We start from the raw sequence: 57,671 nt of genomic DNA, 5'->3' as shown, positions 1-57,671 counted from the left end.
ATACCCTTGAAGAACTGGAAGGCATGATGAACCCACAGCTGTTTTTTAAGGTGAACCGCCAGTTCATCATCAACCGTAAGGCTATGGACGGCGCCGAGCATTATTTTTCGCGCAGGCTGCTGGTACGTATGAATGTGCCCACCCCTTGCGATATTATAGTAAGCAAGGCACGTGTGCAGGCATTCCTGATGTGGATGGAAGCCTGAGGTTATCCATAGTAGCCTGTGTCCCGTTCATATCGGTAAATGTCCTACTGGTGTTGTTTTTGTTAAAATGGCGAGATATAGTTGGTACATTTGGGTATAACAATTAAAAAAAATAAACAATTATGATACAGTTAAAAGATTTTACGAAGAAAGCCCTGTTGCCTGTGGGCCTTATACTGGCGGCTACCATGGTATCGTGCAGCGACGATGAAAACAAAAGTACCGGCGTAACCCAGGCCGATGCTGCCGATGCTATTGAGGCATCTGTTTCGGCAAGCAGTAACGGTGTGGCGAAAATGGCTACCGAAGCCAGCACTGTTGCCGAAGACCAGGATGTGTATACCTATTCGCCACAGCTGGAATGCGGGCAGCAATATACTGTGTCTTATAACCCTACCTACACCGGGGCCAATTATACATATGACTACAGTGGTACACGCAATTACCTTATAAGCTGTACCGGTGCCGGTGTGCCTGAAACATTTGCCTACTCGGCTTCGCTTGAAGGTACTTACGAAACCCCGCGCATGCTGAGTGATGACAACTCCACTTCATCACTTACAGTAACCGGCCTGGCGCCTTCATCGGCTACAGCCACCATAAACGGTAACTACGTAAGGAACGGCTACCAGGAAAGCAAGGTGCGCCTTATGCGCCACTTTAACAGTGTAATTACCATCAACCTTAGTAACGTAACCCTTGATAAGGAAACCCAAACCATAAGCGGCGGTACGGCCAGCGTAACCATGACCGGTACCGGCAGCCTGGGCGGCACATTCAGCTATAACGGCAGTATTACTTTTAACGGTGGTGGCACAGCTACCCTTGTTATAAACGGCACCAGCTACTCTATAAACGTAAACTAACAATAACAACAATACACTATGAAACTATTTAAGACCATACAGCTGTTTGTAGCGGCTTTTTTGATCACAGCGTGTGCGGCTAATGCACAGGAAAAAACATCGGAAGGTGTACAGAAAATAACCGATATGATGAAGGAGCAGCTGAAGCTGAGCAACGACCAGTACGCGAAAGTATATGCCGTAAACGAAGACTTCCTTACGCAGGCTAAGGCTATGAAAGAGTCCGGCGCAGGCAGGAAAGAAAAAATGCAGCAGTTTAAAGACCTTGATGCCAAACGTGACGAAAAGCTGAAAGGTATACTGAGTAAAGATCAGTACGCTTCTTTTCTGGAACATAAAAAAGAAAACCGCCAGAAGCTGAAAGAATATTTTAAAGACCAGCGGGGGTAAGTATCTCGTGACAAAAACAAAGCGATATATAGTCGGGCTGAACCCAATTATATATCGCTTTGTTTTATTATAGAATTTTTCAGGTACCGTCACTGCGAGGCACGAAGCAGTCTCATTATTGATAATGGATTTGCCTTATGAGATGGCTTCGTGCGTCGCCATGACTGTATTCAAGGTTTTTTTATGCTTTAACAAAACCGCCTTAACTTTTTTTACGTATGTAGTTTCCTATAACTCAACCTTACTATGGACACTACAGATACCCCGTTACTTTTCAGTAACAGCTGTGGCAAACTGTTTACAGGCAGTGTAGTGTTTGCCACGGCTTTTAAAGAAACCGAAATCAGGCTTGCCGATATTAAAAAGGCACGCTTTTCATGGCATTTTTCACGTGCAGGGCTGGCATTTATGTTTTTGCCGCTGCCGTTATTCATTATACCATTCCACTTTCCAGAATCAGACAGGGGATTACAAATCCTCATCTGCCTGCTGGGTGCATTGTTTGTACTTTTCTCGGCATATAGCGTCAGGCGAAAATATCGGCTACGCATTGTGCTTAAAAGCGGGCGTACCCTGCAATGGAATGTGTGGCAGGGCAACCAGAAAGATACCCGCCAGTTCATTTCAAAGCTAAACAAACAGCTTACTACAGCTAATTAAAAACGTTCGGCCGATGCTTTTTTCCAGAAGTAAAACATATCGGTAGGTACACTGTGGCCTTCCAGCATGCAGCCTACAGCAGGTTCTGGGTAGGTTTGTGCATAGGTTTTTATGGTAGTACGGTCGGTACGCATACTCACCACATCACGCCCCACATCGTCGGGGTGTGCTATACCTGCCGAAGCCATAAGTTCCATGGCGGCCTTCACTGTTTCGTGCTGGAAACGTGCTACGCGTACGCTTTTTTCTTCAGGGACAAGGCCTTTTACCAGTTCAGGGTCCTGTGTTGCTACACCGGTAGGGCAGGTGTTCAGGTGGCATTCCAGCGCCTGTATGCAGCCCAGGGCAAACATCATCCCACGAGCCGAGTTACAAAGGTCGGCACCTATAGAAAGTGATTTTATAATATCAAAACCGGTAACAACCTTACCGCTGCAAATAATCTTGGTTTGCTCCTTCAGGTTAAAGCCCACAAGGCAGTCGTATACAAAGGCTACGGCATCGCGCAGCGGCATACCCACGTGGTCGCTGTATTCCTGAGGGGCAGCACCGGTACCGCCTTCACCACCGTCTACGGTAATAAAGTCGAGGTAGGTTTTGGTCTGCACCATGGCTTTGCAAATAGCAATAAATTCTGATTTGTTACCAATACATATTTTGATACCGATAGGCTTGCCACCCGATCCTTTGCGCAGCAGCTGTATAAAATCCATCAATTCCAGCGGGGTACTGAATGCCGAGTGGAATGGGGGAGATACAATATCCTTGCCTTTGCCCACGATACGTATAGCGGCAATTTCGTCGGTTACTTTTTCTTTTGGCAAAATACCACCGTGGCCCGGTTTGGCACCCTGGCTGAATTTTATCTCAATCATCTTCACCTTGTCCAGTACGGCACGTTTGGCATACTCATCATAACTGAAGTTGCCCTCACCATCGCGGCAGCTAAAGTAGCCGGTACCGATGTTCCATACCACATCGCCGCCCGGTTCCAGGTGGTAAGGCGATAGCCCGCCCTCACCGGTATTGTGGAAAAACTTGCCCATTTTAGCACCGGTATTTAGTGCTATAATAGCGTTTTTGCTTAGTGAGCCGTAGCTCATGGCACTTATGTTATACAGGCTGGCCTCATAAGGCTGGGTACACTGTGCCGAACCTATGCGCACGCGCGGGTTGTCGTTAACCTTACTGAAAGGCAGGGCGCGTATGCTGTGGTTTATCCATTCATAGCCCTCATTATACACATCGAGCTGGGTACCGAAGGGATTAGTGTCGGTTTCTTTTTTACTGCGCTGGTAAATAAGGCTGCGCTGCAGGCGGTTAAAGGGTTTGCCTTCCAGGTCAGTTTCTATAAAGTACTGGCGTATTTCGGGGCCAATAGATTCCAGTACGTAGCGCAGGCGCCCCAGTAGCGGAAAATTCCTTCTGATGGTTTTTTTGGATTGATACATGTCGTAAAAGCCCATAACGATAAGCGGCCCGAAAATCAGCAGCAGCAGTGCCGACTTACGGTCGATAAACGTTAATAAGGCAATTACCGAAAGGCTGGTTAGGGTAAATAGCAGGAAAATTTTTCTCATGTCGATTTGATTGCGTAGTCTTTGCTACAAAAATAGGGATTTATCCTTGTTGTTTTTTTAATGTTTGATTAAGTGTTACAGTGTTGAATTTCAGGAAAATAAATTTTTTTATGCAGAAAAAACGTTCAACAAAAGTTAATTGTTAACTAATTATTAAAAAAATTATTAAATTTGAGTCCCCAAAAAATAGAAAATGTATACTGACAACAAAGAGGTGTTTGCGAATACCTGCGGAAAAATCTTCCAAGACCGCATCATCCTTGCTACGCACAAGGAGACCATTATCCCTTTTAGAAGCATTAAGAGTATTTCTCTTAAAAAAGAATACGACAAGGCCGGGCTGTTGTTTACCTGCCTGCCTGCCACATTATTGGCACTCCCGTTTATTTTTACCAATGAAACCACTGCCATACGTGCTGGGTTTGCTGTGCTGGGTGCACTGGGTGTTACCATTTGCGCCATAAAAATCAGGCCTGCTTACAGCCTGTACCTGAAGACCAATAACGGACGTACGGTGAAGATAAAAGTATGGGAAGGTAATAAGAAAGAAGCCCAGAAGTTTATTGACAAGGCCACATCAATGATACGTAATGCCAAAACAAAACCTGAAAAGGAGTATGCCGGAAAACCGGTTATAGCCTAACGGGAAGCCTTGATTTTACTGCAATTAACTGATATTGGAATTTTTATATAAAATATAGTTTCCCTTCATTTGTGAAGGGGAACATTTGTTATTTTGTTGTTAAATGTTTCGTTTAAGGTGTAAGGACTTACTAATTTCGTCCTTACCAGAAAAATAAATTGCCATGAAATCAATCCTTAATCCACTGTTTGCCAATACGTGTGGGAAAATATTCCGCGACCGTATAGAGCTTGCCTCACACAGGGGCGACAGTGTACTGTACCGTAGTGAACTGGCCGGTGCAGAAGTAAAAAGCAGCCTTGTGCCAAAGGAAATCATACTATCCTGCCTGCCGCTTATATTCCCTGCACTGTCTTTCTTATTAAACCCCGAAGAAACAACACTTAGGTGGCTGTTTATTGTAGCGGGTGTAGCCACTACTGTACTGCTGTTGTTTAAGGCAAGGAGGAAGCATACGCTTATAATCCATCTTGCAAACGGAAAAACCCGCCGAAACCGCATACATGCCGGTAATATTATGGATGCCCGAAAGTTTGCCAAAGAGATAGAAAAAATGGTGCACTCTGATAAAACAAAAGGCCCCGAACAGCATGCTGCCGGAGCCGTAAACCATATTACCGCCGAAATTTAAAAGCTGTAGCCTATCCGCGCATGCAGGTCTAAGGCTACACCTTCTTTGTTTTCATAATACTTTTTATCATTGCCCAGTAAGGCATAATAGCCTATACCTATACCGGCCTCATAATTAAAATTACTTTTACCGATATTGCGCCTTATTCCCCATTTCGGGATAAGGAAAAAGTGTGTTGCCATTTTCATATCGTCGTTAGACGAAACCACCAAAACACCCGGATTGCACCGCACTGAAAGCGTAAGGAAATTTGCTGCGTTTTTTTCGGTATTCCTGCCTTTATTGGCACGTTTTGTTATGTTGTAGTAATACCTCGGCTCCAGGTTTATTACCGGCGCAAGCCCCCAGTCAGATTCGCTGCTGTTTACAGAAAACCCGGCATCAAGGCCTATCTCAGTGCGTAATGCCCAGCGTTGACTAAGGCCGTACTCGTTATTTACATAAGCGCCTAAAAAACCGGTTTGCACATTAAACATAGATTTTTCAACTGTGGCCTCCTGCGATTCCTGCGCGAAGGCATTGGCGGTTAACAGCATTGCCAGCGCACCGAATAAAAGTTTTTTCATTAATAATTGATATAAGGTTGTGTAAAAAATAAAATTCCCGCCCCGTAAAGGGCAGGAATGTATATAACAGCAATCGGCAAATTGTTATTGCTTAATGTTCAGTTTTTTAGCCAGGTCTTTAGGTATGCCGCCTTTGTGAAGCAGTATCGCCGTAGTTTTAAGCTTTACAAAGTTCTTGGTCATGTACAGGTAGCCTTTGTAGTCGTTGCTGGCACCCCAAGAGTTCTTTATAATGTAGTACTCTTTACCGTTCTGGTCTTTGCTAAGGCCTACAATGTGCATACCGTGGTCATCGGTAGTCTGGTAGTTGTCAAAAGCTTTCTGGCGCATTTCAGCAGTAATATCCAGCTCATCCTGAGGGCCTTTAAACATGCCGTCTTTTTCTTCAGGGGTCATGTCGTTAAAGTTTTTGCCGGGTACATATGCTACACCGTTTTTCCAGCTGAAGCCTTTATCAGTAATATCACCGGCCCAGCCTACAGTATAGCCTTTTGCAAGGGCGTTGTCTATAATGTCTGTGATTTCATTCATCTTCACGTTATAGATAAGATCCAGGCTCCAGTTGTCCGGTACCATAAGCACCATTTGCGTATAGTATGGGTGGTCTGTAAATGATGAAAGCTCTACATAATCATCGGCATTAAGGCCTACAACTTCTTTTGCAAAAGTTTGCGGGGTATATTTTTTGCCTTTGTATTCAAACGTTTCAGGCACTTTGCCCAGGTAGCTGTCTATAACGCCGGTATAGGCTTTTTGCCAGGCCGGTGTAAGTTCGCCATTAGGGTTTTTTACCACAGCGGCAAGCAGCGCCTCGTTTATGGCAGCCATTTCGCCGAAGTTGTTTTTTGTAGTGCCGTAGTTAAGGCCGGTATACGCCGTTTGCGGAAGCGCACCGTACTTACGGTACATGTTTATAACATCGTGCAGTGCACCACCATCGCCCAGGGTTATGGCACCGTGCATACGCACATAGTTAAGCCCTTTTTCTATATAAGCATTGCGTGCGGTATAAATTTGCGAAATTTCTACAGGCTCTTTGCCTGTACGTATCATTTCGCTTTCCAGGAACGAGTTTGCCGAATAGCTCCAGCAGGTACCGCTTGATCCCTGGTTTTTTACCGGGGTATTCTCTATGTTTATTACATCTTTAAAAACAAAAGAGTCTTTGCTGTTAGCGCTCTGGTTATTTTTAACCGAGTTTATAAGGTAGTCCTGCGCTACAGCAGTTTGCAATCCGCCTGCTACAATCAGTGCTGCTACAAGAGATTTGGTTATAACTTTTTTCATCGTTATTGTTAGGGTTATGTTATCGGACTGCTAAATTACAGTTTTTTTATAAAACGCCAATTTTTGTAATAAATTCTACAAGAGCAATTTGGTTTTACAGCGAATTTCATGGATTAACGCAAATAATAATCCGGTTTATCTATCCGAAAAATCTTATAATGTTTCCTTCAGCCATTTGAAGAACTCGCGCTGCCACGCAAGGCCGTTCTGCGGTTTCAGTACCCAGTGGTTTTCATCGGGGAAATACACAAACCTGCTCTTAATGCCGCGCAGCTGTGCCGCCTGGAACGCTTCCTGGCCCTGTCCTATAGGCACACGGTAATCTATACCGCCCTGGATGACAAGGATAGGGGTGTCCCATTTGTCTACATTATTAGCGGGGTTAAACTGGGTGTAGGTTTTTTGCGCTGCTGCGTTGTTTTTATCCCAATACGGGCCACCGCTGTCCCAGTTGGTAAAGAATACCTCTTCGGTAGTGCCGTACATGCTTTGCAGGTTAAATACCCCGCAGTGCGATATGAATGTCTTGAAACGTTTGTTGTGTATACCCGCAAGGTAGAACACCGAGTAGCCGCCGTAGCTGGCGCCTATGGCACCCAGTCTTGCCTTGTCTACGTATGGTTCTTTGGCTACATCGTCTATAGCACTAAGGTAGTCGTCCATAACCTGGCCGCCCCAGTCCTTGCTTATCTGCTCATTCCATTGTACGCCATGGCCGGGCATGCCGCGGCGGTTTGGCGCTACTACTATATAACCCTGTGCTGCCATAACCTGGAAATTCCAGCGGAAGCTGTAAAACTGGCTCAGTGCACTCTGCGGGCCGCCCTGGCAGTAGAGTAGGGCAGGGTATTTCTTTTTGGCGTCAAAGTTCGGCGGAAGCATTACCCATACCAGCATCTTTTTGCCGTCGGTAGTGGTTACGTAGCGTTTTTCTATTTTGCCAAGGGCAAGTTTTTTATACGTAGCATCGTTTACATGCGTAAGCTGTTTCCAGTCTTTCTTCTTGAAGCCATAGCTGTATATTTCGGTAGCGTGGTTCATGTCGGTACGTTCTACAATAACGCTCTCGCCCACAAAACCTACAATCTGTGTAACGTCAAATACGCCATCAGTAAGTTGCTTCACGGTAAGCGATACCTTGGTTTTTCCGGGGAAGTTTACTTCAAACAATTGCTTGGTGCCGTCTACAGGGGCAAGGAAGTATATCTTCTTGCCGTCGGCACTCCAGGTAAAGCTGTCTACGGTGCCGTCCCATGCGGCAGTAAGGTTCATATCAATGCCGTTGTAGCGTACTATAAGGTCGTTTTTATCGGCTTCGTAACCGTCGCGCTTCATTTGCAGCCAGGTAAGGTAGCCCTGCGGCGAATAAGCCGGTTGGGTATCATACCCCGGATTTTCGGGTGTAAGGTTTTTGGTCTGCTTGGTCTCAAGGTTGTACTCGTACAGGTCGGTATTGGTACTCACGGCATATTCAGTGCCCGATTTCTTTTTGCAAACGTATACAATCGTTTTACCGTTTGGCCCCCAAATGAAATCCTCATCGCCACCGTGTGGTTTCTGTGGCGAATCATAAGGTTCGTTTGGCATAATGTCGGTAAAGGCATTTTTATCGGCTACCGGATGAAAGCCTACATGGTTGTGCGAGCCGTTGTTCCAGGTGTCCCAGTGGCGGTAATCCAGCCCGTCGTATACCTGTACGGTAGTTTTTTCCAGGTCGGTATATATGTCGCTGCCCAGTATTTTTTCGGTTTTTATCTCTTTGCTGGTAAGCATCAGTTTACCGTCCGGCGAAAGGTTTTTATCGTTTACCAGTCCGTCAGTACTTTTTATTTCAAGGCCCTTGCCACCGGCTATCGGAACTTTGTAATATTTAGAAGCCGACTTGTTTTCGGTAATGCTTGGCGTGCTTACCCTGTATATTATCGATTTCCCGTCTTTGCTGATGCCCACCGCACTTACGCGGCCCAGGCTCCACAGCAGTTCGGGGGTCATGGTTTGCTGCGCCGCAGCCGATAGTCCTAACATGCTCACTGCTAATAGTAAAATTTTTTTCATTACCTCGTCACTGTTTGTTTTTGTAAAACTTTCCCAAAAGTAACCAATACTTGTCAGGATTGCCAATTTTAACACGATTTGATAATACCGGTAACGAAAGGCATTACTCCATAAATTTTTGTTAATCCAAACTGACATTTACACTAGAAAAAATAAGACTTTTCTTGTTTGTGATTATTTTATCGAAAATAATTGCATTTACACAGATATTTAACAATGTGATTAACTATTGTTAAATATAAAACTTACATTTACTCTAAACCGAAAATATAATATATGAACAAAAACCTACTCACGCTGGCTCTGGCTGCCGTTACCGGTTTTACTTTCGCGCAAAGCGGGAAGCAATTCTGGACTGCCGCCTCAACCAAAACCAACCAAAACACGTTTACCAACCGCCAGGCACTGCCCGAAAAAAACCTGTACGAACTGGATACAGAGGGCATAAAGCTTACCCTGGCAGCGGCACCGCTCCGTGGGGCTGTAAAATCGAATGTTATTGTAGCATTCCCCGATAGCGATGGTGCCATGCAGCGCTACCGTATTTACGAAGCCCCGAACATGGATGCCGAACTGGCTGCCCGCTACCCTGAAATTAAATCGTACATAGGCATTGGCATAGACGACCGCAGCGCTACCATCCGCCTTAGCGTGTCGCCGCTGGGTGTGCATACCATGCTTACCTCGGCCGATAAGCCTGCCGTATTTATAGAACCCTATACTACCGACCTTAAAACCTACACCGTATATAAGCGCGCCGATAAAAAGCAGGCGTTTACAAAATTTGACTGTTCGGTTATGGATAACGCCCTACAGGAATTGCCCAAAAATTCGCTTGCCGCACGTCCTAATGCCGACGACGGTACCCTGCGTACCTACCGCCTGGCCATGAGCGTTACCGGAGAGTATACCGCTTACTTCGGCGGTACCAAAGCATTGGCACTGGCCGCCATAAACACCACGCTTACCCGCGTAAACGGTGTTTTCGAAAAAGACTTTGGCGTAAACATGGTGCTGATAAGCAATACCGACAGCGTGATTTACACCAGTGCATCATCAGATCCGTACGGCAGTACCGATGCCAACTACAACAGCGAACTGCAAAGCACCCTTACCAGCGTGATAGGCAATGCCAATTATGATATTGGCCACCTTATGTCGGCCATTGGTAATAACGGTAATGCGGGCTGCATCGGCTGTGTCTGCGCCAGCGGAAAAGGCAGCGGCTACACCACCAGCACCGCACCGGTAGGCGATAACTTTGATATTGACTTCGTAGCCCACGAAATGGGGCACCAGTTTGGTGCGAACCATACTTTTACGTTTAGCAACGAAGGTACAGGTGCACAGATGGAACCCGGCAGCGGCAGCACCATTATGGGTTACGCGGGCATTACCGGCAGCACCGACGTGCAGGCGCACAGCGACCCGTTTTTCCATGCGTACAGCATACAGCAGGTAACAAACTATATAAAAAGCACATCGTGCCAAACCAATACCGCTACCGGAAACACTACGCCAACGGTTAATGCAGGAGCGGACTATATCATACCGAAAGGCACACCGTTTATGCTTACCGGCACGGGCAGCGATGCTAACGGCGATGCCATAACCTATGACTGGGAACAAATGAACTCAGGTACTTCATCTACCACAAATCCGAGTACTACCGCTACCAGCGGCCCGGCGTTCCGTTCGTTTGTGCCGTCTACCAGCGGGGTGCGTTATTTCCCGAGGCTGGCAACCATAAAAACCGGGGCAACCTCATGGCAATGGGAGGCCGTGCCAAACGTAGCCCGTACACTGAACTTCCGCCTTACCGTGCGCGATAACCGTGCGGGCGGGCCAGCAAACAACAGCGACGATACTGTGATTACCGTTAACGGCACTGCGGGGCCGTTTACCGTAAGCGCACCGAATACCGCTGTGAGTTGGGCTGCCGGAAGCACCCAAACCGTAACCTGGAACGTAGCAGGGACTACCGCAAACGGCGTTAACGCTGCCAATGTAGACATACTGCTTTCTATCGATGGGGGTAATACCTACCCGATAACCATTTTGGCAGGTACGCCAAATGATGGCTCGCAATCCATCACCGTACCGAACAATATCGGTACACAAAACCGTATTATGGTAAAGGGCAGCAACCATATATTCTTTGATATCAGCAATACTAATTTTACTATAACGTCGGGTTCTACCGATACCACAGCCCCAACAGCCCCCACACTTACCGCAAGCGGTACTACCAGTACCACAACCAACCTTAGCTGGAGTGGCGCTACCGACAACGTGGCCGTTACAAGCTACGACGTGTACCGGGGTACAACGCTTCTTGGCAACGTAACCACTACTACCTATGCCGTAACCGGGCTTACACCGGCTACTACGTACTCGTTTACCGTAAGGGCCAAGGATGCGGCGGGTAACACCTCAGTAGCCAGTAATGCCGTAAGCGTAACCACCCTTAGCGGCGGCGGGGTAACCTACTGCACCAGCAAAGGAAACAGCGTAGCCGATGAATATATAGGCAAAGTACAGTTGGGCACCATAAACAATACCTCTACGGGGGGGACGGGTTACAGTGATTTCACGTCGATATCTACCAGTCTTACCAAAGGCACGGCGTATACCATAACCATTACGCCTACGTGGACGGGCTCAAGCTACAGCGAAGGCTATGCAGTGTGGATAGACTATAACGGCGATGGCGATTTTGCCGATACAGGCGAATTGGTTTGGAGTAAAACAGCCAGTACCACAACCCCGGTTACGGGTACATTCACCCCACCTACAACGGCAATTACGGCTACTACTCGCATGAGGGTGTCTATGAAATACAACGGCGTACCTACATCTTGCGAAACCTTTAGTTATGGTGAAGTGGAAGACTATACTGTGAACCTTACCACAGGCGGCACTACACCTCCGGCAGCGTATTGCGCCAGCAAAGGAAACAGTGTTGCGGACGAGTACATAGGCAAAGTACAGTTTGGCACTATAAACAATACCTCTACAGGTGGTACGGGTTATAGTGACTTTACCTCAATTTCTACGAATGTTACCAAAGGCACTGCCTATACCATAACCGTAACGCCAACATGGACGGGTTCTACCTACAGCGAAGGTTATGCCGTGTGGATAGATTACAACGGCGATGGCGATTTTGCCGATACAGGTGAATTGGTTTGGAGTAAAACGGCGAGTACTACCACTCCGGTAAGCGGCACCTTTACCATACCAACGACTGCCACAACCGGCAGCACACGCATGCGGGTATCTATGAAGTACAATGCCGTACCTACATCGTGCGAGGCATTCAGCTATGGGGAAGTAGAAGATTATACCGTGGTGATTGGCTCAGCCGCAAAAGGCGAAAGCAACGGGGCGGCACTACAACCTGCCATTACCCTCTACCCGAACCCGGTAAGCGATGTGCTTAACGTAACTAACGTAAGTAACAAAACAAGCTACCGCATCTTTAACATGCTGGGGCAGCAGGTAGCCATAGGGGCATTAGCCGAAGGCACTGCCAATGTAACCCAGCTTGCACCGGGCAACTACCTTATAGAAGTATCCGATGAGGCCACGCGTACTACGCTGCGTTTCATCAAAAAATAAAGTATATATAACCTGTATTTGTGGGGCTGCCTTCGGGTGGCCCTTTTTTGTGGATCGTGTTTCATAAAAGAAGGGTCTGCGAAACGTAGTGCTCCTTCCTATAAAGATTTTACCACAAGGGGCACAAAGTTTTTCACAAAGTACCCGATGCGTTTCTGTAAGGGTCTTGATAAAAGTACACAAAGGCTTTCCTGCGGAAAGTTCAATACCGGAAACTATTATTGCGGGATTAATCGCTTTATGTGCTTTTAGCTTTCCGCAGGAAAGCCTTTGTGACCAAATTAGTGGGGGCAACCAGGTTGTTTAATAGCTTTTGTGCCCCTTGTGAAAAACTTTGTGCCCCTTGTGGTAAATAATCCTCACCGACGACTTAAATATTCATACGATAGTCTTAGGGGGTAATGCTAAAAATCATCCACTTCGCTTTAAATAATTATTATCTAAACCAGTATTGAAAAAATATCAGTAATTTCACGCACTCTAAATTTTGGCAAATTTGAAAAGCAACAACAAATTATTTTTCGCAATACTGGCCGCAATGGTATTGGGCGGTATTCTGGGTAATTTTATCCACACCGGCTACGATACCGAAACCGCTGCGGGTTTTGCAAAAAACATAAAATTGTTGGGCACGCTTTTCATCCGCCTGGTGCAGATGATTATTGCGCCGCTGGTGTTTAGTACGCTGGTAGTGGGCATTGCCAAAATGGGCGACGTAAAAATGGTAGGCCGCGTAGGCGGTAAAGCCATAGCGTGGTTCCTTACGGCATCATTGCTGTCGCTGGTGCTGGGCATGGCGCTTGTAAACTGGCTGAAGCCGGGTGTTAATTCGGCCATAGACATGTCGAAGCTCGATTCGGCGGGCGACCTTGTAAAAGGCACCGCTACATTTTCACTGGAAAACTTTGTAACCCATATAGTACCCAAGAGCCTTTTTGAAGCGCTGGCCGGAAACGAGATACTGCAAATAGTACTCTTCTCGGTAATGTTCGGCATTGCGCTTTCTACCCTTAGCGAAGAAAAAACAAAACCCATTATAAAAGGGCTTGATACCGTGGCACACGTAGTGCTTAAAATGGTATCATACATTATGTGGACGGCGCCGCTGGGCGTGTTTGGCGCTATAGCCAGCGCCGTGGCACTATACGGCTTTGGTATCTGGAAATTATACGCGGGATACCTTGCCGATTTTGCCCTGGGTCTACTCCTGCTGTGGATACTGCTACTTCTTGTGGGATATTTTATACTGGGCAACAGGCTTTTTACGTTACTAAAAAGGCTTGCCGGGCCGCTCCTTGTAGCCTTTAGTACTACCAGTAGCGAAGCGGTATTCCCGAAGCTAACAGAAGAGCTGGAGCGTTTTGGGTGCGACCCTAAGATAGTATCGTTCACCCTGCCGCTGGGCTATTCGTTTAACCTGGACGGCAGCATGATGTACATGACCTTTGCCAGCCTGTTTATAGCACAGGTATACCATATAGATATGCCGATAGAAAAACAGCTGGTAATGCTGCTGGTACTTATGCTTACCAGTAAGGGTGTGGCGGGCGTACCGAGGGCATCGCTAATTGTAGTGGTGGCTACCTGTGCCATGTTCGACATCCCGGCCGAAGGTATCGCACTAATACTGCCTATAGACCATTTTTGCGATATGGGCCGCAGTATGACCAATGTACTGGGCAATGCACTGGCTACATCGGCCATAGACAAGTGGGAGAATAAAAACTGATAATCATCGAAAAACGAAAATATTATGGAAAAAGGATTTGACTGGCTACAGTTAATCAACCCAGAATTTTACATTAACCTGCATATCGCTGGTGTACCTATTGGCCTTTATGTGGTGCTGTTTATTGTATTTGCGGAAACCGGTCTTTTTGCAGGCTTCTTCCTGCCGGGCGACAGCCTTTTATTTCTTGCGGGTATATATAGTGACCAACTGATGTCTACCATCTGCGATTTTGGCAATGGCTTTGTAAACGTTACCGTACTGGCTCTTTTGGTGGCTGGTGCCGGTGTAGTGGGTAATATGTTCGGGTATTGGTTTGGCTACAAAAGCGGCACCTACCTGTACAAAAAAGAAGACACCTTTTTATTCCGTAAAAAATACCTGATACAGGCGCACGAGTTTTTCGAAAAACACGGTGGCCGTGCCATCATCTTCGCACGTTTCCTTCCTATTGTACGTACGTTTGCACCTATTATAGCGGGTATCGTAAAGATGGATAAGAAGAAGTTCATGCTTTACAACATTGTGAGTTCTATCCTTTGGGCATTTGCCATGATTTTTGCAGGGCATTACCTGAACGAGCTTTTCATGAAGCAGTTTGACATTGACCTGAAAGCGCACATCGAAAAAATAGTATTGGGCATCGTACTGATAACTACCTTCCCGGTACTGCTGAACATGCTGAAAGGCAAGAAAGTTACCGAGCAGGAAGCCATTGATGAAGCTAAGGACAACGACCACGGCGATACTAAAATTTTCCCTAACTAAGCCATGAACCTCAGTTGGTGGGAAATAGACAGTTGGTTCAGCAATGTAAGCTACACCATAGTGGGCAGCGGCATTGTGGGCCTGCACGCGGCACTGTGCCTGCGTGAACGTTTCCCCGAGGCAAAAATACTGGTGCTGGAACGCGGCCCACTGCCACAGGGCGCCAGTACCAAGAACGCAGGGTTTGCCTGTTTCGGCAGCCTTAGCGAGGTTATAGACGACCTGAATACCCATACCGAAGAGGAAGTTATTTCCCTGATACAAAAACGCTGGCAGGGGCTGCAATTGCTGCGCAAACGCCTGGGCGATGCCACAATTGACTTCCGGCCGCATGGAGGCTATGAGCTGTTTCTTGAAGACGACACCGCTGGCTACGAAAGCTGCCTGCGCCGCATGCCGTTTGTAAATGATGTACTGCGACCGCTATTCCGTGCCGATGTATTTAGCAAGGAAGTAGACCGTTTTGAGTTTAAGGGTATAAATGAATACCTCGTATTTAACCCTTACGAAGGGCAGATAGATACCGGCAAAATGATGCAGGCTTTATTAAAGGAAGCCCATGCGCAAAACATTCTACTACTGAACAGCCAGACTGTAACCGGTTTCACCGAAAAACCCGACGGCGTAGAAGTAGCCCTGGGCGATTTTTCTTTCCATACCAAAAAGCTGCTGTTTGCTACCAATGCCTTTGCAGGCCAACTGACAAACGGTGCCGTAAAACCCGCCCGTGCACAGGTGCTTATTACCGAACCGATACCCAACCTGGACATACGCGGCACCTTCCATATTGACAGGGGGTATTATTACTTTAGGAATATTGGCAACCGCATACTGTTTGGCGGTGCGCGCAACCTCGACTTTGAAGGGGAAACCACTACCGAATTTGGTACAACTGATATCATCCAAAACCGTTTGGAACAACTCCTCCGCGAAACCATACTCCCAAATACCGATGTGGCCATAGCCCACCGCTGGAGTGGCATTATGGGTATGGGCGGCAGCAAGCGCCCTATTGTAGAGCAAATATCAAACCACGTATACTGCGGCGTACGCCTTGGCGGCATGGGTGTAGCCATTGGCAGCCTTATAGGGCAGGAACTGGGGGATTTGGTTTAGATTAACGTTATTTCCAGTCCGGGTAACTTTGTACGGATTTCCAATACTTTCTCATAAATCCCTTCCGGCTCAAAAGTTAAACCTGTGAATATTTCGGGATTGGGCTTCACAAGAAATTCAGTGTAATCTGCCTCATCACTTGGATTGATTTCTTTTGACGCCAATTTCCCATCTTTGTATTCAAAAATGGCTTTTTGGCCACGATTCACAGTGGTTACAGTCCAGTATGAAGCCGCAGCATTAACAGTTGCAATCCCGAGTCTGCAAAATTCTTCACCTACGGACAGGTGTTTTTTATGATTTTTGCAAGCCATTAACGCTGTCATCATCAACTCCGCTGAGGTTCTTCCATCCTCATATAGTACATCAAGTGGCATCCCGGCATCATACTTTATAGTAAATGTATCATCAGGCTTGAGTTGTATTGTAATCTGATTACACTTATCATCGAAATATTCATCGAACGCATGGCACAGTGTTTCAAAGATGTAACTGTTTATGTTGCCTTCTTTAAAATAATCTTCAAAATAAAGCCTCGGCCGTAGCCTTACATGCTCGCTTAGTGAAAATGCATCAATGTTATCAGCTGTATATTCTTCCATTAGTTAGTCTTGATTTAATTTATTCCTGCTTAAACTCCCCGAAATGCCACAGTATACCTGCCGGGTCGTGTACAAAGCACTCGCTTCCCCAAGGCATAATGCGGGGCGGCACCAATTTAGCTTCCGGATATTTCTCTATAAGGTTAAGCGATTGCAGGTAGGCCCAAAATTCGGTTACGCTTTCCACCTCCATAAACAACATGGTGTTGTTTACCCATTCTTCGGCATAGTAATCCTGGAGGTAAAACGACAGCTGGTGCATGTGGAATACCGAAAAGCCTTTGTCAAGCTCGTGTTCTTCAAAGCCCAGGTCGCGGTAAAAGCGGCGTGAAGTTTCAAAATCTTTAGAGCCTATAAACGGGCGTAGCGATTTTACTTTTGGGGTCATAGGTTTTGTTATTGTTGATTACCAAAGATACGTTTTATAACCAAAGCTTACTGTTTTTTCAGCAGGTCCAATATTTTTTGGGATAGTGCCGCATTGAGGTCGCGTGCGTCCTTTTGCAGCGTAACTACCGCTATTGTGGTGTTGGCTTCCGGTATGTACATAACATCGGTACCCCAAAAACCGCCATGGTAGTACGCCGTTGTGGTACCCCCGAACAGCAGGTTCCTTAAGCCCAGGCAGTAATTAGATTGTTCGCGTGGCAATACCAGCGTATGCATGGAGTCTAACAGGGTTTTATCCTGCACGATTTTCCCTTCAAACAACAACTGGAAAAAGAGCGCCATATCCTTTACCGTTGCGGCCTGACCGCCGCCGCCGTATAAATCCCACGACGGGTCCAGGTCATACGAATCCCAAGGGTATTTGTTCCAATACTGGTGTGCAAGGGGCAGTGAGTTAGCAGGCTTCTTTTCCAGGTTTACAAACCAGGTAGCATTAAGGTTGTGCTTTTTAAGGCCAAGCAAATCACGGATGGCAGTATAAAAAGGCTTTTTGGTGAACTTCTCTATAATTTCGGTCAGCAACAGGTAATTGATGTCGGCATACTCGTATTTTTCGCCGGGCGCTACATGCGGATTGGCCTTAGATGCCGTAAGCGCTATCTGGCTGTCGCGCGTCCATTGATGCTTTGGGTTGGTATTTACAAAATCAAAATAACTATCGTCAGTATAGCTGGCAATGCCCGATGTATGCGAAAGCAGGTGCGTTACCGTAATGGCACCCAGGTTGTACCCGCTTCCCTCAAGCAACTTAGCCGACTTATCGGTTATCAGCCCTTTTATGGATTGGCCCGAAGTTATCTTTTTTGCTTCTGCCAGTTTTAGTATGGTAGCAGCTACATAGGTTTTGGTATTGCTGGCAATCAGTACGGGCTGGTCTTTGCCCAAGGGTGTTTTAGAAACCTTATCGGCGTAACCCACACTGCCGGTCCACGACAGTTTGTTTCCCGGAGATTCTACATGCACTGCAATCCCCACGGCATCGGGATGGGCTGTATAAACCGAATCCAGTAACGCCTGAAGCCTGCCCTCCACCGATTGTGCATTACTGTTAATTGTGGTAAAAAACACTAAAGCAAGTAAGGCTCTTTGCAGAAGCATCAGCGGTTTCAGGTTACGGTTCATGGATATTGGTTTTTGGTTAAAGGTATGAAATTTACCTTAACACCCTGTATACGTGTGGACACTAACAGGCTTTAAAAGCTCTTTATCTCCGGTAGGTTTAGAAAGGTACAGGGTGGGGGATTCGGCATTGAAGTGTGCCGCAGTGTCGAGTATCAGGTCGGGGATATCATCGCCGTCTATGTCGCCAATAAACAATACCTGTATCATGGAATCATCAAACTGCGGTACAGATACAAGCAGGGAAGTTATTGTTTTGCCGTTTTTTTCACCTGTAATGTATGCCTTGTAATCCGTTATTTCTCCGTTTTTAATCTTGCTTTCCGCATAAAACGAAAAACTTTTCCCTTTAAAAGGTGTTGTGATTTTCGAACCCGGACGTAGTTCAGTCCTTATCGGGAGAACGCGTTCCGATTTATGTTCCGTAATATAATCACACCCCGAAATGAGTATAATAGCACTGTCCTTAACTGTTGTTTTTACCTCACGGCCTGTTTTTTCAGTTTCGGTTTCATCAACAACAGGGTCGTACACATTGGTCACCGAAATGCCGGTTTTGGCAATATAGTACCCGTCTTTGCCTTTAAACAATCCCAGCCAGGGCAACTTTTCAGCATTATCAGGAACCTCATCCCCGTGATGCCAACCTGTTTGCAGGGTTTTTACAGCGTAATCCTCCTCGCCCTTATTTGGAAAAACAAGGGTATCGTAGTGAATCGTGTCTTTATCGATTCCGGCAGTAACAGTTGTAGCAACGCTATCTGCTATCGTTGAGTCTTGTGTGGCACTTTCAGCCTGGGATTCCCTTTTATGGCAGGAAAATAGTGTTAGGGATACTGCTAAGAAGAGGGTTGTTTTCATGGTTTGGTTTGATTTATGTTTTTGGAGGACATACCCTGCGGAACCTTATGAGATTGCTTCGTTCCTCGCAATGACGGAGCGTGAAGAAAGCTGACTAAATCACTTTGCGAGTAAGCACGCTCCAATCCGCATCGTCATCGCGAGCGGAGGTACGGAGCGTGGCGATCTCATGTATATTTCACCAATGATAAGATTACTCCGTCAGTTCGGGCATAGCCCTCGGGTGCTTCGTGCCTCGCAATGACCTGTGAAAATCCTTTAAATCTGTGTCATCAGTGTTCCAGTCACTCTTCCCTGTCGCGTTTCTTCTTCTCCACAACAGCGCCACCCACTATCACCACGATTTCGCCCTTAGGTTCTTTTTTGGTAAAGTGTTCCAAAACTTCCGTAGCCGTACCGCGTACCGTTTCCTCATGCAGCTTGCTCAGCTCCCGCGATACCGATACCGGCCTTTCGGAGCCAAAGTACTGTATAAACTCCCCCAAAGTCTTTACCAGCTTGTGTGGCGAAACATAAAATATCATGGTGCGGATTTCTTCTGCCAGGGCAAGGAAACGCGTTTGCCTTCCTTTTTTATCCGGCAAAAAACCTTCAAATACAAACTTATCATTTGGCAGGCCACTGTTTACCAGCGCAGGCACAAAGGCAGTAGCACCGGGCAGGCACTCCACATCTATGCCATTTTCTACACAGGCACGCGTAAGCAAAAAACCGGGGTCTGATATGGCTGGGGTACCCGCATCGCTAATCAGGGCTACGGTATCCCCGGCTGTAAGGCGCTGCACTATGCTTTCCACCGTTTTATGCTCGTTGTGCATGTGGTGGCTCATCATGTGCGTACCGATTTCAAAATGCTTCAGCAGCTTGGCGCTGGTTCGGGTGTCTTCGGCCAGTATAAGGTTCACCTCCTTAAGTACCTTAATGGCACGAAAGGTCATATCCTCCAGGTTGCCTATGGGTGTGGGTACTATATACAGCTTGCCCATTAACTGAATTTTTTCTCTACCAGCTCCATAAAGCGGGTTTCATATTCCTCTTTGCCGTTCCAGTTATTATAGTCGGGTTTTACAAGGTCGGCTATAAAATCCTTGGCTTCCTCAAAGGTATTTATGGTATTCAGCTGCGAAACCACACGGTTAAGGTCTTCGCTGCTACCGCCAAAAAGGTGCTTTTCAAAAGCGATGCGGTCGTTAAGGCCAAGGCTCATAGCACGCACAAATCCATCGTTAAACTTAGGCGTTGCAGGCTTAGGGGCTTCCTTAGGCACTTCAGGTGTAGCAATCGGGGCTGAGTATGCCGGTTTAGAAGGTTCCCACTTCGTCCAGTCGTCTGCCGGGGCGGGTTTTGGTTCTTCTTTAGGTTTTTCAGGTTCAATAGGTGCACTGAAAGCAGGCTTAGACGGCTCCCAGTTGCGCCAGTCGTCTACAGGTGCGGCCTTAGGCTCCTCTTTCGGCTTTTCAGGCTCGGCAGCAGTGGCCGATTTAGACGGTTCCCAATTCATCCAGTCGTCTATTGGGTTTGCAGGCTGGGGTTTTGGTTCTTCTTTAGGCGCTTCGGCTTTCGGCTCGTCCTTTGTTGGTTCCCAGTTCATCCAGTCGTCAAACGTAGGCGCCGGGGCTTCCTCCTGTTTAGGTTCCTCTTTTGGTTTGTCTTCCTCTTTCTTTACGAATTCAGGCTGTACAAACCCACTGAAATCCTCAAATACTATTTCGCGCTGCTTAGCAGGTTCTTTACGTTCAAAATCAGGTTCGGCACCGGTAGTTTCTTCAGTGATTATAGCCTCCTCCTGAGATACAGCCGGTTCGCCGGTAGGTATATCAATGCCTTCGCCGGTACCGTTCTCGGTATCTTCGCCAGCTGTTTCGGGCAGGTTGCCCACTTCAGGCATATCAGGCACTTCGGTTACAGGCTGCTGCTCGTCTTCATGCAGGCCCACCTCGGCGGTGATTTCCTCCCTGTGGTGGGTGGTGGGTTGCTCCGCCAGGTGATGTTCCGGTTTGGCTTCTGCGGCAGGCGCTTCCTGTGGGGCAACTTCCTCCTCAGGTGTAGCTTTTTCTGCAATTGGCTCTTCTACAGCAGGCTCATCTGCCACGGATTCCTCCGCTTCAGGCTCCTCAGTTTTTTCTTCTTCAGGTGCTGCTGTTTCGGTAGTCTCTTCGGCAACCGGTTCTTCAGTTACATGTTCTTCGGCAGGCTCTTCCTCTTCAGTTTCGGCAGCAGGTTCTTCTTCCTGTGTTGTTTCCTCAACTTCAGCCGGAGCCGTTTCTTCCTCAGCGGCCACAGGGGTTTCCTCAGCTACGGGTTCGGCAGCCTCAGTATCATTTTCTTCTGATGGTTCTTTGGTAGCAGTAGTAGTTTCGGCAGTTTCCGGCACTGTGGTTTCTTCAGTACTTTCGGCTACAGCTTCGTTGCTCGCTTCCGGCTTTGCTTCTTCCGCTTCGGGAGCCGGGATGCTATAAATTTCCTCCAGCTTTTGCTCAGCCAGGCCGTAGCCTATAGTAGGTTTTACGTCGCTAAAATTATCTTCCACAAACTTAAGCACCGATATTTTCTGGTACAGGTTCAGCGTTTCCTGCTGCAGCTGGTCCAGTTCGGCCCTGTTTTTCAGTTTCAGGATGCGGTGTGCAATGCTTATCAGTTCGGCTTCTAACTTTTTCTTCATAACTTTTGGCGTATTCGGGCGTGGCGGACTACTTTTTTAATATTTTTGTTTCTACACAAAGTAACGCAAAACATTTCTGTTATTACAGGCTGAAGGTATAAAATGTTTCTTGAAAATACAGTAAACCATAAAGAACAATTCGGGTGGATCGAGGTCATCTGCGGGTCAATGTTTTCGGGTAAAACCGAGGAACTGATACGCAGGCTGAAGCGCGCACAGTTTGCCAAACAAAAGGTAGAAATCTTTAAACCGGCAGTAGATACGCGCTACCATGAAGAAATGGTGGTGTCGCACGACAGCAACCAGATACGCAGCACCCCGGTAGAATCTGCCGCCATGATACGCCTCCTGGCGCAGGATTGCGAAGTGGTGGGCATAGACGAAGCCCAGTTCTTTGATGATGAAATTGTAGCCGTGTGCAACGACTTGGCCAATAACGGCATCCGTGTTATTGTAGCCGGTCTGGACATGGATTTTAAAGGCAATCCCTTCGGTCCTATGCCGGCCCTTATGGCTACCGCCGAATACGTAACCAAGGTACATGCTGTATGCACCCGCACGGGCAACCTGGCGCATTTCAGCTTCCGCAAGGCGCAAAACGACAAGCTGGTACTACTGGGCGAAACCGAAGAATACGAACCCCTGAGCAGGGCGGCGTATTATGAGGCGGTACGAAGCCCGCTGCCACCTAAGGCAGGGAAAGATGGGGAAAACAGAGCGGAAAGCATATAATATTATGAAACATGCCGCCTTTATGCTGCTGCTTATTCTTTTAGGTTGTGGCCGTACCAATGAAAAGACAGCTAAAAACACCACACCCGCTAAACCGGCTACCGGTAAGCTAATCCCCATAAATTTTAAAGACAACATGTATTTTGATGTTGCAGGCTATGCCCGCGATACCATTACAAAAGACGGTTGGAAGATAAGCTATCTGGTGAAGGACGATAGCACCCGGTATGATGATCTTTATATACAGTGGGAAAAAGGATCGATTAAACGGTTTTATAAAGATAGCGACGTGCTTCTGGTACGCCGTTATTTTATACCTACACTTTCTAAAGATAATAAAACACATATTTTTCTTGAGCATGGCTGCGCTACAGGTTGCTGGGCGGTATTGGCATTACCAAAAGACAGCAGTGCCGAAGCTAAAGACTTCGATGCCATTGCAGGTTACGATATTGATTTGGGGCAGGTAGTATACCGTAATTATGACGATTATGAAAAGCTGTCTTTCGAGGCAACAGATCTTAACCGGAATATAACGAAAAAAGTTACTTTTAAAAATAAGGGCTTTTCTTTAGCCAGCGAAAGTGCTCCTTTAGATACTCTTATTTTTAAAGGAAACAGCATAATTATAGATTGTGAGGTTTATGATTTAGAACAGGATAAAAACATTATTGAGAGACAGGTTATTACATTTTAACAGCTATATTATCATCGAAAAATGTTTAACTTTGATAGAAATTATAATGGCTATGGAATCAGAAAAATTGAAAATAAATGTTGCCCAGAGAATCCTCAGCCTTTCAGATGACAGGTTGCTGAAAAGAATATCCGATATTTTAGATGAAGAAAATATTGTAGGATATGATGTGCAGGGTAATCCTATAACCCATGAAGAGTTCATGGAAGATCTTGAAGACACGCTAAAACAGCTGGACGAAGGCACCCTTGAAACCTATACTACCGAAGAAGTTAAACAAATGATTTTTGGTAAATGAGGACACAGTGGACTAAAAAAGCTTCAACTGAACTTATTGCCATAATAGAATATATAAAAAAGGATAGCCCTCAAAATGCCCTTATGGTGTTCGAGAAAGTGCATGAACTGGTTGACAGTCTTTCTGTTTTTCCTGATAAATTTCCGCTCCAGCCTAAAACAGGCAAAACAAATGTTCGTTTTGCTGTACTTTGGAATATGAAGATAATTTATGTTGTTGGCAAAAACACCATCACAATTTCACGTGTATTCAGCACAAGGCAACATCCAAAAAAACTTAAACCTTGAGCGTCCACACCCACAATATAACCCCGGCGCTGCATGCCCGTTTTGAAGGCATACAGCCCGATATGGAAATAGACAACGTGTCTATAGACAGCCGTTCGCTGCAAAACAACGGCGGCACCCTTTTCTTTGCCCTTACCGGGCAAAACCGCGACGGCCACCAATACATCCCCGCGTTGATAGAAAAAGGCGTGCGTAATTTTGTAGTAAACCGCATCCCGCAGGGAGGCGAGGGGCTGGCCAACTTTTTTATTGTTCCCGACACCCTTAAAGCACTACAGGATTTTGCCATATACTACCGTGGGTTGTATAATTTTCCGGTGATTGCCATTACGGGCAGCAACGGAAAAACTATAGTAAAAGAATGGCTCAACTACCTGCTGAGCCCCGATTATAACATTATACGCAGCCCTAAGAGTTACAACTCGCAGGTGGGTGTACCGCTTTCGGTAATCGGTATTAACGAGCACCACGACCTGGGCATTTTCGAGGCGGGAATTTCTACCATGGGCGAAATGGAAAAGCTGGAACCCATCATCCGCCCAGACATCGGCATCCTTACCCATATAGGGCCTGCACACGATGAGGGCTTTGAAAACCGCACCCAAAAGACAGCCGAAAAGCTGAAGCTGTTTACCCATGTAAAAACACTGGTACTGCAAAACAATACCGAAGTACTGGACTTAGTACCCGATGGCGTACATACTTTTACCTGGGGTTTTAACGATGAAAATGCCGTGGTAAACATCCACCGCGCGCCTATAGCCAATGGCACAACACTTACGTTTAACTACCGTGGCAGTTTTGAGGTGAACATACCGTTTAGCGACGATGCATCTGTAGAAAATGCCATAAGCTGCGCCATGCTGATGCTAACCCTGGACTACAGCCCCGAAACCATAGCCGAGCGCATGGCAGGCCTGTACCCTGTAGAGTTGCGCCTGCAGGTGAAAAACGGCATTAACGACTGCACCATTATAGATGACAGTTTCAGCAGCGATTACCAGTCGCTTAAAATAGCGCTCGACTTCCTAGAGCAGCACAAAACCCACCAGGAAAAAACAGTGATACTGTCGGATGTATTCCAAAGCGGGTTTGACACGGTGGTGCTTTACGCAAAGGTGGCCAAGCTGCTTTCCAGCCACAACATAAGCCGCGTAATAGGCATAGGGGAAACCATAAGCCGTGAACTCGCCGATTTCCCAAACTTCTATCCATATAAAGACACGAAGGATTTTCTGGCTAACTTTAAGCCTTCGGGTTTTAACGACCAGACGATACTGGTTAAGGGAGCGCGCAGTTTCCGTTTTGATGAAATTGTGGTGCTACTCGAAGAAAAGACCCACGAAACCGTACTGGAAATCAACTTGAATGCCGTGGTACATAACCTCAACTTTTACAAAAGCAGGCTGAAACCCGATACCAAAATAATGGTTATGGTGAAGGCATTCGGTTACGGGGCGGGCAGTTATGAAATAGCCAAAACCCTGAGCCATGAAAAGGTAGACTACCTGGGTGTGGCTTTTGCCGATGAGGGTATCGACCTGCGCAATGCGGGCATCAGTACGCCGATTATTGTAATGAACCCTGAAAACACGGCCTTTGAGTCGATGATAGCCTACAACCTGGAGCCTGAAATTTATTCGGCTAAGGAGCTACGCGCCTTTATCGCTTTGGCACAACAAAAGAACCTAAGCAATTACCCCATCCACATAAAGCTCGATACGGGCATGCACCGCCTGGGCTTCCAGGAAAACCAGCTGGACGAGCTTATTACCCTGCTGCGCAACAACAACTTTGTGGCGGTACGCAGCATCTTTTCGCACCTGTCGGCTTCAGATAGCCCGCAGTTCCGCGATTTTACTTTGGAACAGATCGGTAAATTCGATACATGGTCGGTACACCTTACGGAGGCGCTTGCCATAAAACCCATACGCCATATACTGAACACTTCGGGCATTTATAACTACCCCGAATCGCAGTACGATATGGTGCGCCTGGGCATTGGCCTCTACGGCGTGGGCAACGATGTTACCGAACAGAAGTTCCTGCAAAACGTGGGTACGCTAAAAACCGTGATACTGCAAATAAAACAGGTACCTGCCGGTGACAGCGTAGGCTACGGCCGCCGCTATATGGCGCACCAGCCTGTAAGTGTGGCCACGCTGCCCATAGGCTATGCCGACGGCATCCGCAGGGCGTGGGGCAACGGCAGGGGATATGTAAGCATAAGCGGGCACAAAGCCCCCATACTGGGCAGCGTGTGCATGGACATGCTCATGGCAGATGTTACCGGCATTGACTGCAAAGAGGGCGATACGGCCATTGTTTTTGGTGAAAGCCCTACCGTACACGAAATGGCTGATGTGCTGGAAACCATACCCTACGAAATACTCACCGGTATATCGCAACGGGTGAAACGGGTATTTTATAAAGAGTAGGCAATAAGACTTTGGGTAATAATACCTTTGTGTTGCCAACAACTAACAACCATTAACCAACAACTTTGGTGTTCCCAATGTTAAGTTTTACTCAATGTTACCAAATTGTTAACTCAATGTGTTTTTTGTGTAAATTAATTTTATATATTTGTTTTGTAATAGAATGTATAACCTTAAAACACAAGGGCAATGAAAAAGATATTCGCAGCAGGATTTCTGCTGATGGCAGGTGTGTTATCGGCACAAAATGCAAAACCAGTACACGAAATAGAAAACAATATAATTAAAAGTACCTATTATTACGATAACGGTAATGTAAAGCAATCGGGCTTTTACAAAGACGGTAAGCTTACCGGTGCATGGGTGGCCTTTAATGAAGACGGCTCTAAGCAAAGTATGGGTACTTATGAAAACGGTAAAAAAGTAGGCAAGTGGTTTTTCTGGACAGGGAAAACCCTTACCGAAGTAGATTATAACGACAGCCGCGTTGCAGAAGTGAAAAAATGGAGCAAAGATGCGGTGGCCGTAAACAAATAATTTGTTACTAACCCGAACTCTAAGTTTAAAAACAGAAAGCCCCGTGAGCTACTGCTTACGGGGCTTTTCTTTAAATATGGAACATGATAAAACTAACAGTTCAAAATCCCTTTAACAGGGCATTGTTTTTATGCTGGGGTAGCCCCAGCAGTTTGTATAAACCGTTTTTGGTTAACTCCCGAAACGGTTTATGATTTAGCTGTAGTAGGTTTTACCACCGGTTTCGGTTTGGTTTTTTTGGTACGGCCCCTCCATATCAGGAAACCTGTAACCGGTAGTATAGAGCAGACAAGGCTGGCTACAAAAGCCAATATTTTACCCGGCAGCCCCAGTATGGCACCCACGTGTATGTCGTAGTTGGCCCCAATCACCTTTACGCCCATATTAGCATCTTTATACAATTCCTCTTCCAGGAATTTACCGCTGTACTGGTCGTAGTAGGCGTGGTGGTGCTTGTAGTAGGCACCGGGTACGAGGTTTACATGCATTTCTATAACAGCGGTACTGTCTTCCGGCCTGCCCATGTTGTAGTAATCGGCTTCAGGGTAGCGTTTTTTCGCATCCAGTAGCGCAAGGTTAAACGCCTTGTCTTTATCGGCCTGTGCCGGGGTAGATTTTACTTCTACCGGAACAGGAGGGGTTATGCTAAGGCTCGATATTACGTACACCGTGGCCTGGAACCACTGGAACGCCCAAACCATGCCGGTAAAGGCCAGTACTATAGCCACCGATGCTACATAAAACCCGAAAATGTTGTGCAGGTCGTAGTTTTTACGGCGCCATTTGGTAGTATCTTTCCACTGGAACCAAAAGCGCTGCTTGCGTGCGGCCTTGTTCTTTGGCCACCACAGTATAATGCCACTAATAAGCATTATTACAAATATAAAGGTAGACCACCCGATAATCTGCTGGCCTATGGGGTGGCTTATCAGCAGGCTCCAGTGCAGCATTTTTACAATGTTGAAAAAGCCGTGGCCTTCGTCATACTTACCCAGTACTTCGCCTGTGTAGGGATTGGTATATACAATGTAGTAATAGTCCATGTTGTCCAGGTACCAGAAATGCCCTTCCTTAGACTTATAGGAATAAGAAACTGCTGCTTTTGTAGGGTCGTTATAAACGCCAAGGCTGTTCAGCTTCATATCAGGCCCCAGTGCTGCCTGGGTTTTCTCCCACAGTACCGATGCAGGCAGGTGTTCCTTGCCGGGTTGTACATAAATGGCATCGTGGCGCAGCCAGGTGGTTATTTCTTCCTGAAATGCATAAATACAGCCTGTTACAGCCAGCAGCAGTACTACAAGCCCTGATGATAATCCCAGCCAAAGGTGTGCCTTGCCCACCCAGTGCTTAAAATCGCGTTTCTTTTTCTTTTTTTCCTGTCCCATTCAAAAAGCTAAGTTATTATATTTTGCCCAAAAAGCGGCATCCTCTGTTACAAGGGTGCCGCTGTGGGTGTATGTTTTCCTCTTTCCAAAGGATAGAGAGTGTCACTCAGCGTCCAGTCATTGCGAGGAACGAAGCAATCTCATTGTTTTTGATTGCTTTATGAGATTGCTTCGTCGTACCTCCTCGCAATGACAGGCCGGAGTGGTGGGGTTCTTAAAATTTATACGTTACGCCAAACCTTACATTGCGTGGCGCTTCGGCCTGCCAGTAGTAAATGTTTACGTTTGTAGAACCGTAGTACGACCCGCTGTACAGGTAACGGTCCAGTATGTTAAACATATTTGCCGTAAGCCTCATGTTACCTTTTTCGTAAGAAAGGCCACCATCCAGCTTAAAGTAATCCGGAAGTTTTTCGCGCCCTACAGCCCAGGTATCGGTTTCCCTGTTGCCCAGGAAGGTAAAGCCGCCCGATGCGCCCACTCCTTTAAAGAAGCCGTTCTGCACGGTATAGCTCAGCCATGCGTTAGCCGTATGTTTAGAGTAGCCTGGTATTATATCGCCTTTTTTAATGCCGTAAGTATCGGTAATGCCCGGTGCTACTTCACTTACAAATGACTCAGTAAAGGCATAGTTAGCCACAAGGTTAAGCCCCGGAAGTATTTGGCCACGGGCATCAAATTCAACACCCTGCGCCCTGCGCTCGCCAAATATAATGCTGTATTGCTCACCGGGTGCATTGCCCGGGTCGCTCATCAGTTCGTTTTTCTTGTTTATCATGTAGGCAGAAACCGAAGTGCTCCATTTACCATCAAACCAGTTCCTTTTTACACCCACTTCGTTGTTGTTGCCGCTTAGCGGTTTTACGTCGCCACCGTTCCTTAGTATACCGGATTGTGGGGTAAAGGCTTCGTCATGCAACACGTAAACTGATGTGTTTTCGTCTACAGAGTAGCTAAGGCCGGCACGCGGTGTCCAGTGCTTGTCTGATATTGGCGCACCGCCCCATGAAGACTGGCTGATGTTTGTATAGCGGCCTGCAAGGGTAAGCCTAAGCTTGTTTTCAAAGAAACCTATTTCATCCTGAAGGTAACCGGCACTGTAGCGCGAGCTCATAAGGCCGTAACCAAGCGTTGCCCTTTCTTCTATAGACAGGCTGCGGTCAAATACAGGGTAACCGTTTACCGGAGGCCCGTAGGTAGGGTTGTTTACGTCAAATGGGTTTTCGAAGGTGTCAAGGTCGTGGCTTTGGCTCCAGTCAGCAAAGTATTCTTTGTTGCCCATGTCTACACCACCCAGTATTTTGTGGCTTATGCTGCCGGTTTGTACCTTACCGTTTATGTAGGCCTGGCCCATTTTCATGGTGCTTTTTGCATCCCAAAGCCCCACGTTTCGTATTATCTGGCCTTCGCCAAGAGTACCGTCTACAACACCGTCATAGTTGGTGTCTATATCGCCGGGACCCACGCCTGTAGGCCATGAGCTGTAGCCTTCCTGCATGTACCTGAAGTACGATGCCTGTGCGGTAAGCTTCCAGTTTTCGTCTATCTGGTGCTCTAAAAGCCCGTAGAAGCTGTGGTCGTTTATCTTGGTGTCTGGTAATCCAGGTTGTGTAAGGGTAAAGTCGCGCGGAAGCGATGCATAGCTGGTGCCGTACACGTAGTACGAACCTACCTCAGTCATGTTGGCACGCTGGTAGTTGTATTCCAGGGTAAGCTTGGTTTTATCGGTAGCCTGGTACGAGATTACCGGGGCTATAACGTAGCGGTCGTTATGCTCGTACGGGCGGAACGAACCCTTGTTTTGTGTAGAAAGGTTAAGGCGGTACAGTAGCTTGCCGTCTTTGGTCAGTTTACCGTCCAGGTCCAGCGTGGTACGGTACAGGTCAAAGCTGCCCAGTGTAAAGCTGGCTTCGCCTTTGGTTGTGCCTGTAGGTTTTTTGGTTACCACGTTATAAAGCCCACTTGGGTCGCCGCTAGATATCATGAAACCTGCAGGGCCTTTTACAAATTCTATATGGTCTACAAAGCTCATGTCTTCGGTTAGCGGGCCCCAGAACGAAGAAACCACGTTAAACCCATTCCTGAAAGCCTGTATTTGCGAACCGCGCATGCTTATGTTAGCATACAGGTCGCCCCAGTGCTCCAGGCGTACGGCGCCACTCACGTTACGGATAAGGCCGTCGCTCATGCTTATTACCTGTTGGTCTTTCAGCGTTTGTGCGGTTACTATCTGTATGTTTTGCGGAATTTCCAGTACAGGTGTGTCCAGGCGCAGCGAACCTGATGGCTTGTCTTGCTTGTAGCGGTTAGCATCGCCGTTTATAATCACCTCGTTCAGTTCTTCCTGGCTTTCGCTCAGGGTGAAGTTCTTTGCAGCAACATTGCCGGCGGTTACCGTTACGGTTTCCTCCAGCGGCTTAATACCTACCGATGCTACACGCAGGGTATAGTCGCCCGGTTTAATGTTCTTAATCTCGTAGTAACCTTTGGCATTGGTTACGGCACTGTGTACCGTGCCTTTCAGCGCTACGCTTATGTTTTCGGCGGGAGTGTTATCACTCAGCACCACGGTTCCGCTTATGCCGCCGCGGTCCTGTGCAGAAAGCAGCAGGCCAAACAGCAGCGCTATAAGCGTAAATGTTTGTTTAAGGATAGAGTTAATCATTTGTTTTATGTTTGTTTATGTAGCCGCAAAGTTACACGGCTAACATATATCAGTCAACACTATTTTTAATTATTCTAAATAAAGTTAAGCTGAAATTCTACTTTTAAGGATGTAGTGGTGAATACCGTTTATTTTTTTGGTATTGAAAATTTTAATGGTGAATCACTGTTTTTGCTTCAGCGAATTAATAAAAAAATGCCCCGCCGGTAGGGGCGGGGCACTTCATTATCACCTGCTATTTCAATTAGAAGCTGTAAGACAGGCTTGCAGATAGCATCCTTGGCCTTTGGGCGCTTATGGTGCTCCAGCCTTTGTAGTAATCTTTGTTAGAAATGTTATCCAGTTTCAGGGTAAGAGTAACATCGCTTATGTTGTAAAACGCTGAGGCGTTAAGTATTGTATAATCAGGCAGGGTAAATGTACCTGCTGTGTTACGGTTGAATATCTTGTTTTCGCTGGCATAGTTACCACCAAAACCAAAGCCAAGCCCTTCAAGGTTACCGTTTAGTATGGTATTGCTAAACCTGTAGCTCGCCCAGAAGTTCACCATGTTTTGCGCACCGGCGCTCTCAGGCCTTTTGCCTACAAAATCGGCATCACCGGCTACCAGCTTGCTGTCGTTGTAGCTGTAACCTGCTATTACGTTAAGGCCGGTTACAGGATTAGCTGTAACAAAGGCTTCAAAGCCCTGGCTGCGCTGCTTACCATCCTGGAAGTTTACCGTATCTGGCATTACAGGTGCACCGGTTACAGGATCCGGCTCGTTAGGTATCTGCTTAGAGTATACCATGTCGTTTACTTCTATGTAGTAGTAGCTAAGGGTGGCGCTAAGCTTGTCACCCAGCAGGTTCAGTTTGGTACCGCCTTCAAGCTGTTTTGCATGCTCAGGCTTAAAGCTCCTTGCCACAGGTACACCAAGTATCTGGTCCTGGCCCGGTGCTACGTTGCTGAAACCGTCCATGTAGTTAGCAAATACCGATACTTTATCAAGTACAGGCTGGTACACAAGGCCGAATTTAGGCGAGTAAGCCGTTTGGTTATAGTTAGCCGACTTGTTTATAAAGCGGTCTGCCCTAAGGCTTAGCATTACCGATAGTGATGGTAAAATATTGATAACATCAGACGCATATGCGCTGTATACTTCTTCTGTAGTAGTGGTAGCCGTTACCTGTCCGTTTGCAAGCAGTGCGTTCATGCCTGCCTGTGTAAGTACGCCGGTATCGTCTGTACCTGTAGGCTGGCCCATAGCGGCTGCAAGCATGTCAAATTTAGACTGGTTGTTACCTATGTATATGTAACCGTTGCCTACATACGGGCTGCCGTTGTTTTGCACATTGCGGTTAAAGTAGTCAAGGCCTACAATAAGGCGGTTCCTTAGTGAACCAAGCTTAAAATCGCCTATAAAGTTCTGCTGGATGTCAGTAGCGTAGGTTGTAGAGTTTTGCTTGTTTACATAACGGGCAAACAGTAAACCTTCCATGTTACCATCGGGCAGCATGCTTTCTGCAAATGCAGTGCCTTCATAAATGTATGAATAGAAACCGTCTGATTTAGCCGTAGACCTTGAAAGCACGGTTTGCGAAGTCCACTGGCTGTTTATCTTGTAGTTCATTTGCCCCTGTATGTTAAACGTAGGGGTGTCTATATACAGGTCGTTGCTGGTGTATGAACGTTTGTTGTTGTAGCCAAACGCCTTCATTTGGTCTATGTTGTTTACGTGCAGTGCAGAGCTCCTGTCCAGGAACAGCATGGCAGTGTTAGTGCTGCGGCCGTTGTATATTTCGGTATTTACAAAGAAGCTCAGTTTATCGTTTACGTTATAGTTAAGCGACGGGGCTATAAAGAATGATTTTTTAAAGCCTGCATCCTGGAAGCTGTCTTCGGTGTGGTAAGCCGCATTAATGCGTATGGCGCCTTTTGCCGGGTTAGCAAACGGGCTGTTTATATCGGCAGTAAAGCGGTTAAGGTTATAGGTGCCGCCTACATAGTTAATGTTGCCTTTAAAACCGCCAAACGGCCTTTTTGTGGTAACGTTTATAAGCCCGCCATACGAAATAAGGCTGCTGCCGAAAAGCGTACCCGATGGGCCTTTTATAACTTCTATACGCTCTACGTTTTGCGGGTCGGCGCTACCATTTGTTATAGACGGCAAGCCGTTTACCATAGTAGGCTGCACGGCAAAACCCCTAAGGCTGAAGTAACCGGCACCATCTGTACCACGGCCGGTAGATTCCCAAAGCCTGTCCAGGCCGGGTACGTTTTTATAGGCGTCGTCCATTTGCGTTATTACCTGCTCTTTCATAAGTTCGGCAGTAACGGTGTTGTATACCTGTGGGTTTTCTATATCCTTAAGCGGCATTTTGCTTACCACGTTACTGGTAGTGCGGGTAAACTTGTTAGTGCCACCGTTTATAATAACCTCGTTAAGCTCTTCCTGGCTTTCGCTAAGGGTAAAGTCTTTGGTTGTAGCACCGGCAGCAACAGTAAGGGTTTCCTCCACAGGCTTAACGCCTACCGATACCACGCGTATGGTGTAGTCGCCCGGCTTTATGTTCTTTATTTCGTAGTGGCCTTTAGCATTGGTCACTGCGCTGTAGTTGGTTCCTTTAAGCGCTACGCTGATGTTTTCGGCGGGAGTGTTGTCGCTCAGTACAATGTTACCGCTTACACTGCCGCGGTCTTGTGCGCTAAGCAGCATACCGAACAGCAACGCCACAAGGGTTAGTGTTTGTTTAAAGATAGAGTTTCTCATTTTGTTTGTGGTTTTAAAAACGCCACAAAGGTATACCGCTAACATACATGAGGCAATACTATTTTTAATTATTCTAAATAAATTCAAGATTCAAAAGTATTTTTACAGATTTTATTGTTATGCCTGCATATTTTTTTTCGAATGAAAATTTTACCCTTTAAACACTGTTTATATTGTAACATTTTGTGATGAAATAAGCTCAGGATTTAAGTTTTCAGTCGCAGCCGCAGTTTTCAGCTTGGCGCCTTGGCGGCTTTGCGAGAAAAATACAGCGGTGATTCACAGGGAAGTTATTACGCTAAGTTTCCCAAAGTTTTAGGTAAGAGCGAAGTTATTCTGCTCTCTGATGGATCTATGGTATGGACACAAATCGCTTTGTGGACTTTTTGCTTTCCAAAGGAAAGCCTTAGTGTACGTTTTAAGCATAATTTAGGTCTTTTGTGGACTTTGTGAAAAACTTTGCGCCCCTTGTGGTAGAAAATTCCTCGAAAAGACGCCAAGTCGCAAAGATGTGTCCACACAATAACTGATAGGTGGGAGGTGGGTAAATATTTTAGATGCTCAGTAGCTAAGAAGCTTAGCAGCTCTGTTTAACTAGCCCTTGCCCCGCGAAAAAATATACCCTACATTTACAGAAACACACTACTCCATGCGCTGGACCTTTGCCCCTGAACGTGACCCGCTGATTATAAACCACCTGACTGATGTACTGGGGGTAGACCGCCGTATAGCAACCCTGCTGGTACAGCGCGGCATCAGCACATTTGAGGAGGCACGGCAGTTTTTCAGGCCGTCTTTGGCCGACCTGCACGATCCCTACCTGATGAAGGATATGGACAAAGCGGTGGCACGCGTGGAGCAGGCTTTGGCTAACGGCGAAAACATACTGGTGTTTGGCGATTACGACGTAGATGGCACCACGGCGGTTTCGCTGATGAGCGGCTACTTGCACAGTATTTACCCGAATGTAGATACTTACATACCCGACCGCTATGCCGAGGGTTACGGCGTATCGTTTGCCGGGATAGACTATGCCGATGACAACGGTTGCACCCTGATTATAGCGCTGGACTGCGGCATTAAAAGCCCTGATAAGGTGGCCTACGCCAAGGAGAAAGGCATCGACTTTATTATTTGCGACCACCACCGTCCCGGCGACACCCTGCCCGATGCCGTTGCGGTACTGGACCCGAAGCGTGAGGACTGCACTTACCCGTACGATGAGCTTTGCGGTTGTGGGGTGGGTTTTAAGTTAGTCCAGGCGCTGGGTGCCAACCGTAACCAGACGATCATGGACCTGCTGCCGTGGCTCGATCTTGTAGCCACTGCCATAGCTGCCGACATAGTACCCATAACAGGGGAGAACCGTATACTGGCTAAGTTCGGGCTGGACGTGATAAACAGCAACCCGCGCCCCGGCATAAAGGCCTTAATTCAAAATGCCAAAAAGCAACAACTGAACATAAGCGATGTGGTCTTCCGTATAGCGCCGCGCATCAATGCCGCCGGGCGTATAAGCCACGGAAAGCATGCGGTTGCGCTGCTTACGGAGTTCAGCCTGGAGCAGGCGGAGGCATTTGCCGCCGAGATAGAAACCTTTAATGCCGACCGTAAGGAGCTGGACAAACAGATAACCCAGGAAGCCCTACGACAAATAGAACGCAATAACGACCACAGCCGTTACAGCACCGTGGTGTACCGGGAAGACTGGCACAAAGGGGTGATAGGCATCGTGGCATCTCGCCTTACCGAAACCTACTACCGCCCCACGCTGGTGTTTACCAAGAGTGGCGACAAACTGGCGGCTTCGGCGCGCTCTGTACGGGATTTTGATATTTACAATGCCCTTGAGGCCTGTGCCGACTGCCTGGAACAGTTTGGTGGGCACATGTATGCGGCGGGGCTTACGCTGAAGGAAGAACAGTACGAAACCTTCCGCGAAAAGTTTGAGCAGGTGGTGCAAAACACCATAGCGCCTGAGCTGTTAATTCCTGAAATTAAGGTAGATGCGGAGCTGTACCTGGCGGATATTACCCCGAAATTCTTCCGTATACTAAAGCAGTTTGAACCCTTCGGGCCGGGGAATATGACACCCGTTTTCTTAACCAAGGGACTGCGTGACACGGGCTTTGGACGCGCCATAGGCAGCGACAGCGAACACCTGAAACTCTTTGTAAAACAAGGTAATAGTGACGGTTATAGTGCCATTGGCTTTGGCCTTGCCAAAAAGAAACACCTTGCCGAAAACACTGCTTTTGATGCCGTATACAGCATTGATGAAAATGAATGGAACGGGGAGGTTAGTTTGCAGTTGCGCCTGAGGGATATAAAAGAAGAATAAGCTTACAAAAATAATAATTTTGTAAGTTTTTGGTTTCAAATTAATATTCCACATTTGGTATAAAAAAATACAAAAAGTTGTGGAAAATCTTTTTAGCTTAAAAATGGGGGTTAAGCTTTTGGTTTTCATTGTATTAATGTCGATGCGCTAAAAAACACACCGTACAATTTACCCCGAATAATCCACAGCGGAAGGGGAGATATTCCACAGCAAAATTTGGGTGCTACCAGCTTCTGTCTTTGGTTGAAAAAACTTACAATTATTTTGCTGAACGATTGCCTTCAGTACTTGGTGCGGAATGGTGTTGTAACTTTGTGGCGTGAGGCTGAAAAATTGGAACACTGATGACACTGATTCGACGGATTTACACAGATTTGAAAAAAGCAACCTGTCTAATATTTCTATCCTAACAAATCATTATCGCAATGGGTGTTAGCTGTCACCCCAAAAAATCCATCGGGTAGGTTTTCTGGTTGTACTTTATATCTATTTCTTTAAAAAAGGCACGGCGGTTTTCGTCCAGTTCGGGTATGGGCAAAAACGTGCCGAGCGTTACAGGGGGGGCTATTTCGCGGAACAGGTTTTCCAGTCCGGCAGGTACCACGGTACACAACAGCCTTACATAGGCGTCTGATGTGTTTTTAAAGCAGTGTATAGCGCCACCCATGGGTATGTTTACAAAGCCGTCTTTGCTTACCAGCTGGTTTCCGGCTTCGGTTTTAAAGGTGAGTTCGCCTTCCAGCACGTAGAACATTTCCTGTATTTCGGGATGCGAATGGGGTGGAGGGCCACCGCCGGGCGGCACTACCATTTCTATAACGGCATACGCACCACCGGTTTCTTCCCCGGAAATGACAATGCGGTAATTGCCACCGGCTACAGCCAGGGTTTCACCTTCGGTTTTGTTTGTAATGGTTATGCTTGGGTTCATAAGATGTTTTTGTTTTAGAGATTTGGCTTCGCTGAACCTTGTGTTTTTGAGATTCCTCGGCTCCGTTGCACTTCGCCCGGAATGGAAGAGCGTGGTATCATGTTGACGATAGGAGACATCTCTTCCAAAGATGTAATGATATGGTTTTTCTCGCAAAGCCGCGAAGAGCAAAGCTTTGCGGGTTGTATGATTTATTTCGAATAGGGCTTAGCTCCCAGTTTCTTCAATCTTTAGTGGATTCTGTCGTGTGTCAAATACGTTGGCTATAACAATGCGTTTGCCTATCGAACTCAGGTAATATATAATTTTATAGTTGCCCGAAATTATATACCTAAATTTCTGTGCCTTGTCCGCTAAAAGCCCTTCTAAAACACCAATCTCCGGATGTCCTTCAAGCCTGATGGTATCCTCAATAATACGGTCAACTATTTTTTCTGCAGTTTTTATACCTGCTTTAAACTTGTAATAGTTGAAAACATCCTGCAATTTTTCTTCGGCAAATTGTGACCAATAAATTTCTAACGCCATCCCTTTACCTTTTGCTTCAGGTCGTGGGTGCTTATCAGCCTGTTGTTCTTTTCGTCTTCCAGGGCGGCATCAATTTCAGAGTTAAACTGTTCCATAGACATAGGTTTCAGGTTTTGCTCAAAAACCTCCGATTTACGCTCATGGAGCAGGTCTTCTATAGCCGTGATAATTTTTTCGTTATCAAGCCTAAGGAACTCTTGGACTATTAATATTTTACGGGCTTCTAAATTCATGGATATAAGCGTATACTACAAAGTTATACTTTTTTTGCGTTCTATTAACGGCTTGGAAGTTAAAGTATAATAGATGAAAAACCCGCTAAGCTTCCGCCTGCGGGTTTCAAATATCGTAAAATAAACTGTAGTAATTACACCAGTCCGTTTGCTACTAAGTATTCGGCAATTTGTACTGCGTTAGTGGCAGCACCTTTACGAAGGTTGTCGGCTACAATCCACATGTTAAGCGTGTTTGGCTGGGTTTCGTCACGGCGTATACGGCCCACGAATACCTCGTCTTTACCTTCGGCATATAGCGGCATAGGGTAGTCGGCATTGGCGGTATCGTCCTGAACCACCACGCCCGGTGTTTCGCTCAGTATCTGGCGTACTTCGGCAAGGTCGAAATCATTGCTGAACTCTACGTTTACGCTTTCGCTGTGCCCGCCCACGGTAGGGATGCGCACGGTGGTAGCCGTAACACGGATGCTGTCATCGCCCATAATTTTTTTGGTTTCCTTCACCATTTTCATTTCCTCTTTGGTGTAGCCGTTGGCTTCAAACACGTCAATCTGAGGGATGGCATTGCGGTGAATCGGGTACTTGTAGGCCATTTCGCCCTCTATACCTGCGTATTCGTTTTCAAGCTGTTTTACAGCCTTAACGCCCGTACCGGTAACGCTCTGGTAGGTAGAAACCACCACACGCTCTATGTTATATTTTTTATGCAGGCCCGAAAGCGCCAATACCATTTGTATGGTAGAGCAGTTCGGGTTAGCTATTACTTTATCTTCGGCAGTAAGGGTGTCGGCATTGATTTCCGGAACCACCAGCTTGTTGGCCGGGTTCATCCTCCATGCGCTTGAGTTGTCTATTACAGTAACACCGGCTTCGGCAAACTTAGGTGCCCACTCCAGCGAAGTGCTGCCCCCGGCCGAAAAAAGTGCTATCTGCGGCTTCAGGCTTACGGCAGTTTCCAGGCTTACTACCTTATATTTATTACCCTTAAATTCCAGTTCCTTGCCTACCGACCTTTCTGAGGCCACAGGGATAAGTTCGGTTACAGGGAAATTTCTTTCTGCCAGTACTTTAAGCATTACTTCGCCTACCATTCCGGTAGCGCCAACAACAGCAACTTTCATAGTATTTATGTGATTAATAGATTAATTCGGGTCAAAAGTAGTTATAAAAGCGTTTCAAACTTAAAATTTATAACAAAGAAATACCGCCCTTGCGGGGCGGTTTTGTTAGAAAATAGAATATGTCGTGTAGCGGAAACTTAATATCACAAAATGTTATAATTAAAACAAATTATTTCAAATATAACTGGTTTTGGCTGTGGCCAACTTTTTATTGTTTTGCCTTCAGTACGTCGCGTATCTCCATAAGCAGCTTTTCTTCGTTGCTCGGTGCAGGCGGTGCCGCAGGTGCTTCGGCTTCCTTTTTGCGGGTAGCGTTAATGCCTTTCACAATAAGGAACAGTGCAAATGCCACAATAAGGAACGAAATCACGTTGCTCAGGAAATTGCCGTACTTAATACCGGCCCCAATGGTAAGTTCCTGTATGTTTTTAATATGGGCAGCTTCAAGCAACGGTGTAAGGATAAGCGGGGTTATAATGTCTTCCACAAGCGACTTTACAATAGCGCCAAATGCCGCACCGATGATAACACCCACAGCCAGGTCCATTACATTCCCCTTAAGGGCAAAGTCTTTAAATTCTTTCAATAATGCCATAAGCTCAAAAGGTTTTTAGTTTCTGTTTATTTGTCTTTGGGAGATACTAAGATAAGGAAAAATTTATGAAAGGGGTGTTAAAAGTTAGCGTGCGGCGGTTGTTGGCTGCAAAGGTTTGCAGTAAAATTCAAAACTGTGAAAATCCTTTAAATCTGTGTCATCAGTGTTCCCTTTCTTATTTCGGTTAAAAACTAATCCTAAAATTCGTAATTTCGCAATGCCTTTACATACTAACCCCTATGTTTAAAAAAATACTCCGCCTGTTCTATAAAGTTGCCATGTGGTTCTTCCTCATCTCGGTGTTTTCCGTGTTGCTGTTCCGCTGGGTGCCGGTGCCGTTTACCCCGCTGATGATAACCCGGGCCTTCGAACAGAAAGCCAACGGCGAAGCCCTGCACTGCAAGCACGACTGGGTGCCTATTGAGGAAATTTCGCCACGCCTGCAACGCGCGGTAATAGCCAGCGAAGATGCCACCTTCCAGGACCACCATGGTTTCGATTTCAGTGCCATGTACAAGGCCTATAAAAACAACAGCAAGGGTAAGCGTATGAAAGGCGGCAGCACCATAAGCCAGCAAACGGCCAAAAACGTGTTCCTGTGGCAGGGGCGTAGCTATGTACGCAAGGCTTTTGAGGCTTATTTTACAGTGCTTATAGAGTTGCTTTGGAGCAAAGAGCGTATTATGGAAGTATACCTGAACAGCATAGAAATGGGCGACGGCGTATACGGTGCGCAGGCTGCATCTAAGTATTGGTACGATAAACCTGCTGCCGACCTTACCAAATACGAAGCGGCAGGTATAGCGGCCATACTGCCAAACCCATTTAAATACAAGGCCAAAAACTCATCGGCGTTTATTGAAAGGCGAAAATCGCGCATACTGAAACACATGCGCTACGTAAAACTGAGGTACTGATGCTACAGAAGTTATTGCTGATACTGTGCCTGTGCGGGGGTGTGGCTTTTGCCCAAAAGCCCTCTGAAGCAGGTATTGTAAGCGATAACGACCTCTACGTGTCGCCTGTTACCGACCAGTATTATACCAATGGGCTGGAACTGTTTTACCGCTATTCCGGTAATGTCCGCTCTGAAAAAGTTGCCAAAAAAATATGGGAGTTCCGCGCGGGGCAGTACATCTACAACCCGCAAAGCGTGCGCGCTGCCGATATTAATGTAAACGACCGCCCCTTTGCCGGGTACCTGTTTGCGCAGGGAGGCATCAATACGTTTTTTAAGGATGAAAGCCTGTTGAAGGTAAACATACAGCTTGGCGTAGTAGGCCCGGAGAGCGGAGCCGAAGAAGCACAGAAATTCCTGCACAGGGCTTTAGGGTACCGTGGTGTACAAGGGTGGCAATACCAGATAACTACTACACCAGCGGCGCAGCTCAATGCGTTTTACAGCCATAAAGTATTCCCCGGAACTTTTCACGAAAAAACCGATTTCCACCTGCAGGCCGAAGGGCAGCTGGGTACCATATGGCGCAGTATTTCGTTAGGTGCTATGGCACGGGTGAGCCTTAGGGGTAATTTACTGCCGCTTTACGAAAGTTCACTCTACGGGGCGCAGCTTTCAAAAGATAAAAACTACGCCAACCGGAATGAACTCTTTCTGTACTTTAACCCTAAAGTGCAGTACATGAATTACGATACTACCATACAGGGTAGCCCGTTTAACGATAAAAGCCCGGTTACCTTTCCGCTGATCCCTTTCCGGTTTAATGCCGAAGCCGGTATTAAATACGGCCGCGGCCGCTGGACGTATGCCTACGTGTTTAATTACCGCGGCAAAGAACTCAGTAATAACGTTATTACCGGTTTTTGCTACGGGTCATTGCAGTTGGGTTATATGTTTTAGCGGTGAGGATTTATTTCCTGAGATAAAAACTTTACCGGCTTAGTAAGCCTGTTTGTAAAATGTTGTATTTTAGTAGTAATAGCCAGCTTAAACTAATTTAAAATCTACATTATATTAATGAAAAATCTATTCACAGCTATAATCCTTCTTTTTGTGGCAGTTGGTTTTGGACAAAATAAAAGCAATTTCCGGCTTGAAGGTACTACCAAAAATATACAGGACGGTACGGTCCTGCGATTAACAGATCCTTTATCAGATGTTATAATTGATTCTGCGAAAGTTGTCAATAACAGTTTTGTTTTTACAACCAAAGTACCTTCTTATCCTTATAGGGTAGCGTTGTTTAAAGATGGCGCTACAGCAAGAATAATCTGGGTAGAAAATAATAAAATGACTTTTGATGCCCGGGTTAACGAATTTGAAAATGCAGTGGTAACGGGTTCTGTTACAGATGATTTGTTTATGCAGTTGCGAAATAAGTCACGGACGGCTAAATCCTACGAAGATGTTGTAGCCATAGAAATGGAATTTATTGAGGCAAACTTAGGAAGTATTTTAAGTACACATAACCTTTCTGTTATGAAAGGGGTTTTCGGTAAGGTAAAAGCAAAAGCATTGTTTGACAAAATGCCCCTAAAAAATAAACAGTCTGAATACGGTAAGATAATATCAGATTATTTGAGTTTAGACATTCCGGAAACTTTAGGAATTGGCAGCAGGTACCATGATTTTTCCATGAATGATGAAAACGGGCTGCCTCACAAGCTTTCGGAATTTGAAGGGGAAATTGTATTGCTGGAATTCTGGGCTTCATGGTGTGTACCCTGTAGGCAGGAAAATCCGGAACTTATAAAAACGTATGAGAAGTTTAATAATAATGGGTTTGAAATTGTAGCCGTTTCTTTAGATAAAAAGAAACAGGATTGGCTTGAGGCTATTAAGAAGGATAATCTTAAATGGAAGCACCTTTGCGATTTAAAAGGTACAAATAGCGCAGCGGCATTACTATATGGGGTGCGGGGTATCCCTGATAATGTACTGATAGATAAAAACGGAATCATTATCGGAAAGAATTTAAGAGGTGAGAAGTTAAATGCTAAGTTGGCTGAAGTGTTGCCGGGTTCAAATATTGAGGTAACGCATACCCCGGACGGTACCCAGGCTAAGGTTGGGAAAAACTTTACCTGGCAGGATGAAAATGGTAAAGTACTAAGCAAAGCTGAGGTTGATGAAATGCTTAAGGGTAATAAATATACCCCACATATAGATACGGATAAAAACCTCATAGTCCTGAAAAAAGACTGAGCAAGTATTTAAGTTTTTACAGGTATTATTTGGTATAAATACAGAAGGCACACAGTATACAACCGTGTGCCTTTTTACTAAAATAGTATTCTGTTTATTGTCGTTATTTCAGTGCCTTAATTCCCATATTAAACAAAGTAAACGCCTGCACGTCGGTAAGCTCGGCTATGGTTTGTGCTATAGATTTCCCTGCACCGTGCCCGGCATTGGTTTCTATGCGTATCAGTACCGGGGCACTGCCGTCCTGGCATTCCTGTAGTGTGGCGGCAAACTTAAAGCTGTGCGCAGGCACTACACGGTCGTCATGGTCGCCGGTTGTAACCAGCGTGGCGGGGTAGCGGGTGCCTTTCTTAAGCGATTGCACCGGAGAATATCCTTTCAGGTAATCAAACATTTCCTTGTTATCGTCTGCCGTACCGTAGTCGTAAGCCCAACCCGCACCTGCGGTGAACTTGTGGTAGCGTAGCATGTCCATAACGCCTACGGCAGGCAGCGCCACTTTAAACAGTTCGGGGCGCTGGGTCATACAGGCGCCTACCAGCAGGCCGCCGTTACTGCCCCCGCGTATGGCAAGGTAATCAGGCGAGGTGTACCCGTTGCTGATGAGGTATTCGGCTGCGGATATAAAATCGTCAAACACATTTTGCTTTTGCAGCTTGGTGCCGGCATCGTGCCATTTGCGTCCGTACTCACCACCACCGCGAAGGTTCGGCACGGCATAGACACCGCCGTTTTCCAGCCACACCGCATTCGATATGCTGAACGCCGGGGTAAGGCTTACGTTAAACCCGCCGTAGCCATACAACATGGTAGGGTTTTTACCGTCGCGCTTCAGGCCTTTTTTATAAGTGATGATCATCGGTACCTTAGTGCCGTCTTTACTCGTATAAAACACCTGTTCGCTGGTATAGTCTTCGCTGTTAAAGCCTATTTTTGGCTTTTGGTACAGGGTAGATTTGCCCGTTTTTGGGTCAAAGGCATAAATGTTGCCTGGTGTAACATAGTTGGTAAACGAATAGTACAGTGTTTTCTCTTCGTGTTTCCCTCCAAAACCCGAAGCCGTACCTATGCCCGGCAGGCTTATTTCGCGCAGCAGCTTACCGTTATAGTCAAACTGCTTTACCAGCGAAATAGCATCTTTCATATAGGTGGCAAACAGGTAGCCGCCACCATCGGTAACAGACAGTACATTTTCTGTTTCGGGGATAAGGTCTTTCCAGTTTTCCTGCTGCGGGTGTGCGGCATCTACCGTTACCACGCGGTTGTTCGGCGCATTATAGTCGGTACGCAGGTACAGGGTAGTGCCTTTGCTGTCTATAACGCCGGTGCTGTTGCTGTAGTTGTCTGCAATGGGCAGGAAGGTGCTGTTCGGTTTGCTCAGGTCTTTTACATACAGCTTATTCCCGTAGGTGCTGTTGGCAGCGCTTACTATAAGGTAGCGTTCGTCTTCGGTAAGGGAGCCGCCTACGTAGCGGTTTTTTTCGCTGTCGCCAAAAATCACTTTGTCGTCCTTTTGTTCTGTGCCCATCTTGTGGAAGTACAGCTTGTGCTGGTCGGTCTTTGCCGAAAGCAGGCTGCCCTCGGGCTTATCGTAGGTGCTGTAGTAAAAGCCTTCGCTGCCCTGCCAGGCCATGCCGCTAAACTTTACATTTTCTATAGTGCCCAGCTGCTTTTTGGTCACGGCATCTATAATAATCACCTTGCCCCAGTCGCTGCCCCCTTCCGATATCATGTACGAAGCCAGGTTGCCCTTCTTGTTGAATCGTATGGATGATAGCGAAGTGGTGCCGTCCTTACTGAAGGTATTCGGGTCCAGGAATACCTCTTCCTTGCCGTCTTTGCCCTTGCGGTACAGTACGCTCTGGTTTTGCAGGCCGTTGTTTTTATAGTAATAGGTGTAGCTGCCCTCGGTAAACGGGGCCGATATGCGTTCGTAGTTCCACAGTTCCTCCAGGCGTTTCTTTATCGCATCTCGGAATGGTATCTGTGCCAGGTAGGCATCGGTAACCTCATTTTCGGCTTTTACCCATGTGGCGGTTTCGGCGCTGCGGTCGTCTTCCAGCCAGCGGTACGGGTCGGGCACGGCGGTGCCAAAATAGGTGTCTACGGTATTGTCCTTACGGGTTTGCGGGTATTTCAGGTCTTTCATTTGTGCGGTAGCGTTTAAGCTTATGGCTGTGGCCAAAGCTATAGAAATCTTTTTCATACGATGTGCTTTCGTACAAATGTAATGAACTAAGCCTGATTAAAGAAATGGCACAGATTACATCGGGAGGGGTGTGCTTGTATAAAATGGGCGGATGATGTAATCCGTGCCGGACCTGAAATTTTAGTTATGGATGCACTAATACGCTTCTCTGAACAGCGGCACATAGCGCCTTCGGTTCTTGTAGAGGAGTATAAAGTTAAGCGCGGCTACCACTATGGCGGCGGCTATGCCCGGAACGTCTAAGAAAAGGTGGAACAACAATATGTTCAGCGAAAGCGGTACCAGTACCAGTAAGGCAAAAGGTACCCAAAGCTTAATGACCAGCATAAGGCCGATGCATATTTCGGCTATCGCGATGACCGACAGCATATAACCGGTATCGGTAAGCGAGCTGATAAAGCTCGATGCTTCTGCGGGTGGCTGGGGCAGTGGTATAAAGTTGTAAATTTTATTGGCGCCAAAAAGCATTAAAATAAGTCCGAGGGAAATGCGGGTGATGTTTGTAAATTTTGAATTCATAAGTAATGGATTAGGGCCTGATTTTTAATGTTATACCTAAAGTTACAAAATAAATTAACAAAAAATACAGTATTTTTTTATTAAAATGATAATTGTTAAAATAAATAGAAATTTCCTTTATCAGAATATTTATTCTAATAAAAACTTGATTTGGTCTGTGCTTTTTATGGAAAACGCACTGGTTTTTAAGAAATGTTGATGTAAGAGTAAAAAAGGCACATCAGTAATACCGTACAAACTGCTGTCGGTACTGCCCGATGTGCCATATTTGGTTACTGTATGCTTACCGGAAATACCACTTCTGCATCGGTACTGCCGCCTGCATTGGTAATATCACCACCCGCAACGCCTGAGCCTGATTTGTTTGGCAGGTGCCTTAGCGTAACGGTAAGGTTACCTGCAGCAGCAGCAGGTGCAGCTGTGTAGGTAAAGGCAAGCCCTATAGGATGACCGTTAGCATCGGTATCGCTGTAAGCAAAAGTACCCAGGCCACTCTGCTGGAAGAAAATCTGGTGCTCCGTATCCAGCTCGTGTATCTCCGTGGTGATGTCCTCGGCCGGGTTTACCGCTTCGTTAAGGAAAGTAACTGCACCGGTATACGAAGCACCGGCGGTAAAGGGTGCGCTTACGGTAACTACAGGGGCATTTGGCCCGTCGCCGTCCAGGTCTTTGCTTTGCAATACCACGGCAGTGCCGCCCGCAGTAGGGGTAAAGGTAGCCGTAACGGTAGTAATCACCTCGTTTTCTATAACAGGTGCGTTGTCGTCGCTGCACGATGCAAGCGCCATTGCGGCTATGGCGGTAAGCGCCATCATTTTCACGTTTTTCATGATAGTATTGGAATTTAAAATGTGTTACTAAATGTTTTTTTGTTTTCCCGGGCCTCAAGCACGTTCTGTCATTGCGAGCGGAGGAACGGAGCGCGGCAATCTCATAAGACAATTCATTAATAATGAGATTGCTTCGTTCCTCGCAATGACCGCCCCGTGTTCTTTTCGTGACTTTCGGGATGAGTGAAGCTTTTCCCCTCTTGAGAGGGGTTAGGGGTGTGTTTTTAATATTAAGAGTTTTCAGATTGCTCATGCGCTAAGTAGCTAAGAAGCTCAGTAGCTAATAAGCCAGTTTCACCTGTACCTGCACATTCCTGCCCACTTCATCAGTGTACAGGCGCTGGCGGTTCAGGTAGTCGCGGTAGGTAGTGTTAAACACGTTAAACACCGACAGGTTTACCGATGCCGTGGTTTTACCCAGTGCAAACTGCCCACCCGTAGCTACATGCAACAAGCTGTAGGCAGGCGGCGGTGTGCTGATGTCTACATACGTATTTACGGTGCCGGTATTATCAGGGATATCGGCATAGAAGTTATAGTCCGGGTAGCGCCACTGCCTGCTCACGGTTTCATTGCGCAGCTCGGCAAAAAAGCGGTGGCTGCCCGGTGCCGTATAGCGCAGGGAGTTTGTTACATTCAGCGGGGGCATGTCGATAAGCGGTACATCGTCGCGGGTATTTTGCGCATAAATGTAGGCGGCGTTAAGCCCATAGCTGAGGTTTGGTGTAATGGCATAATCAATGTGCAGGTCGGTTCCCGCCATAAAGGCATCCGTCTGTTTGTAACGGTACACCGGGAATGCCCCGCGTATGGTATACTCCAGCCCGGTAGGCTGCAGGTAAATGAAGTTGTGGATGCTATTAATATAAGGAGTAACCTCAAACGTAAATGCCCCCGCCGATTTCAGCAACGTAACCGATGTTTTTACCGAACGTTCCTTTTCCGTACGCAGGCTGCCCAACTCTATAGTGGCATTGCTGTGGTGCAGGCCGTCGCTAAAGAGTTCGCTGGCATTAGGGTTGCGCATGGCCAGGCTTACATTGCCCATAAGGCTTAGGGCATCGCTCAGTTCTTTGCGCAACCCCGCACTTGCCGAAATATTATGGAACGTGAACTTCGGGTTGGTAAGGTACTGCGTTCCCAGGTCGGCTACGATGATGTTGTCAAACGAACCATCGTTGTATCCCAGATCGTCCCAACGTGATTTCTGGTAATACTTGCTCGCATCTATATGGCTGAAGTCGTACCGAAGGCCTGCCTCCCCGCTAAGGGTAGGGCTGAAGCTGTGGCTGTAAATGCCGTAAGCCCCGGCGTCCATTTTATCGTAATTGGGTATCAGTGGGCGTATGCCGGTATCGGGGCTTGCGCCGTTGTGCTGGTAGGCGGCGCTCACCCCGGCTTTGTAGGTGTCGTCGCCCTGTTCCTTTTTCCAGTCGGCATTGACCGAATTGGTAATCAGGGTCAGGTCCAGTGCCGGTACATTTTCAAGTGCACCACGGTGCAGGTCAAATTCCTCGCGGCGGTTCATCTGGAAAGCATATTGTAATGAAAGCGACGAAGCATCGGCCAGGGTACGGGTGTAGTTTATTTTACCCAAATGGTGCTGCACTTCCTGCCTTGGCGCTCCTATAGTATAGGTGAAGGGGTTTACCACACTCGGCTTCCCGCTGTTTATGGCACGTACCAAATCGCCCAGGCTGCCGATGTGCGTAGCGGTAGCAATACCGATAATGGCATTATAATAACTGTACGATGCGGCCAGTGTGTAGCCATTGCCAATATATTTCACATTCCCGCTGAAGTTGGCTTCGCGGTTGCCGGTGTTGCTCAGTACGTAGTCGGGGGCTTCACGGTCGCCAAGGTATTTAAACGTGCCGCCCAGGTTCCATGCCCAGCCTTTTTCGGCGCCTTTATTAAGGTGTGTGGCAATGGTGCTGCCGCGCCCGTTGCTGTCGGCGGTGAGTATGGTGCGCCCGGTAAGGGTGTCCTTTTCTATATTCAGCGGGTCTACCAGTACCAGCCCGCCCACGGCATCGCCACTGTACTGCAATGCACCGGCTCCTTTAATAACGGTGACTTTTCCCGCGGCATTCACATCAAGGTTAGGTGCGTGCTCGGTACCCCATTGCTGGTCCTCCAGGCGTACGCCGTTTGTAATTACAGGTACACGGCTGCTGTGCAGGCCGTTTATCACAGGCTTTACTATGGTGCTGCCCGTGCGTAGCGAACTTACCCCGGCTACTTCGCGCAGGGCATCGCCCAGGGTGGCGTTGCTGTATTTTTCCAGTATTTCGGCGCTGAGCTTTTGGGTATGCACCACGGCAGATGTCACTGCGCGTTGGGTAACCACCACTTCCTGTAGCTGGCTGCTGCTTGGTTTCAGCCTTGCGTCAAGCACCAGGTTGTGCTGCAGGTTTATGATGGTGTCCAGGCTCTGGTAGCCTATGTAGGTTATTTCGAGCCGTATGTTGCCCGAAGGCAGGTTGCTTACGGCGTACGAACCGTCGGGCAGGGTGGCGGCGTGCCTTTCGCCTATGTGTATGTGTGCGCCGTCCAGCGGCTGGTTTTTTGCCGTGCGCACCGTACCGCTTAGGGTATGCTGCGCGTGTATGCACCAGCCTGTGGCCATAAGGGCCATAAGCAGCAATATTTTTTGCATGATAATTTTCCGGTGTGGGTAAATAAAACAGGGCAGTGGTAGTACACCATGTTTAAGAACTGCATACCATTGGCTTAAAGCCATAGTGCAGCCGCCCGTAACTAACAGGTTATTTTATTTATGCCAAAACCGGGGGCGCCCGAAGGGCAAAGAGGCTTCCTGTAAAAGAAGCGGCCCCTTCTATACTGTTGTATTGGTAAGGGATGTGGGTGTAAGGGAAATCGAGCTTGAGGCAAAATTGCTGCGGCGCGATAAAGAAGTCGAAATGGAAATCACATACGCTACATTCTTCATGGGTATCGGCGCTAACAACGGCCTTACCTTTCAGGGCATGCTCGGTATGGGTGTGCTTTTCTAAATTGTGGGAAAAGGCGTGAAAAGATTTATAGGCTATGGTAAACTGTACCACAGCCATAAGCACCAGGTTTAATATGGCGATTTTTCTTTTCATTGTTGCAAAAGTACACACTAATTCTTTGCTAAAACTTTTTTAACAGAAAAAAAGTAATATTATTTAGAATGGTTTTAAATAATAATTACATTTGTGCAGCACAAAACCAGCATTAGTATGAAAGATATAGCCCAGGTATACCATAACGATTTTGGCGTGGCCTTTTACTGGAAAAAGAATGATGAGGTAGTAAAGCAGCGCGTGCAGCTTGTATTCAGGCAAACCGGCTTTTATCTTACGCCTGCACAGCTTGAGGAGTTTTCGGGTTATATCGCCGCCTGCGAAGAGGGTAGTTGCTGCAACTGCCGCCTTAGGGGGCGCTGCCACCGTTTTCTGCTGAAAACCCCGGTGCCTGAGGTAGACCTTGCGGTAAGCTATGACGAATACCTGGAAATAAAGGACCTTGTAGAGGGTACACTCTTTAAGATAAGCTTGCAGGAGTACCTTAACGGGGAGGGGAAAAATTAGTTTTTTGGTTGTCGGTTGTTGGTTGATGGTTTTGCAACCAATGAAAATCAGCGGTTGCGTTGGTAGAGACGTTGCATTGCAACGTCTCTACGGTGCCCTTTTTAAAACTTCTTCAATTCCAGTTTACCATCCTTAAAAACGGCATAGGTAAAGTATACAATCCAGTCGCCCAGGTTTACGTATTCAGAATTTGGCCCCACGTTTATCACCATAGGCAGGTGGCGGTGGCCAAAGATAAGGTAGTCGTAGTGCCTGGTTTCCAGCTTGCGCTTGCTATATAATACGAGCCATTCGTTTTCTTCGCCTAAAAACTTCACATCCGAATCGCCCGAAATCAACTTGTTCTTTACCGAAAGGTATTGCGCCAGCCTTACGCCCACATCGGGGTGCAGCCAGCGGAACAGCCATTTAGAAAAAGGGTTGGTAAACACCTTTTTCATGCGCTTGTACCCTTTGTCGCCGGGGCCCAGGCCGTCGCCGTGCCCTATAAGGAAGCTTTTATTGCCAAAGGTGAATTCCTGCGGGCGGTGGTATACGGGTATACCCAGTTCCTTTTCGAAATAATCGTCCATCCACAGGTCGTGGTTGCCGGTAAAGAAGTGTATTTCTATACCGCGGTCTTTCAGTTCGGCCAGTTTTCCCAGCACACGTATAAAGCCGCGCGGCACTACGGTTTTGTATTCAAACCAAAAATCGAAGAGGTCGCCCACCAGGAAAAGCACATCGGCATCTTCCTTAATACCGTCCAGCCATTTGATAAACTTTTGTTCACGCGGGGCGCTTTCTTCGGGTGTAGGAGCCCCGAAATGCTGGTCTGAGGCGAAATATATTATAGGTGTATTTTTCATTTTTTTACTGACCCTGCAAAGATATAAAAAGTAAAAATGTTAAATTGTAAGATTCTTAATAAATGAAAGTGAATTTTACAGAAACGTAACAAAAGAAATCTATTTTGTTTTTTTTAGTCAAAAATTAAATTATAGTTAATATTTACTGAAAAAGGTTAAGAATTTTTGCCTATTTTCGGATTTTGAACATAAACTGCTAAATTTAAAAACCTATGAAAAAAATTACTATGATGTTTTTCATGGCCCTTTGTACGCTGACAGGCTATGCCCAGTTAGCCATGGAGGGTTTTGAAGGCAGCTGGCCTCCTACAGACTGGAGTGTGGTAAACGTTACAGGACCTGTACAGCAATGGGTACAGGCTAACAACTCTGCCGCACAGCCAGCCTACGAGGGCGTTAAGGCTGCTTTCCTAAACAAAGAAAACGTGGCGTCGGGTACTTTTGCCGAAGACTGGCTAATTACCCCTGCCATAAACATCCCTACGAATGCGCAGCTGCGCTTCTTCTCGCGTCTTACGCAGAACAACGACCAGGGCTCAATCTACAAAATTATGATTGGTACCGGTTCTGATCCTGCTGGCTTTACTGAGGTAACACAGTGGACCGAGCTTACCCTGAATGCTGTGCAGCAGGAGTATGAGGAAAAGGTGGTGGCCATACCGGCTACCTACACAGGCCAAACGCTTCGCATTGCATTTGTAATGTTGGGCGATGATGCCGACCGCTGGCTGGTAGACAACGTTAGTGTGGTAGAGCAATGTCTTGACCCTACTAACCTTACTGCTGAAGAAGTAGGCCTGGACAGCGCCGAACTAAGCTGGGACGGTACTGCCGTAAGCTGGGAAATAGAAATAATTCCTGCTACGCAGACTCCTACGGGTACAGGTGTGCCATATTCTGGTGCGCTACCGTATATAGCCGAAAACCTGGACAGCAACACTGCTTACAGGTATTATGTAAAAGCTATTTGTTCTGATTCAGAAAGTAACTGGGTTGGGCCGTTTAACTTTACTACTGTGGGCCTTGGCGAAAGCTGTACTGCTCCTATAGAAATAGCGTCGTTGCCGTATTCTACTACAGACAATACGAGTAACTATGCTAACAACTACACCGGTGTACCGGGTACATCTGGTTGTGGTACCGCAGGTAGTTGGGAGACTTACCTTTTCGGTAACGATGTAGTGTATTCATTTACCCCTGATTTTACAGGTACTGTTCAGGTAGACCTTAACAATGCCGGTACGTATTCGGGTGTATTTGTTTACGACAGCTGCGAAGATATAGGTGTAAGCTGTACTGCCGGTGCCGTAACAGGATGGCAGTTTAACTCTACTTCTATACCTACACTTGCCGTTACGGCAGGTACTACGTATTATATAGTAATATCTAACTATATCTACCAGACTAACCCGTACAACCTTGTTATACAACAGGTAACATGTGCGCCGCCGGTAGGCCTTCCTACTGATAACATCGGTATGACGTCGGCAGACCTTTCATGGACTAACCCTACAGGTGCTACGGCATGGGAAGTAGTGGTTCAGGCTCCGGACAGCGGTATCCCTTCAGGATCTGGTACCCCTGCTTCTACAAACACTGACTTTACCGTATCTGGCCTTACACAGGCTACCCCTTATGAGTACTACGTAAGGGCAGATTGTGGTGACGGTTCATTTAGCCAGTGGGCTGGCCCTTACGAATTCAACACTATGATATGTGAGGCTGCAGACCAGTGTACTTATACTTTTGTGCTTACTGACTCATTTGGCGACGGATGGAACGGTAACACTATGAATGTTCTGCAAAACGGTGTGGTTGTAGAAACCCTTGCGTTGCCATCTGGCGCAGGACCTGTACAGGTTGATGTGCAGATGTGTAACAACGTTCCGTTTGAACTTTACTGGAACGCCGGTGGTAACTGGGCTGCCGAAGTAGGTGTAGCTATACAAAACAACTACGGGCAAACCTTCTTTACTAAGGCTCCGGGTGTGGGTAGCCAAAACAGCTCGCTGTACACCGGTACTGTAGACTGTGATAACCCTATGTGTTTGCCTCCTACAGAACTTGCTGTAGCAAACATTTCACAAACCACTGCCGATATTAGCTGGGCTGGCCCGGAAACAGGCAGCTGGGAATATTATGTAGTGCCAAATGGCGACCCTGCACCTACTGCAGAAACTGCCGGTACTGCAACTACTGATAACCCTACTACGGTAACCGGCCTTACTGAGGCTACTAACTACCAGTTCTATGTACGTATGATATGTAGCGAAACTGAAAGCAGCGAGTGGGCAGGCCCATTCGATTTCAGTACGCTTGTGTGTCCTGCTGAAGAGCAATGTAACTATACCTTTACCATGCTGAGCAGCTGGTGGGGTGGCTGGTATGGCGCTAATATGGTAATTTCCCAAAACGGCACTACGGTAGCTGTTATAGGTTCTACCTTTACTACAGGCCAGTCTCAGGAAGTAACCGTACCACTATGTCACGATGTACCATTTGAAGTATATTGGGAAGATGGCGGCAACTGGCCGTTCCAGGTGGGCCTTAGCATTACAAACAGCTTCGACCAGACGTTCTATACCATGGACTACGATACAGAAACTCCTGGTACGGTAATTTACAGCGGTACTGCTGATTGTGAAACACCACTATGTTTGCCTCCTACAGGCCTTACTGTAAACAGTACTTCAACTACTACTGCCGAACTTGCATGGGATGGCCCTGAAACAGGTAACTGGGAGTATTATATAGTACCGGATGGAGATCCTGCACCTACAGATGCGTCTACCGGTATACTTACTACAGAAAACCCTACTACCGCAACAGGCCTTACTCCTGCTACAAACTACGTATACTACCTAAGGATGGTATGTAGTGAAACTGAGAGCAGCTCATGGGCAGGTCCGTTTGCATTCCACACCCAGGTGTGTGAGGCAGAGAACCAGTGTACCTATACTTTTGAAATGACCAACAGCCAGGGCTGGGGTAACAGCGGAAACACCTTTACTGTATTCCAGGCAGGTGTACCGGTAGCTACTTTCGGTTCAGACTTTACATGGGGTTATTCTATGACCTACGATGTGCCACTGTGTCCTGGTGAGGAAATAAACATTGTAATGAACAACACAGGCTGGTCTACACAAAACATTGGCCTTGTGGTACACGATTCGTACAACGAAACATTCTTTACACTACCGGCAAGCGGTGGTACGCTGGGTGCTACCATATTTACAGGTACACCTTCGTGTGACCCTCCTCTGTGTCCTATGCCGCAAAACCTTGTTGTAGATAACATAGAACTTACATCTGCAGAATTTGGTTGGGAAGAAATGGGCAGCGCTACCCAGTGGGAAGTACTTGTACTGCCTTACGGTTCGCCATTCCCGGTAGCTACAGATACAGGCGTTGTTACTTCAGACAACCCATATACAATTACCGAGCTTACACCGGGTACACCATACACTGTATACGTACGTGCGGTATGTGGCGGCGATAACGGCAACAGCAACTGGGCCGGCCCTATAAACTTTGTGACCGACCTTGCTAACGACGATTGTGAAGGCGCTGTAACAGTACCTGTAAACACAGGTGCAGATTGCGACGAGTTTGTGTCGGGTACACTACTTGGCTCTACAGGTTCAGGCCTTACGCCAAGCTGTAACTCATGGTCTACTATAGAGTACGATGCGTGGTTTAGCTTCACTGCTACAAACAGCACCCATTCTATTAGTATAAACAACGTGTCTGGAAACATATTCCCTTACTTTACCGTGTACAGCGGGGAGTGTGGTACATTCGAAGAAATATACTGTGGTTTTGACAGCGGCGCCAGCGTAAGCGGCCTTGTACCTGGACAAACCTACTATATAATGACCTATGTAACCTGGATGAACGACCCTACAGCCATCAACAGTTTTGATGTTTGTGTGGCCACACCTGCGGTTATAGAGCTTGATAACAGTACATATACTGTACCGGAACTTGTTTCTGAAGTACTTGTAAGCTCACTTTGTGCTACGGTAAGTAACATTACATGGAGTACAGGTGGCGACAGCAACAACCTTACTACAGGTATTGCCAAGTTTGGACAAGGCAACAGCGAATTCGGTATAGAAGAAGGTGTGTTACTTGCTACAGGTAATGCCATGGATTCTGCAGGCCCTAACCTTACCTCGCTAAGCGGCGGCGGATGGGGTGGTGATACCGACCTGTTTAACTACATTCAGGCTGAAGGTATCGACCCGGGATTATGGAATTACAACGATGCTACCGTACTGGAGTTTGACTTTGTACCGCTTACAACACACATTAAGTTCCCATTCATCTTCGCTTCAGAAGAATACGGCGGATTCCAGTGTTCGTTCTCAGATGCATTTGCATTCTTCCTTACAGATGCGTCTAACAACACTACAAACCTTGCAGTAGTTCCGGGTACGGGTGATGCCGTATCGGTACTTACCATACGTAATAACCTGTATAACACAGGCTGTGCCTCTGTAAACCCAGAGTGGTTTGATGCTTACTACCTTCCTCCGGGAGAGCCTGCAGCATCTGCACCTATTAACTACAATGGTGTTACCAAGAAAATGTTTGCAGAAAGTGATGTAACTGTAGGTGAAACGTACCACATAAAACTGGTAATTGCCGACAGGAACGATACCGCACTTAACTCGGCTGTATTCATCGGTCCGTTTGATATCGGTGATGTAGACCTTGGTGCCGACCTTACTGTAGATAGCAATACTGCACTATGTTCTGGTGGTACTGCTACTATCGATGCCGGCCTTGACCCTGAAGAGTATTCATTTACATGGTACAATGGCGATGTTGAAATTGAAGGTGAAACAGGCCCTACACTTACTGTAACCGAAGAAGGTGAATATACAGTAGTAGCACACTACTTCTCATCTACCTGCGAAACTTCAGATACTATCCTTGTAGAGTTCTACGATCCGGTAGAGGTTGTTGTAAACGAGCCGGAAGACCTTACCCAGTGTGATGCTTCAGGTTACGATGAATTCGACCTTACGCTGAATGACGCTGTAGTACTGGATGGTGTAGCGAATGCTGAACAATTCCAGGTAAGCTACTACCTTACTGAAGCAGATGCAGAAGAGGGTACAAGCCCGCTTCCATCACTGTATACTAACACTACACAGTTCCTGCAAACGGTATATGTAAGGGCATTTAATACTACAACCGGTTGTGATGGCGTAGCTCCGTTCGATCTTATCGTACAGACTACATCGCCTGAGTTTACCGTATCGCCAGATGTTTCTATCTGTGAAGGTACTTCAACTACAATCGTTGTAACTCCTGGTAACTACCTTCCTGAAGAAGTAACCTATACATGGACACACGATGGTGAAACCCTTGCTGACACTACTCCTGAAATCACTGTTACCGATGGTGGTGCTTATGAAGTTGTTGTAAACAAGAGCGGATGTGTGGGTACAGCTACAGTAAACGTTACTGTAATACCTACCCCGGTAGCTGATGACCTTGCCGATGAGACACATTGTGGTCACTACATACTGCCTGCACTAAGTGCCGGTAATGCATACTATACTGAAACTAATGGTGGTGGTACACAGCTTGCTGCCGGTGATGCTATAACTACTGTAGGTGCTAATGAAATATTTGTACTTGCTTCAAGTGGTACGTTACCAAACTGTACAGCTGAAACAAGCTTCATAGTAACAATTACTCCTGCTCCTGAAGTTACTGCTCCGGATGATGAAGTAGCTTGTGATAGCTATACACTACCTGCTCTTACAGTAGCAGATTATAAGTATTATGCTGAAACACTTGGTGTTAACGAAATTCCTGTTGGTACGCCAATTACTGCTACGCAAACTATCTATGTAGGATACACAACTCCTGACGGATGTTTTGGTGAAGACAGTTTCACTGTTACCATCTTAGAAACACCGGTAGTTACTCCTCCTGCTAATGTAATTCAATGCGATAGCTATACACTATCGCTTGCAGGTTCACCTGCCGAATATACTTACTGGACAAATCCAGGTGGTACAGGTCTACAAATAGTAGATGGTGAAGTGTTTAGCGCTGCCGGTATTACTACAGTATATGTATATGCTTCAAACGGTATATGTAATGATGAAGATAGTTTCACTATCGAAATCGTTCCTACCCCGGTTCCTGCGGTTCCTGCTAATGTTGCAGCTTGTAACAGCTATACCATAGGTGCTATACCTACCGGTAATGCGTACTGGACCGGTGCCGGTGCTACTGGTACACAACTGGTACAAGGCAATGTGCTAACTGCTTCGCAAACCATTTATGTGGTAGCTACAAGCGGAAGCTGTACTGCTGAAGGAAGCTTCACTGTAACTATAGATACACTGCCTGTGGTAACTACCCCTGGCGACCAAACGGTGTGCGACCAGTATGTGCTTCCTGCACTTACAGTAGGCGGCTACTATGCTGCTGCCGGTGGTACATCACCTATAGCTGCGGGTACTACTATCTATGAAACGCAAACCATCTACGTATACGCTACTAACGGTACTTGTGTGGAAGAAGACAGCTTCGATGTAACGGTAACGCCTACACCACTGCTTTCTGTAGAACTGCCTATTACCGGCGAGTGTGACGGACTGAACTTTGTACTTACTGCGGTATTTGATGATGCCGAAGAACTGTACACCCCTGATAATGTTACTTACACATGGACTAATACTACCACCGGTGCTGCTGCCGGAACCGGTGAGTCTATAGTAATTACTGAGGATGGTATTTACGAAGTGGTTGTAACGCCTAACGGCAATGCTGCTTGTGCGGTATCGGCTACAGTGCCTATTGACGACACAAGCTGTGCAGTACAGCGTGGTATTTCGCCTAACAATGATGGCGATAACGACAGCTTCGACCTTTCTAACCTTGATGTAAGGAAACTGGAAATATTTAACCGTTACGGTAGAGAGGTTTACAGCTTTACCGGAGCTTACACTAACCAGTGGGGCGGACAGTCTGCCGGTGGTGATGAGCTTCCTACGGGTACTTACTTCTACATGTACCAGCGCGCTAACGGTGAAAACAAAACCGGCTGGATTTACATCAACAGGGAAATAAAATAATAATAAAAGCCAAGCAGTATATGCCCCCGCTACGGCGGGGGTATGACGCTGCTAAGCAAGACTAAC

The 57,671-nt window shown here is 46.7% G+C and carries 46 protein-coding genes (1 of these 46 running past the window's edge); 22 read left to right on the top strand and 24 right to left on the bottom strand.

Annotated elements, in window-relative coordinates:
* The 4 genes from ACZIX4_RS15140 to ACZIX4_RS15125 all read left to right on the top strand — a co-directional run.
* Nucleotides 1-206 carry the 3' portion of a LytR/AlgR family response regulator transcription factor gene (locus ACZIX4_RS15140; protein WP_463336479.1) on the top strand. It extends 553 nt beyond the left edge of the window, so only the last 206 of its 759 coding nucleotides appear in the window; the start codon falls outside the window, past its left edge; the stop codon is at nt 204-206.
* Nucleotides 207-328: 122 nt separating this feature from the next.
* On the top strand, nt 329-1,072 hold the full coding sequence (locus tag ACZIX4_RS15135; RefSeq protein ID WP_463336478.1) for a hypothetical protein: 744 nt from the start codon (nt 329-331) through the stop codon (nt 1,070-1,072).
* 18 nt (nt 1,073-1,090) lie between these two features.
* On the top strand, nt 1,091-1,462 hold the full coding sequence (locus tag ACZIX4_RS15130) for a hypothetical protein (protein WP_463336477.1): 372 nt from the start codon (nt 1,091-1,093) through the stop codon (nt 1,460-1,462).
* 246 nt (nt 1,463-1,708) lie between these two features.
* A complete protein-coding gene (locus ACZIX4_RS15125) occupies nt 1,709-2,122 on the top strand; it encodes a hypothetical protein (protein WP_463336476.1) in 414 nt (137 codons plus the stop codon).
* Here ACZIX4_RS15125 and ACZIX4_RS15120 read toward each other — a convergent pair.
* On the bottom strand, nt 2,119-3,702 hold the full coding sequence (locus ACZIX4_RS15120; protein WP_463336475.1) for an FMN-binding glutamate synthase family protein: 1,584 nt from the start codon (nt 3,700-3,702) through the stop codon (nt 2,119-2,121). The genes ACZIX4_RS15125 and ACZIX4_RS15120 overlap by 4 nt on opposite strands.
* A gap of 193 nt (nt 3,703-3,895) precedes the next feature.
* Between ACZIX4_RS15120 and ACZIX4_RS15115 the strand changes: the two genes are divergently transcribed.
* Complete coding sequence (locus ACZIX4_RS15115; protein ID WP_463336474.1) at nt 3,896-4,345, top strand: hypothetical protein; 450 nt, start codon at nt 3,896-3,898, stop codon at nt 4,343-4,345.
* A 163-nt stretch (nt 4,346-4,508) separates the two neighbouring features.
* On the top strand, nt 4,509-4,976 hold the full coding sequence (locus ACZIX4_RS15110) for a hypothetical protein (RefSeq protein ID WP_463336473.1): 468 nt from the start codon (nt 4,509-4,511) through the stop codon (nt 4,974-4,976).
* On the opposite strand, the gene ACZIX4_RS15105 is transcribed toward ACZIX4_RS15110, so the two are convergent.
* The 3 genes from ACZIX4_RS15105 to ACZIX4_RS15095 form a co-directional block, all read right to left on the bottom strand.
* Entirely contained in the window at nt 4,973-5,542 is a 570-nt protein-coding gene (locus ACZIX4_RS15105; protein ID WP_463336472.1) for a hypothetical protein, read from the bottom strand. The genes ACZIX4_RS15110 and ACZIX4_RS15105 overlap by 4 nt on opposite strands.
* Before the next feature lie 84 nt (nt 5,543-5,626).
* Nucleotides 5,627-6,829: a C1 family peptidase gene (locus ACZIX4_RS15100; RefSeq protein ID WP_463336471.1), complete on the bottom strand. Its 1,203-nt coding sequence runs from the start codon at nt 6,827-6,829 to the stop codon at nt 5,627-5,629.
* 153 nt (nt 6,830-6,982) lie between these two features.
* Complete coding sequence (locus ACZIX4_RS15095; RefSeq protein ID WP_463336470.1) at nt 6,983-8,884, bottom strand: S9 family peptidase; 1,902 nt, start codon at nt 8,882-8,884, stop codon at nt 6,983-6,985.
* A 276-nt stretch (nt 8,885-9,160) separates the two neighbouring features.
* Here ACZIX4_RS15095 and ACZIX4_RS15090 point away from each other — a divergent pair, with 276 nt between their 5' ends.
* The 4 genes from ACZIX4_RS15090 (at nt 9,161) to ACZIX4_RS15075 (ending at nt 16,118) form a co-directional block, all read left to right on the top strand.
* Nucleotides 9,161-12,505: a reprolysin-like metallopeptidase gene (locus ACZIX4_RS15090; RefSeq protein WP_463336469.1), complete on the top strand. Its 3,345-nt coding sequence runs from the start codon at nt 9,161-9,163 to the stop codon at nt 12,503-12,505.
* 496 nt (nt 12,506-13,001) lie between these two features.
* Entirely contained in the window at nt 13,002-14,234 is a 1,233-nt protein-coding gene (locus tag ACZIX4_RS15085) for a dicarboxylate/amino acid:cation symporter (protein WP_463336468.1), read from the top strand.
* 24 nt (nt 14,235-14,258) lie between these two features.
* Nucleotides 14,259-15,002, top strand: a complete 744-nt coding sequence (locus tag ACZIX4_RS15080; RefSeq protein WP_463336467.1) for a DedA family protein — start codon at nt 14,259-14,261, stop codon at nt 15,000-15,002.
* A 3-nt stretch (nt 15,003-15,005) separates the two neighbouring features.
* Nucleotides 15,006-16,118, top strand: a complete 1,113-nt coding sequence (locus ACZIX4_RS15075; RefSeq protein ID WP_463336466.1) for an NAD(P)/FAD-dependent oxidoreductase — start codon at nt 15,006-15,008, stop codon at nt 16,116-16,118.
* On the opposite strand, the gene ACZIX4_RS15070 is transcribed toward ACZIX4_RS15075, so the two are convergent.
* From ACZIX4_RS15070 to ACZIX4_RS15045, 6 genes are all read right to left on the bottom strand, one after another.
* On the bottom strand, nt 16,115-16,720 hold the full coding sequence (locus ACZIX4_RS15070) for an ATP-binding protein (protein WP_463336465.1): 606 nt from the start codon (nt 16,718-16,720) through the stop codon (nt 16,115-16,117). The two genes, ACZIX4_RS15075 and ACZIX4_RS15070, sit on opposite strands and share 4 nt — an antisense overlap.
* Nucleotides 16,721-16,739: 19 nt before the next feature.
* Nucleotides 16,740-17,108, bottom strand: coding sequence for a VOC family protein (locus tag ACZIX4_RS15065; protein ID WP_463336464.1), 369 nt, complete (start codon nt 17,106-17,108; stop codon nt 16,740-16,742).
* A gap of 47 nt (nt 17,109-17,155) precedes the next feature.
* Nucleotides 17,156-18,292, bottom strand: a complete 1,137-nt coding sequence (locus ACZIX4_RS15060; protein WP_463336463.1) for a serine hydrolase domain-containing protein — start codon at nt 18,290-18,292, stop codon at nt 17,156-17,158.
* Between the two features lie 36 nt (nt 18,293-18,328).
* Nucleotides 18,329-19,150 carry a hypothetical protein gene (locus ACZIX4_RS15055; RefSeq protein WP_463336462.1) on the bottom strand — a complete coding sequence of 274 codons (822 nt, stop codon included), beginning with the start codon at nt 19,148-19,150 and terminating at the stop codon, nt 18,329-18,331.
* Between the two features lie 284 nt (nt 19,151-19,434).
* Nucleotides 19,435-20,136, bottom strand: coding sequence for a 16S rRNA (cytidine(1402)-2'-O)-methyltransferase (rsmI, locus tag ACZIX4_RS15050; RefSeq protein ID WP_463336461.1), 702 nt, complete (start codon nt 20,134-20,136; stop codon nt 19,435-19,437).
* Nucleotides 20,136-21,812: a hypothetical protein gene (locus ACZIX4_RS15045; RefSeq protein ID WP_463336460.1), complete on the bottom strand. Its 1,677-nt coding sequence runs from the start codon at nt 21,810-21,812 to the stop codon at nt 20,136-20,138. The genes rsmI and ACZIX4_RS15045 overlap by 1 nt, the downstream gene beginning before the upstream one ends.
* Nucleotides 21,813-21,914: 102 nt before the next feature.
* Between ACZIX4_RS15045 and ACZIX4_RS15040 the strand changes: the two genes are divergently transcribed.
* From ACZIX4_RS15040 to ACZIX4_RS15015, 6 genes are all read left to right on the top strand, one after another.
* Nucleotides 21,915-22,544 (top strand): thymidine kinase, encoded by a 630-nt coding sequence (locus ACZIX4_RS15040; protein ID WP_463336459.1) that lies wholly within the window; start codon nt 21,915-21,917, stop codon nt 22,542-22,544.
* Nucleotides 22,545-22,548: 4 nt separating this feature from the next.
* Nucleotides 22,549-23,241, top strand: coding sequence for a hypothetical protein (locus ACZIX4_RS15035; protein ID WP_463336458.1), 693 nt, complete (start codon nt 22,549-22,551; stop codon nt 23,239-23,241).
* 52 nt (nt 23,242-23,293) lie between these two features.
* Nucleotides 23,294-23,539: a hypothetical protein gene (locus tag ACZIX4_RS15030; protein ID WP_463336457.1), complete on the top strand. Its 246-nt coding sequence runs from the start codon at nt 23,294-23,296 to the stop codon at nt 23,537-23,539.
* Entirely contained in the window at nt 23,536-23,826 is a 291-nt protein-coding gene (locus ACZIX4_RS15025) for a type II toxin-antitoxin system RelE/ParE family toxin (protein ID WP_463336456.1), read from the top strand. The genes ACZIX4_RS15030 and ACZIX4_RS15025 overlap by 4 nt, the downstream gene beginning before the upstream one ends.
* The gene (locus ACZIX4_RS15020) at nt 23,823-26,264 is read left to right on the top strand and encodes a bifunctional UDP-N-acetylmuramoyl-tripeptide:D-alanyl-D-alanine ligase/alanine racemase (protein WP_463336455.1); all 2,442 of its coding nucleotides are present in this window, start codon (nt 23,823-23,825) and stop codon (nt 26,262-26,264) included. Before ACZIX4_RS15025 ends, ACZIX4_RS15020 begins: the two co-directional genes overlap by 4 nt.
* 189 nt (nt 26,265-26,453) lie before the next feature.
* The gene (locus ACZIX4_RS15015; protein ID WP_463336454.1) at nt 26,454-26,801 is read left to right on the top strand and encodes a toxin-antitoxin system YwqK family antitoxin; all 348 of its coding nucleotides are present in this window, start codon (nt 26,454-26,456) and stop codon (nt 26,799-26,801) included.
* Between the two features lie 188 nt (nt 26,802-26,989).
* On the opposite strand, the gene ACZIX4_RS15010 is transcribed toward ACZIX4_RS15015, so the two are convergent.
* The 3 genes from ACZIX4_RS15010 to ACZIX4_RS15000 all read right to left on the bottom strand — a co-directional run bounded on the left by ACZIX4_RS15010 (nt 26,990) and on the right by ACZIX4_RS15000 (nt 33,603).
* Entirely contained in the window at nt 26,990-28,186 is a 1,197-nt protein-coding gene (locus tag ACZIX4_RS15010; RefSeq protein ID WP_463336453.1) for a PepSY-associated TM helix domain-containing protein, read from the bottom strand.
* 214 nt (nt 28,187-28,400) lie between these two features.
* Nucleotides 28,401-30,851 carry a TonB-dependent siderophore receptor gene (locus ACZIX4_RS15005; protein WP_463336452.1) on the bottom strand — a complete coding sequence of 817 codons (2,451 nt, stop codon included), beginning with the start codon at nt 30,849-30,851 and terminating at the stop codon, nt 28,401-28,403.
* A 244-nt stretch (nt 30,852-31,095) separates the two neighbouring features.
* Nucleotides 31,096-33,603, bottom strand: coding sequence for a TonB-dependent siderophore receptor (locus ACZIX4_RS15000; protein ID WP_463336451.1), 2,508 nt, complete (start codon nt 33,601-33,603; stop codon nt 31,096-31,098).
* Nucleotides 33,604-34,252: 649 nt separating this feature from the next.
* Here ACZIX4_RS15000 and recJ point away from each other — a divergent pair.
* Nucleotides 34,253-35,944, top strand: a complete 1,692-nt coding sequence (gene recJ, locus ACZIX4_RS14995) for a single-stranded-DNA-specific exonuclease RecJ (protein WP_463336450.1) — start codon at nt 34,253-34,255, stop codon at nt 35,942-35,944.
* A gap of 439 nt (nt 35,945-36,383) precedes the next feature.
* Here recJ and ACZIX4_RS14990 read toward each other — a convergent pair whose 3' ends face one another.
* The 5 genes from ACZIX4_RS14990 to mscL form a co-directional block, all read right to left on the bottom strand.
* Nucleotides 36,384-36,875: a cupin domain-containing protein gene (locus ACZIX4_RS14990; protein WP_463336449.1), complete on the bottom strand. Its 492-nt coding sequence runs from the start codon at nt 36,873-36,875 to the stop codon at nt 36,384-36,386.
* Between the two features lie 207 nt (nt 36,876-37,082).
* Nucleotides 37,083-37,403, bottom strand: coding sequence for a type II toxin-antitoxin system RelE/ParE family toxin (locus ACZIX4_RS14985; RefSeq protein ID WP_463336448.1), 321 nt, complete (start codon nt 37,401-37,403; stop codon nt 37,083-37,085).
* A complete protein-coding gene (locus tag ACZIX4_RS14980; protein ID WP_463336447.1) occupies nt 37,394-37,636 on the bottom strand; it encodes a hypothetical protein in 243 nt (80 codons plus the stop codon). The genes ACZIX4_RS14985 and ACZIX4_RS14980 overlap by 10 nt, the downstream gene beginning before the upstream one ends.
* 134 nt (nt 37,637-37,770) lie before the next feature.
* Nucleotides 37,771-38,760 (bottom strand): aspartate-semialdehyde dehydrogenase, encoded by a 990-nt coding sequence (locus ACZIX4_RS14975; RefSeq protein WP_463336446.1) that lies wholly within the window; start codon nt 38,758-38,760, stop codon nt 37,771-37,773.
* Nucleotides 38,761-38,968: 208 nt separating this feature from the next.
* Nucleotides 38,969-39,355, bottom strand: coding sequence for a large-conductance mechanosensitive channel protein MscL (mscL, locus tag ACZIX4_RS14970; protein ID WP_463336445.1), 387 nt, complete (start codon nt 39,353-39,355; stop codon nt 38,969-38,971).
* 239 nt (nt 39,356-39,594) lie between these two features.
* Between mscL and mtgA the strand changes: the two genes are divergently transcribed.
* The 3 genes from mtgA to ACZIX4_RS14955 all read left to right on the top strand — a co-directional run bounded on the left by mtgA (nt 39,595) and on the right by ACZIX4_RS14955 (nt 42,518).
* Nucleotides 39,595-40,272 (top strand): monofunctional biosynthetic peptidoglycan transglycosylase, encoded by a 678-nt coding sequence (gene mtgA, locus ACZIX4_RS14965; RefSeq protein ID WP_463336444.1) that lies wholly within the window; start codon nt 39,595-39,597, stop codon nt 40,270-40,272.
* Nucleotides 40,272-41,213 carry a lipid A deacylase LpxR family protein gene (locus ACZIX4_RS14960; protein WP_463336443.1) on the top strand — a complete coding sequence of 314 codons (942 nt, stop codon included), beginning with the start codon at nt 40,272-40,274 and terminating at the stop codon, nt 41,211-41,213. Before mtgA ends, ACZIX4_RS14960 begins: the two co-directional genes overlap by 1 nt.
* Before the next feature lie 117 nt (nt 41,214-41,330).
* Nucleotides 41,331-42,518 (top strand): thioredoxin-like domain-containing protein, encoded by a 1,188-nt coding sequence (locus ACZIX4_RS14955; RefSeq protein ID WP_463336442.1) that lies wholly within the window; start codon nt 41,331-41,333, stop codon nt 42,516-42,518.
* A gap of 103 nt (nt 42,519-42,621) precedes the next feature.
* On the opposite strand, the gene ACZIX4_RS14950 is transcribed toward ACZIX4_RS14955, so the two are convergent.
* The 5 genes from ACZIX4_RS14950 to ACZIX4_RS14930 all read right to left on the bottom strand — a co-directional run bounded on the left by ACZIX4_RS14950 (nt 42,622) and on the right by ACZIX4_RS14930 (nt 49,186).
* Nucleotides 42,622-44,724 (bottom strand): prolyl oligopeptidase family serine peptidase, encoded by a 2,103-nt coding sequence (locus ACZIX4_RS14950; protein WP_463336441.1) that lies wholly within the window; start codon nt 44,722-44,724, stop codon nt 42,622-42,624.
* A 138-nt stretch (nt 44,725-44,862) separates the two neighbouring features.
* Complete coding sequence (locus ACZIX4_RS14945; RefSeq protein ID WP_463336440.1) at nt 44,863-45,246, bottom strand: DoxX family membrane protein; 384 nt, start codon at nt 45,244-45,246, stop codon at nt 44,863-44,865.
* A 272-nt stretch (nt 45,247-45,518) separates the two neighbouring features.
* Nucleotides 45,519-46,076 (bottom strand): type 1 periplasmic binding fold superfamily protein, encoded by a 558-nt coding sequence (locus tag ACZIX4_RS14940; RefSeq protein ID WP_463336439.1) that lies wholly within the window; start codon nt 46,074-46,076, stop codon nt 45,519-45,521.
* A gap of 280 nt (nt 46,077-46,356) precedes the next feature.
* Nucleotides 46,357-48,735 (bottom strand): TonB-dependent receptor, encoded by a 2,379-nt coding sequence (locus tag ACZIX4_RS14935; protein WP_463336438.1) that lies wholly within the window; start codon nt 48,733-48,735, stop codon nt 46,357-46,359.
* A 118-nt stretch (nt 48,736-48,853) separates the two neighbouring features.
* Complete coding sequence (locus tag ACZIX4_RS14930; protein WP_463336437.1) at nt 48,854-49,186, bottom strand: hypothetical protein; 333 nt, start codon at nt 49,184-49,186, stop codon at nt 48,854-48,856.
* A gap of 117 nt (nt 49,187-49,303) precedes the next feature.
* On the opposite strand from ACZIX4_RS14930, the gene ACZIX4_RS14925 reads away from it, so the two are divergent.
* The gene (locus ACZIX4_RS14925) at nt 49,304-49,654 is read left to right on the top strand and encodes a hypothetical protein (RefSeq protein WP_463336436.1); all 351 of its coding nucleotides are present in this window, start codon (nt 49,304-49,306) and stop codon (nt 49,652-49,654) included.
* 101 nt (nt 49,655-49,755) lie between these two features.
* On the opposite strand, the gene ACZIX4_RS14920 is transcribed toward ACZIX4_RS14925, so the two are convergent.
* Entirely contained in the window at nt 49,756-50,502 is a 747-nt protein-coding gene (locus ACZIX4_RS14920; RefSeq protein WP_463336435.1) for a UDP-2,3-diacylglucosamine diphosphatase, read from the bottom strand.
* Nucleotides 50,503-50,714: 212 nt separating this feature from the next.
* Here ACZIX4_RS14920 and ACZIX4_RS14915 point away from each other — a divergent pair, with 212 nt between their 5' ends.
* Complete coding sequence (locus ACZIX4_RS14915; protein ID WP_463336434.1) at nt 50,715-57,605, top strand: choice-of-anchor L domain-containing protein; 6,891 nt, start codon at nt 50,715-50,717, stop codon at nt 57,603-57,605.
* Nucleotides 57,606-57,671 lie beyond the last annotated feature (66 nt).

The organism is Flavobacterium niveum (assembly GCF_055231775.1).
This window is presented reverse-complemented; position numbering and strand designations above follow the sequence as displayed.

Excerpts from the sequence above, each read along its gene's own strand:
- ACZIX4_RS15135 (WP_463336478.1), top strand. The coding sequence starts at position 329 with ATGATACAGTTAAAAGATTTTACGAAGAAAGCCCTGTTGCCTGTGGGC.
- ACZIX4_RS15130 (WP_463336477.1), top strand. The coding sequence starts at position 1,091 with ATGAAACTATTTAAGACCATACAGCTGTTTGTAGCGGCTTTTTTGATC.
- ACZIX4_RS15125 (WP_463336476.1), top strand. The coding sequence starts at position 1,709 with ATGGACACTACAGATACCCCGTTACTTTTCAGTAACAGCTGTGGCAAA.
- ACZIX4_RS15120 (WP_463336475.1), bottom strand. The coding sequence starts at position 3,702 with ATGAGAAAAATTTTCCTGCTATTTACCCTAACCAGCCTTTCGGTAATT.
- ACZIX4_RS15115 (WP_463336474.1), top strand. The coding sequence starts at position 3,896 with ATGTATACTGACAACAAAGAGGTGTTTGCGAATACCTGCGGAAAAATC.
- ACZIX4_RS15110 (WP_463336473.1), top strand. The coding sequence starts at position 4,509 with ATGAAATCAATCCTTAATCCACTGTTTGCCAATACGTGTGGGAAAATA.
- ACZIX4_RS15105 (WP_463336472.1), bottom strand. The coding sequence starts at position 5,542 with ATGAAAAAACTTTTATTCGGTGCGCTGGCAATGCTGTTAACCGCCAAT.
- ACZIX4_RS15100 (WP_463336471.1), bottom strand. The coding sequence starts at position 6,829 with ATGAAAAAAGTTATAACCAAATCTCTTGTAGCAGCACTGATTGTAGCA.
- ACZIX4_RS15095 (WP_463336470.1), bottom strand. The coding sequence starts at position 8,884 with ATGAAAAAAATTTTACTATTAGCAGTGAGCATGTTAGGACTATCGGCT.
- ACZIX4_RS15090 (WP_463336469.1), top strand. The coding sequence starts at position 9,161 with ATGAACAAAAACCTACTCACGCTGGCTCTGGCTGCCGTTACCGGTTTT.
- ACZIX4_RS15080 (WP_463336467.1), top strand. The coding sequence starts at position 14,259 with ATGGAAAAAGGATTTGACTGGCTACAGTTAATCAACCCAGAATTTTAC.
- ACZIX4_RS15075 (WP_463336466.1), top strand. The coding sequence starts at position 15,006 with ATGAACCTCAGTTGGTGGGAAATAGACAGTTGGTTCAGCAATGTAAGC.
- ACZIX4_RS15070 (WP_463336465.1), bottom strand. The coding sequence starts at position 16,720 with ATGGAAGAATATACAGCTGATAACATTGATGCATTTTCACTAAGCGAG.
- ACZIX4_RS15065 (WP_463336464.1), bottom strand. The coding sequence starts at position 17,108 with ATGACCCCAAAAGTAAAATCGCTACGCCCGTTTATAGGCTCTAAAGAT.
- ACZIX4_RS15060 (WP_463336463.1), bottom strand. The coding sequence starts at position 18,292 with ATGAACCGTAACCTGAAACCGCTGATGCTTCTGCAAAGAGCCTTACTT.
- ACZIX4_RS15055 (WP_463336462.1), bottom strand. The coding sequence starts at position 19,150 with ATGAAAACAACCCTCTTCTTAGCAGTATCCCTAACACTATTTTCCTGC.
- rsmI (WP_463336461.1), bottom strand. The coding sequence starts at position 20,136 with ATGGGCAAGCTGTATATAGTACCCACACCCATAGGCAACCTGGAGGAT.
- ACZIX4_RS15045 (WP_463336460.1), bottom strand. The coding sequence starts at position 21,812 with ATGAAGAAAAAGTTAGAAGCCGAACTGATAAGCATTGCACACCGCATC.
- ACZIX4_RS15040 (WP_463336459.1), top strand. The coding sequence starts at position 21,915 with ATGTTTCTTGAAAATACAGTAAACCATAAAGAACAATTCGGGTGGATC.
- ACZIX4_RS15035 (WP_463336458.1), top strand. The coding sequence starts at position 22,549 with ATGAAACATGCCGCCTTTATGCTGCTGCTTATTCTTTTAGGTTGTGGC.
- ACZIX4_RS15030 (WP_463336457.1), top strand. The coding sequence starts at position 23,294 with ATGGAATCAGAAAAATTGAAAATAAATGTTGCCCAGAGAATCCTCAGC.
- ACZIX4_RS15025 (WP_463336456.1), top strand. The coding sequence starts at position 23,536 with ATGAGGACACAGTGGACTAAAAAAGCTTCAACTGAACTTATTGCCATA.
- ACZIX4_RS15015 (WP_463336454.1), top strand. The coding sequence starts at position 26,454 with ATGAAAAAGATATTCGCAGCAGGATTTCTGCTGATGGCAGGTGTGTTA.
- ACZIX4_RS15010 (WP_463336453.1), bottom strand. The coding sequence starts at position 28,186 with ATGGGACAGGAAAAAAAGAAAAAGAAACGCGATTTTAAGCACTGGGTG.
- ACZIX4_RS15005 (WP_463336452.1), bottom strand. The coding sequence starts at position 30,851 with ATGATTAACTCTATCCTTAAACAAACATTTACGCTTATAGCGCTGCTG.
- ACZIX4_RS15000 (WP_463336451.1), bottom strand. The coding sequence starts at position 33,603 with ATGAGAAACTCTATCTTTAAACAAACACTAACCCTTGTGGCGTTGCTG.
- recJ (WP_463336450.1), top strand. The coding sequence starts at position 34,253 with ATGCGCTGGACCTTTGCCCCTGAACGTGACCCGCTGATTATAAACCAC.
- ACZIX4_RS14990 (WP_463336449.1), bottom strand. The coding sequence starts at position 36,875 with ATGAACCCAAGCATAACCATTACAAACAAAACCGAAGGTGAAACCCTG.
- ACZIX4_RS14985 (WP_463336448.1), bottom strand. The coding sequence starts at position 37,403 with ATGGCGTTAGAAATTTATTGGTCACAATTTGCCGAAGAAAAATTGCAG.
- ACZIX4_RS14980 (WP_463336447.1), bottom strand. The coding sequence starts at position 37,636 with ATGAATTTAGAAGCCCGTAAAATATTAATAGTCCAAGAGTTCCTTAGG.
- ACZIX4_RS14975 (WP_463336446.1), bottom strand. The coding sequence starts at position 38,760 with ATGAAAGTTGCTGTTGTTGGCGCTACCGGAATGGTAGGCGAAGTAATG.
- mscL (WP_463336445.1), bottom strand. The coding sequence starts at position 39,355 with ATGGCATTATTGAAAGAATTTAAAGACTTTGCCCTTAAGGGGAATGTA.
- mtgA (WP_463336444.1), top strand. The coding sequence starts at position 39,595 with ATGTTTAAAAAAATACTCCGCCTGTTCTATAAAGTTGCCATGTGGTTC.
- ACZIX4_RS14960 (WP_463336443.1), top strand. The coding sequence starts at position 40,272 with ATGCTACAGAAGTTATTGCTGATACTGTGCCTGTGCGGGGGTGTGGCT.
- ACZIX4_RS14955 (WP_463336442.1), top strand. The coding sequence starts at position 41,331 with ATGAAAAATCTATTCACAGCTATAATCCTTCTTTTTGTGGCAGTTGGT.
- ACZIX4_RS14950 (WP_463336441.1), bottom strand. The coding sequence starts at position 44,724 with ATGAAAAAGATTTCTATAGCTTTGGCCACAGCCATAAGCTTAAACGCT.
- ACZIX4_RS14945 (WP_463336440.1), bottom strand. The coding sequence starts at position 45,246 with ATGAATTCAAAATTTACAAACATCACCCGCATTTCCCTCGGACTTATT.
- ACZIX4_RS14940 (WP_463336439.1), bottom strand. The coding sequence starts at position 46,076 with ATGAAAAACGTGAAAATGATGGCGCTTACCGCCATAGCCGCAATGGCG.
- ACZIX4_RS14935 (WP_463336438.1), bottom strand. The coding sequence starts at position 48,735 with ATGCAAAAAATATTGCTGCTTATGGCCCTTATGGCCACAGGCTGGTGC.
- ACZIX4_RS14930 (WP_463336437.1), bottom strand. The coding sequence starts at position 49,186 with ATGAAAAGAAAAATCGCCATATTAAACCTGGTGCTTATGGCTGTGGTA.
- ACZIX4_RS14925 (WP_463336436.1), top strand. The coding sequence starts at position 49,304 with ATGAAAGATATAGCCCAGGTATACCATAACGATTTTGGCGTGGCCTTT.
- ACZIX4_RS14920 (WP_463336435.1), bottom strand. The coding sequence starts at position 50,502 with ATGAAAAATACACCTATAATATATTTCGCCTCAGACCAGCATTTCGGG.
- ACZIX4_RS14915 (WP_463336434.1), top strand. The coding sequence starts at position 50,715 with ATGAAAAAAATTACTATGATGTTTTTCATGGCCCTTTGTACGCTGACA.